Raw genomic sequence first — 55,216 nt, 5'->3', positions numbered from 1 at the left:
TCCTTATGCTCGACAATACGCGCGACTTGGCCTTGCGCATCGCGCACGATACGGCCATAGCCCGTTGCATCGTCGAGGATCTCCGTCAGCACGGCCGCGCCGTCACCGCGCGCATCGAGCAGACGCTTGAGCGTTTCTGGCTGCACCAGCGGCACATCGCCGTATAGCACCAACGTCACATCGTTATTGCCGTCTTCGCCCAAAAGCGGAACGGCTTGCTGCACGGCATGGCCCGTGCCTTGCTGCGGTTGTTGCAGGGCAAAGCTCAGTCCCTCGCGGCCCTCGAACGCGCTGCGCACACGCTCGGCACCATGACCCACCACGACGACGATGCGGCCGGGATTCAGCTCTGTGGCGCTGTCGACCACATGTTCGAGCATGGGTTTACCGGCCAGCGGGTGCAAGACCTTGGGCAGATCAGACTGCATGCGTTTACCGAGACCGGCAGCGAGGATAACGACGTTAAGCATAAGTGGATCAGCAATAATCGAGGCACGCACAGCAGGCACGCGCCCCGTCCCCAACGGGGAAGATTAGGATTTACGAGTGTTGGTTGCGCGCTTGGCCGCGGTTTTACGCGGGGCGCGCTTGCGCGGCGCGGCGTCGGAAGCAGCCGATGGCGCGTCAGCGCCCGCTGCGGGTGCCCCGGCCTGCGGCGTGGCCGGCATGCTGGCGGCGGTCGCGGTAGCGATCTGGTTGAACTGCTGCTGCAGCAAATTCCACCACGCTTGCGACGCTGACTGCGCAGCCTGGGCCATCGGATCGGCTGCGCTGGCGCCTTCACTGCCGGTCGGCGTCTCCGGCGGCTGGGGTTCGGGCTCAGATTTGGGCGCAGCGAAAGGCGGGGCCGCGTCTTTGCCAGGCTTGAGTCCCAGCACGACTTCCAGCGGAGACGGCCCGTCCGCATTCGCACCGGCGGCCACGAAAGAACGCAGCGTCGCAATCGTTGAACGCTGCACCTCCATACCCTGGATCGCGCTGCTCAACATGGACAAGTTCATCCGCAGCCAGCTTTCGACGGAGCGCAGCTCGTTGATGCGACGCTCCAGGTCTTCGAGATTCATGGGCGGCGCCATCGGCAAGGACTGCGCCAACCCACCCGGGCCGGTCAATCCGGCCCACGCGTTGCGCATCATTTCCATGCTGGCCAAAAACGGGTTACCGGCGAGGTCTCCCTCCTGCCCGAGGCCAGGCAGCACGAACGGATTCGATTTGGACGTAGTCATACAGTCTCCGATAGCAGGCAGTAGGAGGCGGCTGTCATCCGCGGCGCGACAGCGCCCCGAGGCAGCAGGGGCAGGCCAGTTGCCGCTCGCCAGAAAGATGATCCGTCACCGTGTGCAGATGCCGATATTACGCTCGATTGCAGCAAGCTGCCAAAGGCGGTGCGCGGAAGTATCGCCCTGTTGCGAAGGTGACGCTTTGCAAGCTGCAAGGAGTCAGGCCCGAGCGATTCTGGGACAATAGACGCATGAATTCTCCCATCTCTCTACCCGAACTGGAACAGGCCATCAATTACTGGCGTGAAAGAGAGCCCTCGCGCGGGGAGGAATCGCGCCTGTGCCGCGAAGCGGCAGCCCTGGCCACGCCCTACGCCTTGATGATCGTGGGCCACCGGCGCGAGCTGCCGCCCGATGAACTGACGCCCGAAGCGCGCGCGGCCTACGAAGCATGGCGCAATACCCGACCGGCCACGGCAAACTAGAGGGGCGTTCTGCCGGCCGCCCGCCGCGACAAGCGAGCGTCCGCGCTTATTTCGAGTCCAACAACAGCTTGATATCGTGCGCCATCGCGTCGGCGCCCAGGCTATTGCCAAGCAAGACCCGCGATTCGCCTTTCGGATCAAAGAGATAGAAGGCGGCGGTATGGTCCATGGTGTAGTTGTCCCCCTCGGTGGGGATTTTGGCGTAATACGCTTTGAACGATGCCGCCGCCGCGCGAATCTCGGCGGGCGTACCCGTCAAGCCGAGAAAGCGTGGGTCGAAGCTCGTCACGTATTGCTTCAGGATCTCCGGGGTGTCACGCTCGGGATCGACGGTCACCATCAGCACCTGCACGCGATCGGCGTCCGGGCCAAGCTTCTGCATGACTTGCGAGAGCTCAGCCAAGGCCGTGGGGCATACGTCCGGACACTGGGTGAACCCGAAAAACACCACCACCACCTTGCCGGCCAAGCCCTCGATCGTGCGCTTTTCGCCGTTTTGATCGGTCAGGGCCATCGCGCGGCCCAGGTGAGTCCCGGTGATGTCGCTACCCTGGAATTTTGCTTCGGGCTCGCTGCAACCGGCCAGCACGCCGGCGGCAAGCATAAGGGCCGCGCCGCGCAATAACGTGCGGCGTAGGGCGGAAAACACGGACATGAATGGGATCTCCCAGGTCAAAGCAACAAGCCGGCCCAGTGGTCCACCAATAAGGCGGCGAACAACAACGACAGATATAGGATCGAGAACCGGAACAGGCGACGCGCCAACTCGTCGCTGTACTGACGGTACAACCGCCACGCGTAGCTGACAAACATCGCACCCAGCACCAGCGCGCACACCAGATAGAACCAGCCGCTCATGCGCACGATAAACGGCAAGACCGTCGAGGCCACCAGCGCCAAGCTATACAGCAGGATCTGCAGTCGCGTGTATTCCTCGCCATGCGTGACTGGCAACATGGGCAGCCCCGATTTCACATAATCGTGGCGGCGATACAGCGCCAGCGCCCAGAAATGCGGGGGCGTCCAAATAAAGATAATTAAGACCAGTGCCCATGCCTGGGCGGGCACGGCATCGGCCACCGCCGCCCAGCCCAGCGCGGGCGGCATCGCGCCCGATATCCCGCCAATCACGATGTTTTGGGGCGTGCGTGGCTTGAGAATGATGGTGTAGATGATCGCGTAGCCCACGAACGTGGCGAAAGTGAGCCACATCGTCAAGGGATTCACCAGGTGATACAACACCAGCATGCCGGCGCCGCCCAGCAACCCGGACAGCAAAATCACCTGGGTAGCGGAAATCGTGCCGCGCGCGGTGGCGCGGCGGGCGGTGCGCAGCATGCGCGCATCTACCTCCTGCTCGATCAGGCAGTTGATTGCAAAGGCGGCGGCCGCCAATAACCAGATACCCACGGTCCCGAAGACAACGCGGCCCAGATCGGGCATCCCCGGCACGGCCAGGAACATACCGATGACGGCGCAGAACACAGCCAGCTGCGTTACGCGCGGCTTGGTCAGCACGAGATACTGGCGCAACAGGCCGGATTGAGGAGCGGCAAGACTAGACATGGGAGCTATTTTAAACGCCCGGCGCCGATCCGGCCGACGGCGCACGGCCCGCGTTGGCCAGACGCACCAGGATGACCACGCTCACCAGCGTCAGGCCCGCCGCACCGCCGTTATGTAACACCGCAATCAACAATGGCCACTGGAAGAAAATCGTCGTCAGACCCGTCAACAACTGTGCGCCCAACAACGCCAGCATCAGCGTAGCCGGACCCCGTAATCCCGACACGCCGCGCAATCGCCACGCCAGCGCACCGAGATAAACCAGCACGATAAAGGCGAAATTGCGGTGTACCCAGTGGATCGCCGTCAGCGCATGCTGGGAAATCATTTCACCCGAAGGCAGCTCGCCCAAGCCCCGGATCACAGAGAACCCGCCCGCGAAATCCATCTCGGGCACCCATTCCCCGTGACAGGTCGGGAAATCCAGACAAGCCAGCGCAGCATAGTTAGTGCTTACCCACCCGCCCAACGCGATTTGCACCGCCAATAGCGCCAGTCCGACAATCAGCCACGGTCGCCAGCGCTTGGCGCTGACAGGCACGGGATCATGCACCCGCTCGCGCGCGGATAGCCACGTCATCAAGGCCAATAGCGACAGCCCCAGCACCAAATGCAGCGTCACCACGGCGGGCATGAGTTTGTGCGTCACCGTCCAAGCGCCGAACGCCCCCTGCACACACACCGCGATCAACGTCACGACCGCGAGCACGGGGGAGCGACCCAATTCACGCCGGTATCGCCACGCCATCCACACAATCGCGATGATCAACATCCCTAAGAACGCGCCGACATAGCGATGAATCATCTCGATCCACGCCTTGGACAGTGTCACCGGGCCATAAGGCATGGCTTGCGCGGCTTGATGGATGTCACTGAGCGCGCCAATGGGCGTGACGCTGCCATAACACCCCGGCCAATCGGGACAACCCAGGCCCGAATCCGTCAGGCGCACAAACGCGCCGAACATGATCAGATCGAGGGTCAGGAACCAGGTGAAAAACACCAGTTTGCGATAACGTTCTTTGATGGATTGCATAGCGACGCGGCGTTAACCAATGCGCGAGTTATACACAAGCTTGCTAATGTCCTTGCGTACTCGCACCCCATCGGCCTCGGCCGGGAACTGCAGCATCAGATTGCCTAGCGGGTCGATGACCCAGATAGGACCTGACAATGCTTGCGCAGCGGCGAGGGCGGACGGACCGGCGGGTGAAGAAACAGCTTGGGACAATGAAACAGAGCGTACAGGTGAATCGGCCGACGGGCTCGCCGGGCGGGGTGGTGCCTCTGCGGGCAGCAGAAAACGCGCCAGTTGTTCAGGCTTGGCCCGCAGCATGATCGTGCCCTGGTAGGCTTGCAGGACCTTCTCAGGCACCTGGCCGTCATCGGTGATGAACCAGACACGCGCCAGCCGGTCGACATTCTTGCCTTGGCTGGCATGCGAATTACGGGTGATGAACAACTGGCGGGCGCAGGATTCGGGACACGCGGCCTCGCCTGCGCTGACTAGCAGCCATTTGCCCTTCAGACTATTCAGGTCAAAGGGCTCGCCCTCTAGTGTAGTCAATTGCAGCGCATCTGGGCCCGGCATGGGGCGCTGCGGCTCGACCAGGGTGCCATAGTTGCTGGACTGATCCGGCCACCATTGCGGGTTGCTATAGACGAGAAAAGCCGCCACGACGGGCGCAAGGCAACACAGCAATACCAATACCAGCGGCGTGAGCGATCGCTTCTTCGCAGGACCGGTGAGATTCATTTGCGCCACGTGTATCTTCCTATGGGAGCCAGCATCGACAGAGTCGTTGATCGGGGGAAAGTTCCAAAATCCTGGGCGCCCTCACGGCCGCCGCCAGGTGCGCCAGGCCAGCACCAAGGCCGCGATCGCGGCAATTGCCGCGAATGAAAACCACTGCAGTGCATAGCCGCGATTCTGGTGATAGTCGACGGACGGCTGGGGCCAATCGCGCACCAGCGCGTCCTCGCCCTCGGTCTGCATCAGAACCACGGGCAGCAGCCGCAATCCCGTGGCCTTGGAGTAGTCGGCCAATTCCAGATTCTGCAACTGTGGGATGCCGTCCGCGGCAGGCAAGGTCGCCGGCAACTGACCCTGTTTGTCTGAGCCCAATGACCATAATTCAAACAAGCGCGGCACGTGGGGATACATCTCGCCCACGATGGTCTGGACGCCGTCTGGCGTCGGTGGCAGATCGGGAAGCTGACGCACGCCCGCATTCGCACCCAAGGTCCGAGGCAGCCATCCGCGCAGCACCAGCACCGCGACTTCATCGCGCCCGGCAAGCAGCATCGGCGTGGCAAGCCAGTAGCCGGGTTTGCCGTGCTGGTTACGGTTATCCAGCAAGATGGTGAATTGATTCAGCCATTGTCCCGCGACCCGCGCCGGCCGCCAGGCGGTAAGCTCCGTATCGGGCGTGCTTGCTCTAAGCACCACGGGCGTCTGCGCCCGGCCTGCCTCAATGCGCTCGGCCGTGGCCAGACGTTCGTCCGCGCGACGCAGCTGCCATGCCCCCAACGAAACACACAGCGCGACGACCAGGCCCAGCAGTACCAAAGTTAACAAGATACGCCGTACTGAATGAGCCATGTCTGCAATAATTCCGTTTTACCCCGGAGGCCAAAATGCGCATTGTTGTCGTCTTGGCATTCATCGGTATTCTGGCCAGTCTGGCGTCTGCGCTGTTTTACTTGATGAAGGATAAGGGCACCACCAATCGTACGGTCAACGCATTGACGGTACGCATCGGGTTATCGGTGGTCCTGTTTTTGTTTGTGCTGTTCGCCCACCACATGGGCTGGATAGAGAGTACCGGTTTTCGCTGATCACTGCCGGGCTGCGCCCGTCTGCGTGGCTGCGCCTGGCGCAGCCCGCGGAGCGTGCCCGTAGGCGCCACCCCGATGCCACGGTGACGCCCGTGTTCGCTTAGAACCAGTAGACAAACAAGTACAGGCCCAGCCACACCACGTCCACGAAGTGCCAGTACCACGCCGCGCCCTCAAAGCCGAAGTGATGCTGAGGGGTGAAGTGGCCGCGCATCAGACGGATCATGATCACCGTCAGCATGGTCGCGCCAATGATCACGTGAAAGCCGTGAAAGCCAGTCAGCATGTAAAACAGCGACCCATACGCGCCAGAGCTGAATTTCAGGTTCAGGTCGTAAATAGCGTGACGGTACTCATACGCCTGGCACACCACGAAGATAAAACCAAGCGCCACCGTGGCGAACAACCAGAAGATCGCCTTGCGACGATGGTCCTCACGCAGCGCATGGTGCGCGATGGTCAGCGTGACACCCGAGGTCAGCAGCAACGCGGTATTGATGGTCGGCAGCCAGAACGGGCCCACGGTCTGGAACGGCTCGACCACCCCGGCCGGCCCGAAGTTCGGCCACGCCGCCTGAAAATCCGGCCACAGCATCAAGCGGTGATCCAAGTCACCCAGCCATGGCGTCGTGATCGTACGCACATACCAGAGCGCGCCGAAAAACGCCGCAAAGAACATGACCTCGGAAAAGATGAACCAGCTCATGCTCCATCGATACGACACATCGATGCGTCTGCTGTTCAGGCCGGTTTCCGATTCCTGTATCGCATCGCCAAACCAGTAATAGAGCGAGGTGATCAGACCCAGAAAGCCCACCAGCACGACCCACTTGCCCCAGCCGACCTGGTTAATCCAAGCCGCCGCGCCCAAGCCCATCGCCAACAGACAGACCGCTGTGCGCACGGGGTGCGCGGAATCCGCGGGTACGTAGTAGTAAGGCGCCTCTTTCACATGAACCGAGTGGCTTGCACTCATGGTCGTCTCCTTAGCTCAAACTCGCCACGGCCCATCGCACGATCGCGATTAGCACCAATACAAAAATCACGCCTGCCAAGATGCCCGCGATGATCAGATGCACGGGGTTAAGCTTGGCCGCATCCTCTTGATAACCCGACCCGCGACGCACGCCGAACATTCCCCACAACACGGCTTTGAGCGTTTGAAAAAAGCTCAGCTTGCGTCGCGAAGCATCACGGATGTCTTGGGTCATCGCAGCACCTATTTGGTAAACACCACGGAGCCGCGAAAGAACGTCCAGGCGAACAACGCCACCACCAGCGCCACCAAGATCAGCGCAACTTTCTTATTACGACGGCGTTGCTCCGGAGTCATGACTATCGCCTCTTGTGTTTACTTCACCTCGGGCGGCGTCTCGAAGGTATGGAAGGGCGCCGGCGACGGCACCGTCCATTCCAGACCCTCGGCACCTTCCCACGGCTTGGCCGGCGCGATTGCACCCTTGCCGCGATAGCACTGCAGCATGATGTAGAGGAAGAGCAACTGCGAGATGCCAAACCAGAACGCGCCAATCGTCGCGATCTGGTGGAAGGTCGTGAACTGCGCCGCATAATCCACATAACGACGCGGCATGCCAGCCAGACCCAGAAAGTGCATCGGGAAGAAGGTCACGTTAAACGAAATCAGCGTCGACCAGAAATGCAGCTTGCCCAGCTTTTCGTTGTACATGCGGCCGGTCCACTTCGGCACCCAGTAATAGGCGCCCGCGAACAACGCGAAGAGCGAACCCGCCACCAGCACGTAGTGGAAGTGCGCCACCACGTAATAGGTATCGTGGACTTGAATATCGATAGGCGCCACCGACAGAATCAGGCCCGTGAAGCCGCCGATCGTGAACACGAAGATAAACCCGATCGAGAACAACATCGGCGTCTCGAACGTCATCGAACCGCGCCACATCGTGGCCACCCAGTTAAACACCTTCACCCCGGTGGGGATGGAGATCAGCATGGTGGCGTACATGAAATACAGCTGACCGGTGATCGGCATGCCGGTGGTGAACATGTGGTGCGCCCACACGATAAAGGACAGCACCGCGATGGCCGAGGTCGCATAAACCATCGAGGCATAGCCGAACAACTTCTTGCGCGAGAACGCGGGCACGATGGCCGACACGATCCCGAACGCCGGCAAGATCATGATGTAAACCTCGGGGTGCCCGAAGAACCAGAACACGTGCTGATACAGCACGGGGTCGCCGCCCGCGGCGGCATTAAAGAACCCGGTGCCGAAATGGCGATCCGTCAGTAGCATCGTGATCGCCGCGGCCAGCACCGGCATCACCGCGATCAAGAGGAAAGCCGTGATCAACCACGTCCAGCAAAACAGCGGCATCTTCATCAACGTCATGCCCGGGGCACGCATGTTGAGGATCGTGACGATCACGTTGATCGCGCCCATGATGGACGAGGCGCCCATGATGTGCACCGCGAAGATGGCCAGATCCATGCCGGGACCCATCTGCGTGGACAGCGGCGCATATAAGGTCCAGCCTGCCGCCGTCGCGCCACCGGGCACGAAGAACGACGCCGTCAGCATGATGCCCGCCACTGGCAGCAACCAGAAGCTGAAGTTATTCATCCGCGCGAACGCCATATCCGAGGCGCCGATCTGCAGCGGAATCATCCAGTTCGCAAAGCCCACAAAGGCCGGCATGATCGCGCCGAACACCATGATGAGTCCGTGCATCGTGGTGAACTGGTTAAAGAGTTCCGGCTGAAAGAACTGAATACCCGGTTCGAACAATTCCGTGCGCAAGAGCAGGGCGAGCGTGCCACCCTCGAGCAACATGACGAACGAGAAGATGAGATACATCGTCCCGATGTCTTTGTGGTTGGTCGCAAACAGCCAACGTCGCCATCCTGTCGGAATGGCGTGGTGATGGTCATCGTGGTCATCGTGGCCGTGGCTGTGCCCGTGGCCCGGCGCGACGTGGTCTACAGTGACGCTGCTCATGATCGACTCCTTCCTACTCTTTGCCGGACTCGTGCGAGAGTCCGGTGATGTCTCGTAACGGGTTCTGCGCTTCAAGGACGGGCTAGCGATCAGCGCTTAGCGACCGAGTCCTTGGGCTGAACCACGGGGTCTTCGCCCTTGCCTGCGTTGCTCCAGGCGTTGCGGGTATAGGTGACGACAGCGGCGATTTCGACGTCATTCAACTGACCGCCGAACGCGGCCATCGCCGTTCCGGGCCGGCCGTGCAGCACGACATCGAGTTGTGCGTCTTTGGGACCTAAGACGGTTTTGTCGCCATCCAGGGCCGGAAAGGAGCCAGGTACGCCTTTACCGTTAGCCTGGTGACAGGCCACACAGTTGGCGGCATAGACCTTTTCGCCTCGCGCGATGAGTTCTTCCGCGGTCCATTCCTTGTTGGGATCGTCCGCGTTGGCCGCCATTTTCTTTTTCTGTTCTTCGGCCCACGCGTCGAACTTATCTTGCGGCAGCACTTCGACCACGATAGGCATAAAGGCGTGATCCTTGCCGCACAGCTCCGCGCACTGACCGCGATAAATGCCGGGCTTCTCCGCGCGGAACCAGGTATCGCGCAAAAAGCCGGGGATCGCATCCTGCTTCACACCAAAGTCGGGGACCATCCACGAGTGAATCACGTCGGCAGCGGTCACCACGACACGAATCTTCTTGTCGACGGGCACGACCAGATGGTTATCGGTCTCCATCAGGTAATACAGACCCTTGGGCTCGCGATTCTCGATCTGCGCGCGAGGCGTGGACAGGGTGGCCAGGAACTTCACTCCACTCGCTGGGCCATCAAGGTACTCGTAGCCCCATTTCCATTGGTAGCCCGTAACCTTGACCGTCATGTCCGAGCTGGAAGTGTCCTTCATGGCAACCACCGTCCGCGTAGCGGGCAGGGCCATGGCAATCACAATAATGAAAGGGATAACCGTCCAGGCGACTTCAACGCCCAGATGCTCATGAAAAGTGGAGGCCTGGTGACCGCGCGATTTGCGGTGCGCCCAGATCGAATAGAACATGACGCCAAAGACGCCAATGAAAATCAGGCCGCATATCGTCAGCAGCAGCCAGTGAAGCCACATCACATCCTGCGCGATCTGCGTCACGCCTTCGGGAAGGTTGAGCTGATCAACCTTGGGTCCGCCGGGCATATTTTCCACTTTCGCGCCGACGGCACAGCTAAACAGCAAACCACAAACGCTTAGTACCCCTCTCCACCACTTCTTCATGCTTACTCCGAAACATGTTGCGGGCTCTTCCGGGCCGGGATGCTGCAGCGGACGGAATGCTCGCAATTATTAAGACGGCAGGTGCGACTTGGACCCAGAGACGGCGGCCGGCCTGAATCCCTAACCTCGGAATTATAGCGGACGCCCCTTCCGGTGTTATCTCACGCTCCAGCATCATACACAACAACATCGATCCGGCGCGCGCCGGCGTTGGCCGTGTGCACTAAAATCCACCCATGTTATATGCCCCGATTGACAACGACGCCCATTGGTCCGCGCGCTACACGCGGTTAGCCGAGCGCGTACAAGAGCCGCCGCCAGAATTAGCGCGCCCGCTCTATATTGCCGACCATTGCTGTGGGTGGGCCACGCACGCCGCCTGCGATGCGCTCAGCCAGCTGGCTGGCGTACAAGTGCAACCCGATGCGCTGCGCATTGGAACAGGGCTGCCCGTGGGCGCCGAGCTGGACGCATTGCTTGCTCGGGTTGCACAGACGCTGCGCGAAGCCGACTGCCTGCGCGGCTGGCGTAATGAGCTCATGGATGTATTCGCCATGGACACCCGGCTCGGCATGATCGAACGCGCCGCCATGCGGCCCCTGGGTCTATTGACCCGCGCCGTGCATCTGAATGCCTGGACGCCGGACGGTGAATTGTGGGTCGCGCGTCGTGCGTTGAGTAAATCCACCGATCCCGGCATGTGGGACACGCTGGTTGGCGGTTTAGCCAGCAGTCAGGAAGATCTGGAACACGCACTATTGCGCGAATGCGCGGAAGAAGCCGGCCTCTCGCCCGACAGTCTCGCGGCCCGTACGCCGTTGCGCACGGTATTGCGCATGCACCGTCGCCTGCCGGAGGGTTATCAGGTCGAGGACATTCTCACCAGCACCTGCGTGTTGCCGGCCGGCACATGCCCGGTGAACCAGGATGGCGAGGTCATGGAAATTGAACAGATCAGCGTGGCCGAGGCTCTGCGTCGCATCGACGAGGGCGACTTCACGGTAGAAGCCGCGCTCGTCATCCTGGAAGACATCACCCGCCGCCACGCGCACGGCGAGATTTAAGCTAGCTGACGTTGGACGGGGCTGCCGGGCCGATGTCCGCGGGGGGATCGGCGGGCTTTTCGGACGGGGTGGTCGTACCGGTTTGCGAATACTGTTTCCAGACCTCGATCGCGCGCAGCCGCTGTTTGGCCACCAGCTGCACCCGTTCGCGCAAATCGGCATCGCGCGCAAGCAAGGCCTCGAAGTCGCGCAGGGACAGCATCAAGAGCTTGCTATATCCCAGTGAATGCACGTCCGGCGTGATCTGCTGTTCGCCCAGCAGCGCCAGTTCGCCAAAGAATTCGCCACTGCCTAGTTCGATCGTCGTGCCATCGGGCAAATGCACGGACACCGCACCCGAGGCGACAAAGCACATCTCCAGCCCGTGACGTCCGCGCGTGAGTACCGGTTGGTCCGGCAGCGCGAGGCGGGGTTTGAGCAACCGGCCGATCGCATGCAGGGAATCGGCGCTTAAACCTTCGAACAAAGGCACACGCTTGATGAGTTCGGCGGCGCTGAGCTCCATATCCAGCGGCGGGTGCTTGTCGATATGACGCCAGCGTCCTTTGAGCTGACTCATGAGATCCGCATAAACCTCGCCGCTGATGAGGAACTGCTCGAGCATGTCGTGATAGCGGATGCGTTCCAGCTCGCGCGCCGTGCGACCCAGGTAGCTTTCCTGCAACCACAATGCGTAGGAGGGATATTGCAGATTCAGCGATTGCAAGGCATGGACAATCATGTCGAGGCGGCGCTGATGCACAGCCACGATTTGTTGGGCGGCCGCATCGCCGAGCAAGGGCGCGATCTGCTGTTGGGCGAAGATAATTAACCGCTGTGCCACGGACCGCTTGGTCAAGAGGCTCGCAAACCGTTTACCCAACTCGTAGGCCAGCCATCCTTGAAAGCCAAACATGTAGTGCATGCGCAGCGCGATACGGAAACCGCGTGAATAGCGAACATCCGCCGCCATGCCCTTTTCAAAGCCTTCCAGCCCACCGTTACGCACCACGTCTTCTAATCGTTCCGATCGCGCCAATAGCGACTCGGCCAGACGCCAGTCCACGATCTGCGCCTTCAGGATATCGAAAAACATTTCCTGCTCGCGCTGCGCGAGAATGACCAGCCCGACTTGGACCCGCTGCTCGTGCGACATCTGGCCCACTTGGCCATCGTGCACACTGGCCAGGCTGGCATCGAACACCGAGTGTATGCGGTCGCGGGCTTCCGGACTGATGTGGTCGGTGTCCGCGATTTCGTCGGCCTTGCCCTGCAGGTCCCCCAGCGCCACCATCAAGGCCTGATTGCGTATCGTGCGCTCGGCACTCGAGAGCTGATTGATCCCCAGCATTCGAATCAGCGGGCGCAACGTCATGCCGTTGATGAACAGCGTGGCCAGCACAAAGCCCGTGGTCACCACGGCAATAAAGTGTCTCTCGGCCTCGGGAACGGCGCTTTGCTCGGTCACGGCCAAGGCCAGCGCCAGCGACACGGCGCCGCGCAAGCCTCCCCAGGTCATGACGGTTTTGTATGGCGTGCTGACCTTCGTGCCAAAGGGCGTCAAACCCAGTAGTGGCAGCAGCCCGAATACGACCAACGCACGGGCGAACAGGGTCGCCACAAACACCACGACAATCAGCAGCAACTCTTGCGGGTCCGTGGCGGCCATGAGCTTGGGCACCAGCATCGCCGCGAAAATAAAGATCAGCGAGTTCGCCCAGAAGCCGAATTGTTCCCAGGAACTGGCCAGGTGCTCGAAGGTCACCGGCGACATGCGCGTGCGGCCGGTAGACCCCACGACCAAGCCCGCGATCACCGTGGCGACTACGCCCGACACGCCGAGATAATGCTCGGAAATAAAGAACGAGAGATAGGCTAGGGTCAGTGTCAGCGTGATTTCTGCTGTAGGAAAGCCGCGCAACCAGGCAAACAGAAAACATGCCGCCCGGCCCATGACAAAGCCTGCCACGCCTCCTCCAATAAAGTGCGTGATGAAATCGGTAAACACGCCCCCGGCGCTCAAGGTGCCCGTACCGCCCAGGACGGCCAGCAGCACCGAGTACAACGCAATCGACGCCGCGTCGTTGAACAGGGCCTCGCCCTCGACCAATGTTGTCAGCCGCTTGGGCGCGCCCACCTCGCGGAAAATACCGACCACGGCCACCGGATCGGTGGTGGCCACGATGGCGCCAAGCAACAAACACGCGACCATCCCATACGACGACACGGCATTGACGGTCCAGCCGACCACCAGCGTACACACCACCACTGCCACGATCGCCATCATCAAAATAGGACCAATATCGTCCATCAGGCGACGCACGTTCATCGCCAGTGCCGTCTCGAACAGCAGCACGGGCAGAAACACCATCAGGAAAGTTTCGGACGAAATTTCGAACCGCTCGATGGTGTCGAACAGGTCGCCCAGCACCGGAGGCGCCCAGCCATGCAGGTGCAGGCCCACACCCAGCAAACACCCCACGATTGCCAGCAGCACGGAATAGGGCAGCTTGACGCGGCCCGCTAAGGGCGGCATGAAACAGACCAGCGTAAGCAGGCCCGCAAGTCCAAAAACAATGAATCCAATATCCATGGAGGAAGTGTCGAGACGCTGAGAGTTCAGCCAGGCTCACAGAATAGCGCTTTTTCGTCGCGATGCTTGCCCGCGTGCCCCCGCAGAATTCAGCACGTTTGGTTACGCGGCTCGCGGAGAAACCACCCATTTCGGCGGCTTTTTCGGTAAGGTACTGAGCTTTAATAAACTGCATGGAGGCCCTTTGAAGGCTTCACATTCCAGCTCTGTCCGTGCCGAGGCGCCCAAGCTGTTGGTACAACTCACCGATTTGCACTTGATGGCCGAGCCGGAAAGCGAAATGTGCCATGTCAACACCGATGCCAGTCTGCGCGCGGTGATCGATCTGGTGCGCGCGAACGGGCATCGCCCGGATCTGGTGCTGGCCACCGGGGATCTGTCGCAAGATGGTTCGCCGTGTGCCTACGAACGTCTACAAAAGGTATTGGCGCAAACAAACTGGCCTGTGCGTTGTCTGCCCGGCAACCATGATGATCCCCTGGTGATGCGCGAGGTGCTGGGACCCTGGACCGACCCTGTGGTCGATATCGGCGCGTGGCGCGTCGTGATGCTGGATTCCACCATTCCGGGCTCGAACGCAGGATATCTCAGCGATGAACAGCTGGATTTATTGGAAACCGCAGCCGGCGATCAAGATCGTCATGTGCTGGTGGCCCTGCATCACAATCCTATCCAAGTCGCCAGCGGCTTTACCGACACCATGATGTTGGAAAACGCGTCTACGCTGTTTCAGCGCCTGGCCGCGCTGCCGCGCACGCGCGTGCTGCTGTGGGGTCATGTGCATCAGGCGCTGGATCGCCGCCGCCATCATCTGCGTCTGCTGGCGACGCCTTCGACCTGTTTTCAATTTACTGTTCGCGATGGCAAACATGCGATCGACCCGTCGCCACCCGGCTACCGCTGGTTAAAGCTTTATCAGGACGGCTCGTTTGCCACGGGCGTGCGTCGTATCGGCGCGGCAGCGTGGCAGGCGGTGCAGACGAGGTCACAGGCGGCCTGACGGACCCAGGGCGAGCAGGCAAAAAAATAGGGCACCGATATGCGAGGTGCCCTGCAAGCATCCGTTTCTTAGGGGAGGGGAAGAGGAGAAGCCGAAACGGATGCAAGACTACATGTGCCGTGAACGGCGATTGTCGTCTACAGTGGTTAGTCACGTTTACGGCAATTTAGTTTCCAGATCGGGACCATTACGGGGCTAGAAATTGCATCAAAATGTAAGCCATTCCCGGTATGGGCGTGCCCGTAGAGCACCGCAGTAAGCCATAGGCCGTGTGTAAACGGCACGGCCCCCTGAGGTGGACATTCATCTCACACCCAGGAGGCCGTTTTATGTGTACCGGACCTTACCAGCCGGCAAAAACAGCGTCAGGCAGATAACGCGCCGCGCATCTTCTTCAGTGCCGCCGCTTCAATCTGGCGAATACGCTCGGCCGATACGCCGAACTCTTGGGCCAGATCCTGCAACGTGGCGCCGCCCTCGTCCTGCAGCCAGCGCGCCTCGATAATGCGGCGCGCGCGCGGATCCAGGGCCTCGAGCGCGTTGGCCAAGCCGGTGCCTTGCAGCTGATCGTATTCACGACGATCCAGCACGCGAGTGGGTTCGGCTTGCCCTTCGTCAGAGAGGTACGAAATGGGCGCGTAAGCGTCCTCGTCGTCATCCTGCTTTTCCAGCGACAGATCACGGCCGGACAGGCGGACTTCCATTTCGCTGACGTCTTCGCGGCGTACGTTAAGCGCTTGCGCGATATGGTCGACTTGCTCGCGATCGAGCGTTTGGCCATCGGGGCGCATGCTGCGCAGGTTAAAGAACAGCTTGCGCTGTGCTTTGGTGGTAGCGACCTTCACCATGCGCCAGTTGCGGATGATGAATTCGTGAATTTCGGCTTTGATCCAATGGACGGCGAACGACACCAGGCGTACACCACGCTCGGGATCGAAACGCTTGACGGCCTTCATCAGGCCGACGTTGCCTTCTTGGATTAGGTCGGCGTGCGGCAGGCCGTAGCCCAGATACTGACGGGCAACCGACACCACCAGGCGCAGGTGCGACAACACGAGTTCTCGAGCCGCCTCGAGATCGTCGTTATCGCGCAGGCGGCGACCTAATTCGGTTTCGCGTTCGGCCGTCAGGACCGGCAGACGGTTGACGGCGGAAATATAGGCCTCGATGGTGCCTAGCGAGCCCGGATTGGCAACGGCCAACGCCAGGGCGTTGCCAGTAAGGGCCAACGAGCTACCGGGTTGATTCATGGTTGCGTCCTCCAGGTGGGAATTGACAGCGGGATTCTTTGATATTAGCACTCTCTCCATGTGAGTGCTAATTGGACTGGCAGCCCGCGTAAAAGTTCAGACTGGTCTGAGATTTTGTGACGCTAGGACCGTATTCAGACTGGCAGCACCCTCTGTGCCTGGGCTACCAGCCACGCTGCTTCAACGCCTCGGCGGTCACCGTGTCGCCCGGGCGTATGACTACCGCCCCGCGCGGGTCCATATAGACCTGATAGCGCGCACCGTCGAACATCGGCATATAGGCGGCGCTACCGTATTGCACGTCGACAAAGGGCAGCCAGTTGGGGAACACCTGCCTGAGCACTGCTAGATCCGGCACCGGCCAGTCTGACAAATCGTGCACGCTACGCGGCGCCTCTTGTTCCTGCCGGATATCGGTGTAGCGCCCGGCCAGACGCTCGAATCGGTACAAGGGCGGCGCGCCCGCCAGCAGGGCGGGCAGGCGCCAGCGGATCACCTTGGCGTCGATCTGCCACTGGTCGCCCGTCAGGACATAGTCGCGGTCCGCGCTGCCCGAAAGCGCCGTGGTCACGACAAACGCTCCGGGCGCCTGCTCACGCATCGACACGCTGGCGACCGGCACGTCTGTGGTCAGCCGTAGAAACTGCACCAGCGTCAGCGCCAGGAAAGCCGACACGGCGGCGAGCAGAATCAGCAGGAGGCCGAACAGCCGCCGAACAGGGCGCAGGCGGAACATCCGCCGCCCTCGGGCATCGCGTGGACCGCCTCGGCCGAATAACAGCAGGCCGCCGGGGATCAGCACCACCAGGGCAACTAAGGCCATCCAGATAAAAGGAGCGAAACCGTTGATCACCGGGTCATCCATTCAGACACCGGGGCGGCCGCCCCGGCGCGTTGCGGGATATTCAATTCACAATAGCCCGCAAGCCGCCTCAACGCAAACCCAGTCGCTCGGCGTGAAACTGCAGATGGTCGGCCATGAAGGTCGAGATAAAGTAATAGCCGTGGTCGTAGTCCGCGTGGCGCCGCAGCGTCAGCGGCTGATTCGCCTGGCGGCAGGCATCCTCGAAGGCCTCGGGGTAAAGTTGCTCGGCCAAAAAGCCATCGGCCAGGCCTTGATCGATCAGAATCCCCTCCGGGAAGGGGCGCTGCGCCCGGGCCATGAGTTCGCTGGCGTCATAGGCCTTCCAGGCCTCGGTATCCGTGCCAAGATAGCCCTCGAATGCCTTTTTCCCCCAGGGGCAGCGCGTGGGTGCAGCGATGGGCGCGAAGGCCGAAACGGAGCGGAATTTATCTGGGTGCCGCAGGGCCAGCACCAGGGCGCCATGGCCGCCCATGGAATGGCCGAAGATCCCCGTACGCGCCGGGTCGCCAGGCAGCTGCCCGGTGGCGATGGCGTACAGCTCTTTGGTCACATAGCTTTCCATGCGGTAGTGCGGCCGCCAGGCGGACGTTGTCGCATCGAGATAAAAGCCCGCGCCGGTACCGAAATCCCAGTCCGCGTCCTCGCCCGGCACGCCCGCGCCACGCGGGCTCGTGTCGGGGGCGACCAGCATCATCCCCAATTCGGCGGCCAGCCGTTGCGCGCCGCCTTTGATCATGAAGGTTTCCTCGGTGCAGGTCAGGCCTGCCAGATAAAACAGCACGGGCACGGGGCCCCGTTCTGCGTGGGGCGGAAGGAAAACAGAGAATCGCATCGGCAGGCCGATTTCGCTCGAAGCATGCCGGTAAAAACGTTGCCAACCGCCGAAACAGCGGTGCTGGGAAATGAGTTCCAAGTCTGCCATGGCGTGTGAACCTATATGACTGGTTGCGTGACGCCCGATCTTAACCCGCGCGGTCGGGTCGGGCGCCCGCCCGCGGTGCCGCGTGACGCCCGTCGATATTGCCTCTCGACGGGTGTGGCACTATTTATATATAGTGATCTACACCACCGTTCTGTCCGGCTTCGCGGCCCTATCATGCTATGGCTCGACTGCCCCGTTTGTACGCCCCCGGCCTACCCCAGCTGATTCAGGCGAATTTTGTGCACCCTCTGGCGACGCCCTCGCAGCCGACGCCGCAGGAGGTATTGAACCAACTGGCCACCTGGCTGGGAGAAGCCGCGCAACGCCATCGAGTCGCCGTTCATGGGTGGGTGCTGGCGATCGACCGTATCCTGCTGCTGGCAACCCCCACGGACGAGGAAGGCCTGCCGCGTCTGATGCAGACGCTGGGGCGGAATCTGGCGGCGCGCTTGCGCAGCGGTCGTGTGTTTGCGGGACGCTACCGATCCGCATTGCTGGAGCCCGGCGTGTGGGTATTGCCCGCGCTGGTATGGCTGGAAACCTACCCGGTACGTAGCGGCGCCTCGCCAGATGCCGAGGCCTGGCCCTGGTCTTCCGCCGGTAACCACACCGGCCACACGTTGGCGGCGACACCTGCGACGCAGTGGCAGTCGGACCACGCGGATTACTGGGCTTGCGGCAATACACCGTTTGACCGACAAGCAAATTACCGTCGCCGGCTGCATGACGGACTGTCGCGCGAGCAAAGCCAGCGGATCGACCAGGCCGTGATGGGCCAATGGGCGCTCGGCGGCCCTGAGTTCATCGCCAACCTCGCCCATACAGCCAGCCGGCGCGTATCTCCCGGGCAGCGTGGCAGACCCCGTAAGAAGCCGGTAGACGCGGCGCAATAGCTGCTCACTTTGACAATTTTCCGGTCTCCCGTGGAAGGCCGGGGCTAGTGTCTGCGCGAACGTGCAGTGCAGCACCGATGTCGCCAGAGCCGTGTCTGCCAGCCGATCTGTTGAAAATCACCAAATTAAAACGGGGACGCATTGTACTATTTCTGTGCAAACACGACGCCTGTCTCTACCCTGTGGATAATCCAGCTTTTACAAGCACTTGATTTATAGATAGTTTTTATATGCCCCTAATTTTATTTAGCACTTTAATGAACTATATAAATAAGGGACATACCATCAAATTTTAGTTGCACGCAACGCCATAGCGCAGTATCGTCGGGACCTTGCACTGCAACATCCCACGCAGACCCACTGCGGAGCGCGCTATGTCATTGACTTCAAAAAACTCTTCCTGTCGCCCCGAAGCGACGCCTATCGATGCGACCCGCATCGGTCTGCCGCCTGCCCAAGGCCTTTACAACCCCAAGAATGAGCATGACGCCTGTGGTGTCGGTTTTGTCGCGCATATCAAGGGGCGCAAGAGCCACGCGATCATCCAGCAAGGTCTGAAGATCCTGGAGAACCTGGATCACCGGGGTGCCGTGGGCGCTGACAAGTTGATGGGCGATGGCGCGGGCATTCTGATTCAGATCCCCGATGCGCTCTATCGCGACGACATGAGCCAGCGCGGCATCACGCTGCCGCCTCCGGGCGAGTACGGCGTGGCCATGGTCTTCCTGCCCAAGGAAACCGCCTCGCGTCTGGCATGCGAGCAAGAACTGGAACGCGCGGTCCGTGCCGAAGGTCAGACCGTACTGGGCTGGCGCGATGTGCCGGTGGATGTCGAGATGCCCATGTCGCCCACCGTGCGCTCGGTCGAGCCGGTGATCCGTCAGCTGTTCATCGGCCGCGGCGCCGACGTCATGGTGCCGGATGCGCTGGAACGCAAGCTGTACGTGATCCGCAAGACGGCCAGCCACGCCATCCAAGGCATGCGCCTGGCGCACGGCAAGGAATATTTCGTACCGTCGGCATCGGTGCGCACGGTGGTCTATAAGGGCCTGCTGCTGGCTGACCAGGTCGGCCGCTACTACCGCGATCTGGCCGACCCGCGCGCGGTATCGGCGCTGGCGCTGGTGCACCAACGCTTCTCGACCAACACGTTCCCGGCCTGGCCGCTGGCTCACCCGTATCGCATGATCGCCCACAATGGCGAAATCAATACGGTCAAGGGCAACTTCAACTGGCTGCGCGCGCGCGAAGGCATGATGCAGTCGGCCGTGTTGGGCGACGACCTGAAAAAGCTGTACCCCATTGTCTACGAAGGCCAATCGGATACGGCCACGTTCGACAACTGCCTGGAACTGCTGGTGAACTCCGGCTATCCGCTGTCGCACGCGATGATGATGATGATCCCGGAAGCCTGGGAGCAAAACACGCAGATGGACGCGAGCCGCCGCGCGTTCTACGAATACCACGCCGCGATGATGGAGCCGTGGGACGGCCCGGCCGCCGTGGCCTTTACCGATGGCCGTCAGATCGGCGCCACGCTGGACCGCAACGGCCTGCGTCCCGCGCGCTATCTGATTACGGACGACGACATGGTCATCATGGCGTCCGAAGCCGGCACGCTGCCCATCCCCGAGCACCGCATCGTCAAGAAATGGCGTCTGCAGCCGGGCAAGATGTTCCTGATCGATCTGGAGCAAGGCCGCATCATCGACGATACGGAGATCAAGCTGCAGCTGGCCAACAGCCGCCCGTACCGTCAGTGGATTCAACGCCTGCAACTGAAGCTGGAATCGCTGCCCGCGCCGCGTCAGGCCGCCCAGGCGCCCGAGTCGTCGGTGTCGTTGCTGGATCGCCAGCAGGCGTTTGGCTGGACTCAGGAAGACTACAAGTTCATCCTCGAACCGATGGCCACCCTCGGCGAGGAAGTGGTCGGCTCGATGGGTAACGATGCGCCGCTGGCGGTGCTGTCGAACCGCGCCAAGCCTTTCTATAACTATTTCCGTCAGTTGTTCGCGCAAGTCACCAACCCGCCGATCGATCCGATCCGCGAACAGATGGTGATGTCGCTGGTGTCCTTTATCGGTCCGAAGCCGAACCTGCTGGACATCAACAACGTCAACCCCCCGCTGCGTCTGGAAGTGTCTCAGCCGGTGCTGGATTTCGCCGCGATGGCGCAGATCCGTGACATCGAGCAGGTCACGGGCAAGAAATTCCGCAGCTATGAACTGGACATCACGTATCCGGTGGCTTGGGGTGCCGAAGGCATCGAAGCCCGCGTGGCAGCGCTGTGCGCGCGTGCCGTGGATGCGGTGCAAAGCGGCTACAACATCCTGATCGTGTCCGATCGTCTGGTCGATAGCGAACGCGTGGCGATCCCAGCACTGCTGGCGACCTCCGCCGTGCATCAACACCTGATCCGTACCGGTCTGCGCACCGCGACGGGCCTGGTGGTGGAAACCGGTTCGGCACGCGAAGTGCACCATTTCGCGTTGCTGGGCGGTTATGGCGCGGAAGCCATCCACCCCTACCTGGCGTTGGAATCGCTGGGTCGCCTGGCCGATCCGGAAAAGGCGGTCAAGAACTACATCAAGGCGGTGGGCAAGGGCTTGAACAAGGTCATGTCCAAGATGGGCATCTCGACCTACATGTCCTACACCGGCGCGCAGATTTTCGAAGCCGTGGGTCTGCAACGCAATCTGGTTGATCAGTACTTCACCGGTACGGCATCGACCATCGAAGGCATCGGCATTTTCGAAGTCGCCGAAGAAGCCTTGCGTCAGCATCGCGCGGCCTTCAGCGCCGACCCGGTGCTGGCCAACGATCTGGATGCCGGTGGCGACTACGCCTACCGTGTGCGTGGCGAAGAGCATATGTGGACGCCCGATTCCATCGCCAAGCTGCAGCATGCTTCGCGCGCCAACAACTATCGCACGTACAAGGAGTACGCGCAGATCATCAACGATCAGACGCGTCGCCACATGACGCTGCGCGGTCTGTTCTCGTTCCGCTTCGATCCGACGCGCGCGATTCCGCTGGATGAGGTCGAACCGGCCAAGGAAATCGTCAAGCGTTTTGCGACCGGCGCGATGTCGCTGGGGTCGATCTCGACCGAGGCGCACTCGGTATTGGCCGTGGCGATGAACCGCATCGGCGGCAAGTCGAATACCGGCGAAGGCGGCGAAGACGAACTGCGCTACCGCGCCGAACTGCGCGAAGGCAAGAGCAACGTCAAGGACGGCGATACGCTGGCCTCGATCTTGGGCGGTGATCGTATTGAAGCCGATGTGCCGCTGAAGGCCGGCGACTCGCTGCGTTCGCGCATCAAGCAGGTGGCCTCGGGTCGCTTTGGCGTCTCGGCCGAATACCTGAGCAGCGCCGATCAGATCCAGATCAAGATGGCGCAAGGCGCCAAGCCCGGCGAAGGCGGTCAGCTGCCGGGCCACAAGGTCACCGACTACATCGCCAAGCTGCGTTATTCCGTGCCGGGCGTGGGTCTGATCTCGCCCCCGCCGCACCACGACATCTACTCGATCGAAGACTTGGCTCAGCTGATTCACGATCTGAAGAACGTCAATAACCGTGCCTCGATTTCGGTCAAGCTGGTGTCCGAAGTCGGCGTGGGTACCGTGGCGGCAGGTGTCGCCAAGGCCAAGGCCGATCACGTCGTGATCGCCGGTCATGACGGCGGCACTGGTGCATCGCCCGTGTCCTCGATCAAGCACGTGGGTACGCCTTGGGAACTGGGCCTGGCCGAAACGCAGCAAACGCTGGTGCTCAACCGCCTGCGCAGCCGTATTCGTGTGCAGGCCGACGGTCAGATGAAGACCGGCCGCGATGTGGTGATCGCCGCATTGCTGGGCGCCGATGAGTTCGGCTTCGCGACCGCGCCGCTGGTCGTCGAAGGCTGCATCATGATGCGCAAGTGCCATCTGAACACCTGCCCGGTGGGCGTGGCCACGCAAGATCCGGTGCTGCGTCGCAAGTTCCAGGGCAAGCCCGAGCATGTGGTGAACTTCTTCTTCTTTATCGCTGAAGAAGTGCGCGAAATCATGGCTCAGCTGGGAATTCGCAAGTTCGACGAACTGGTGGGTCGCGCCGATCTGCTCGATACGCGTGCTGGCATCGAACACTGGAAAGCGCAAGGTCTGGATTTCAGCCGCGTGTTCCATCAGCCGCAGATCGACACCGAGAAGCGTCATACCGAGATCCAGGATCATGGTCTCGAACACGCGCTGGATCACTTGTTGATCGAGCGCAGCAAGCCCGCGCTGGAACGTGGCGAGAAAGTCTCGTTCATCACGCCCGTGCGTAACCGCAACCGCACCATTGGCGCCATGCTGTCGGGCGCGGTGGCATCGCGTTACGGTCACGAAGGTCTGCCGGACGACACGATCCATATCCAGTGCAACGGCACCGCCGGTCAAAGCTTTGGCGCGTTCCTCGCGCACGGCATCACGCTGGATCTGGTGGGCGAGGGTAACGACTACGTGGGTAAAGGCTTGTCGGGCGGCCGCATCATCGTGCGTTCGCCCAACGACTTCCGCGGCTTTGGCCCCGACCACATCATCGTGGGCAACACGGTGCTGTACGGCGCGCTGTCTGGCGAGGCGTTCTTTAACGGCGTGGCCGGCGAGCGTTTCGCGGTGCGTAACTCGGGTGCCGCCACGGTGGTGGAAGGCACGGGTGATCACGGCTGCGAATACATGACCGGCGGCACGGTGGTGGTGCTGGGCGACACGGGCCGCAACTTTGCTGCCGGTATGTCGGGCGGTGTGGCCTATGTATGGGATCCGGATCGCAGCTTCAAGCATCGCTGCAACCTGGCAATGGTGGAACTCGAACCCGTGCTGTCGCACGAAGAGCAAGAGTCGGCAGACGATCGTTCCGGCTGGCATAGCGCGCAACGCGGTGGCGAACGCGCGACCGACGAAGCGATCCTGCGCAAGCTGATCGAGGACCATTTCCGCTACACCGGCAGCTTCCGCGCCCGCGAGATTCTGGGCGACTGGCAAGCCGCGCGCGGCAAGTTCATCAAAGTGATGCCGACGGAATACCGTCGCGCTCTGGGCGAAATGTGGCGTGCAGCCAACCCCGAACAATTGGCTGCATAAGGGCCGAAGGATTAACCATGGGAAAGATAACGGGCTTTATGGAATATCAACGGCTGCACGAAGCCGTTGAAGCACCGCAAAAGCGTCTGAAGAACTGGCGCGAATTTGTGATGCGCCTGGACGATGGCTCGGCCAAGATTCAGGCCGCGCGCTGCATGGATTGCGGCATCCCGTTCTGTCATAACGGATGCCCGGTCAACAACCTCATTCCTGACTGGAATGATCTGGTCTACAACCAGGACTGGCGCCGCGCGATTGACTCGCTGCACTCGACCAATAACTTCCCGGAGTTCACCGGACGCATCTGTCCGGCGCCCTGTGAAGCCGCCTGCACGCTGAATATCAACAATGACGCGGTAGGCATCAAGTCGATCGAGCACGCCATCATCGACAAGGCCTGGGAAGAAGGCTGGGTCGTGCCGCAGGTGCCGGCTCGCAAGACCGGCAAGAAAGTCGCGGTCGTGGGCTCGGGCCCGTCGGGGCTGGCTTGTGCGCAGCAGCTGGCGCGCGTGGGGCACTCGGTGACGGTGTTTGAAAAGAGCGACCGTATCGGCGGACTGCTGCGCTACGGCATCCCTGACTTCAAGCTGGAGAAGTCGCAGATCGATCGCCGTATCGCCCAGATGGAAGCCGAGGGCGTGGAGTTCGCCCCGTCGACTTACATCGGCAATCAGGATGATCCGGTGGCTGATGGCTTGACGGTGCGCACGCCGCAATCGCTGCTGGAAGAGTTTGACGCCGTCGTGATGACGGGCGGCTCGGAAACGCCACGCGATCTGCCCGTGCCGGGCCGCGAGCTCGATGGCGTTTATTTCGCGATGGATTTCCTGCGTCAGCAGAACAAAGCCGTCGCGGGCGATCGCCTGACCAAGCAGACGCTGGCCAAGGGCAAGCACGTGGTCGTGATCGGTGGCGGCGATACCGGCTCGGACTGCGTGGGCACCAGCAACCGCCATGGCGCGCTGTCGGTCACGCAATTCGAACTGATGCCGCAGCCTCCGGAAAGCGAGAACAAACCGCTGGTGTGGCCGTACTGGCCGCTGAAGCTGCGCACCTCGTCCTCGCACGAAGAAGGCTGCGAGCGCGACTGGGCGGTGACGACCAAGGCGCTGGTGGGCAGCAATGGCAAGGTCGAGAAACTAGTCGGAGCGCGCGTCGAGTGGTTCACCGACGAAGCCACGGGCCAGATGAAGATGCGCGAGATCGAAGGCTCGGAATTCGAAATCAAGGCCGATCTGGTGCTGCTGGCGATGGGCTTTGTCTCGCCGGTACAAAAAGTGCTGGATGCGTTCGGCGTGGAACGTGACGCGCGCGGCAATGTGCGCGCCAACACCGACGACTATCGCACCAGCGTGGACAAGGTCTTCGCCGCGGGCGATATGCGCCGGGGTCAATCGTTGGTGGTGTGGGCCATCCGCGAAGGTCGCCAATGTGCCCGTTCGGTCGATGAGTACTTGATGGGTGAAAGCGACCTGCCCCGATAAGGATCAAGGCAGACGCGTCCAACGGCCAGTTCCCACCCAGGGACTGGCCGTTTTGTTTTGAGCGCGCGGGGGAGAGGGCATAATAGCGGCCTCGCGCATTAGCATTACCAAATAACGAGGAGTACGCGCATGAAATCCCTACGTCCCCTTTTGGCTGGTCTTGTAGCCATCACCACCTTGGCAAGCGCCTCGATCGCGCGCGCGCAAGACGTGGGCGACTGGCCCTCCAAACCGATTACCTTCATCGTTCCCTACGCCCCGGGCGGCTTTGCCGACACGCGCATGCGACTGATCGCGCGCAAGCTCGGTGACGCGCTCAACCAGACCGTCGTGGTGGAAAACAAGGCGGGCGCGGGCGGCGTGATCGGCACCAACCTGATCGCCAAGGCCGCACCGGACGGCTACACCATTGGCGCGGGCAACTTGGCGCCCATGGCCGTGAACCCGACGCTGATGGACAAGATCCCCTACCAGGCCGACAAAGATCTGGCACCCGTGATCCTGGTCGAGAACAGCCCGCTGGTATTGAGCGTGAACAACTCTCTGCCGGTGAAGAACCTGAAAGAACTGATCGAACTGGCCAAAAAAGAACCGGGCAAGCTGACGTTCGGCTCTTCCGGCGTGGGCGGGGCTCACCACCTGTCTGGCGAAATGTTCCGCGAACAGGCCGACATCGATATCGTGCACGTGCCCTACAAGGGCGGCAGCCCCGCAGCCGCTGACCTGATGGGCGGCCACATCGCGATGATGTTCGAAATGGGCTATTCGGCGCTGCCGGCTATCCAGAGCACGAAGGTCCATCCGATCGCCGTGACCTCGAAAGAGCGTTTGAAGGTCTTGCCCGATGTGCCGACTATGGACGAAGCCGGCCTGCCCGGATTCGAGTCGTATAACTGGCAAGGCATTGTGGCCCCGGCTGGCACGCCCGAGCCCATCATCGCCAAGCTCAATACGGAGCTGAACAAGATCCTGCAAGACGCGGAAGTGCAGCGCGCCATCGCCGATACCGGCAGTCAGGCCGGCGGCGGCAGCCCCGAGGATTTCGGCAAGTTCATCGCCGCCGAGACCCAGAAGTGGGCGGATGTGATCAAGAAAGGCAACATTACTCTGCAGTAAGCGGCATAATCGCCCCCTGGCACGCTCGCAAGGGCAAGTTACAATGGGCGACGTCCATCGCCCTGCCGCGACCTACGCGGCGGGGCGATGGGCCTGTTTGACTGTTGGCTTGACCCGGCGCAGTTACCCTATGGTCCACCCCTTTGTCGGCTGGCTTGTCCTGGCCTACGTCTATTGCCCATGTCCGTTCATACGTCCAGCAGTTCCGAACCCGCTTTATCCCTAGACGCCGTGGCGCTGGGATATGGCGACTTCACGGTATTGCGGGACATCACGATGACGGTTCAGCCGGGCCAGGTGGTGGCCGTGATGGGTGGTTCGGGTTCGGGCAAAACGACGTTGCTGCGGGCCGCGACCGGACAGTTACCCCCCCAGCGCGGCCGTGTGCACGTGTTCGGGACGGATTTGAGCCAAATCGATCGCGACCAGTTGCAGGCCTTGCGCCAGCGCATGGGGGTCTTGTTTCAGCAAGGCGCGCTGTTTACGGACCTGAACGTCTTTGAAAATGTCGCGTTCCCGCTGCGCGAACACACGAAGATGGCTGAGGCGGAAATTCGCGCCCGCGTGCTGGAAAAGCTCGATGCGGTCGGCCTGCGTGCCGCGGCGCATTTGCGCGTGGCGGAAATTTCAGGCGGCATGGCCCGGCGCGTGGCACTGGCGCGCGCCGTGGTGTTGGAACCCGAATTGATTTTGTACGACGAGCCCTTTGCAGGCTTGGACCCGATTTCGCTAGGGATCACGGCGCGCCTGATCCGCGACCTGTCCGACCGGCTGCATTGCGCATCCGTGCTGATTACGCACGACGTGGAAGAATCCTTTGCCATTGCCGATCGCGTCTATTTGGTCGGCCAGGGTGAACTCGTCATGTCTGGCACGCCGCAATCGCTGAGGGACTCCTCCGATCCCTATGTCCAGCAATTCCTGCGCGGCGAGCCCGACGGGCCCGTCGCGTTTCAGTATCCCGAAACACCGGCCTTTCGCGCGTGGCTGGCCAAGCAAGAGGGCCGCGCATCATGATCGGACCGATTACCGCGATCAGCGCGCTGGGCCGCTGGGTGCGCCATCGCATCAGCGACATCGGCGTCTTTACCCGTTTCTTTTTTCAACTGCTGATACGCAGCGGAATCGTCTTTAAACGCCCGCGGCTGGTGTCGCAGCAAGTGCATTTCATCGGCAATTACTCCCTGCTGATTATCGTGGTGTCGGGGCTGTTTGTCGGCTTCGTGCTGGGATTGCAGGGCTACTACACCCTGAATCGCTACGGCTCGGAAGAGGCACTGGGCTTGCTGGTGGCGCTGTCGCTGGTGCGCGAGCTGGGCCCGGTGGTCACGGCTTTGCTGTTTGCCGGGCGGGCAGGCACCTCGCTCACGGCCGAGATCGGTTTGATGAAGGCGGGTGAGCAGCTCTCGGCCATGGAAGTGATGGCCGTCGATCCGATGCGCCGCGTGCTGGTGCCGCGTTTCTGGGGTGGGGTCATTGCGATGCCCATTCTGGCGGCCGTGTTTTCCATGGTCGGCATTCTGGGTGGCTGGGTCGTGGGCGTGCTGCTCATTGGCGTGGACCCCGGCGCCTTCTGGTCGCAAATGCAAAGCGGCGTGGACGTCTGGAACGATGTGGCCAACGGCGTGCTGAAAAGCATTGTGTTTGGCGTGGCCGTCACGCTGGTGGCCCTCTACCAGGGCTGGCAGGCGCGCGCCACGCCCGAGGGCGTCGCACGCGCCACCACCCGCACTGTCGTCGTCGGCTCGCTGGCGGTGCTGGGTCTGGACTTCTTGCTTACCGCCCTGATGTTTGGCGAATAATACGGATTAGTACCATGTCACGCGAAAAAACTGATTTCTGGGTAGGGCTCTTTATTCTGCTGGGGGCGGTGGCGGTTATTTTCCTGGCCTTGCGCGCGGGTAATCTGAGCAGCTTCTCTTTTGCGCCCACCTACACCCTGACGGCCGATTTCGACAACATCGGCGGCTTGAAGGAGCGCGCGGCCGTGAAAAGCGCGGGCGTCGTGGTTGGCCGGGTGAAAGCCATCAGTTTCGACGACCAGACGTTCAAAGCGGTCGTCACCCTCAATATGGAAGAACAGTTTCTGTTCCCCAAGGACACCTCCGCGTCGATCCTGACCTCCGGCCTCTTGGGCGAGCAGTACATTGGCCTGACCGCAGGCGGTGACGAACAAAACCTGACCGACGGCGGCAAAATCCGTTATACACAGAGCGCCGTCGTGCTGGAAAACCTGATCAGCCAGTTTCTCTACAAAACCGCGGAAAATCAGGGCTCGCAAGCCGGCCAGAATGACCCGGCGCCCGCGCCGGCGAACTGACACTGTGCCGCCCCGCTAGGCAGAACAAGCGCAATTGTGTAGCCTCGTGGCAAGTTAATCCGAATTGAACTTTGGCAGTCCCATTATGACCATGCCCACTTACGCCCGTTTAGCCTCCGTCGCCGCCGTCTGCGCCTTGACAGCCGGCTGCGCCACGCAAGGCACGCCTAATCCCCAGGACCCCTGGGAAGGCTTTAACCGCGGCGTCTACAAATTCAACGATACGGTTGACCGCGCCGTGTTCAAGCCCGTGGCGCAGGCCTACACCTATGTGACGCCACAACCGGTACGCAGTTGTATCCACAACATGTTCAGCAACGTGGGTGATCTGTGGGCGGCGACCAACAGCTTTCTGCAAGGCCGTGGGCATGATTTCGTGAACACGCTGGGGCGGTTCCTGTTCAACACCACCATGGGAATTGGCGGCTGTATCGACGTGGCCTCGGCCAATGGCGCACGCAAGATTCCGAACGACTTCGGCACCACGTTGGGCGTCTGGGGCATCGGCAGTGGCCCGTACCTGGTGTTGCCGTTCTGGGGTCCGAGCACCGTGCGCGACAGCGCCGGCCTGGTGGGCGACTGGTATGGTCGTGAGTACACTTACACCAGTCCCAGCGCGATCGATGATGTGCCCCTGCGCAATAGCCTGTGGGGCCTGGATATCGTCGATACCCGCGCGAACCTGCTCGATACGACCAACACGGTTGATCGCGTCGCGCTCGATCCGTATAGCTTTGTCCGAGACGCCTATTTGCAGCGTCGCGCCGCCATGGTGCGCGGCACGGCGAGCGGCGAGGACAATGTACCCGACTACAGCCTCGAGGACGACGAGGACGACACCGAGGCGAAGGCCCCCGCGTCGGCCACCCCCGCCACAGGCGCACCCGCGGCCACGCCGGCTGCCCGCTGATCGCGGCGTCTCACCCGTAAGGAGCATTTATGCGAATTTCTATTTTTACCCAAGTGCAGCGCCTGTTCCTGGCCGCCATGCTCGGCCTGATGGCCGCAGCGAGCGCGCACGCCAAACCCGACGCACACGGTGCACCGGATCAATTCGTGCTGCAAGCCGCCACTGAAGCGCTGGACGCGCTCAAATCGGACACGAAAGTGAAGTCGGGCGATCTGGCCCACATCAACAAGGTCGTGGACACCTATATCCTGCCGTACGTGGACTTTCGCAAGACCACGCAGCTGGCCGCCGGCCGCTACTGGCGTCAGGCCACGCCTGAGCAGCGCAATGCGCTGGCCGATGCCTTTCGGGGCACGTTGATCCGTACCTATAGCGGCGCTCTGACCGATGTCACGCCCTCCACCACCATCAAGCTGTTGCCTTTCCGTGGCGACCCCAATGCGGATGACGTGGTGGTGCGCAGCCTGATCACCCAGTCCAACGGTCAGCCCGTGGGCGTGGACTATCGTCTGGAAAAGGATCCGCAGCAAGGCTGGCGCATCTATGACCTGAATGTCGAAGGCATCTGGCTCATCCAGAACTATCGCAATCAGTTCGCCCAGCAGATCGATCAATCCGGCATCGACGGCCTGATCAAGGCGCTGAACCAGCGCAATCAATAACCCCAGGCGGCGCAGGGCGCTTAGGGCTGGGTACGGGTGCGCCATTTATAATGGACGATTCCCCGCTCTAGCCCCGAGCTTTGCGCCGTAGCCATGTCTGCTGTCTGTCTAGAACACGTCTCCAAAATCTATCCGCCGCGACCCGTCGGCTGGAAAAAACTGCTTGGACGCACAGCCGGCCCGGGATTTCAGGCGTTAAACGACGTCAGTTTGCGGATCGAGCCGGGCGAGTTTTTCGGGCTGCTCGGCCCTAACGGCGCGGGCAAAACCACGCTGATCTCCATACTCGCGGGGCTGGCGAAAGCCACCAGCGGGCGCGCAAGCGTCTGTGGCTACGATGTCACGACCGACTATAAGGCCGCCCGCCGCGCGCTGGGCGTGGTCCCGCAGGAACTCGTGTACGACCCGTTCTTCACGGTGCGCGAGACGCTGCGCATTCAGTCGGGCTACTTTGGCTTGCGCAATAACGACGATTGGATCGACGAGATTCTGTTCAATCTGGGGCTGGCGGACAAGGCCAATAGCAATATGCGGGCGCTGTCGGGCGGCATGAAACGCCGCGTGCTGGTCGCGCAAGCGCTGGTGCACCGCCCACCGGTCATCGTGCTCGATGAACCGACGGCGGGCGTGGACGTGGATCTGCGCCGCACGCTCTGGGAATTCATCTCGCGTCTGAACAAGGCCGGCCACACCATCATGCTGACCACGCACTACCTCGAAGAAGCCGAAGCGCTCTGCGGACGCATCGCCATGCTCAAGCGCGGGCGCATCGTCGCGCTCGACACCACGCAAGCGCTGCTGGCGCGCGTGGGCGGCGTGGACCTCGAGGATGCGTTTGTGCGCATCATGCAGGATGACTCGCCCGCCGGCGCCGAGCTGGAACCCGAGGAGGCCCTGTCGTGACGCCACCCATCACGCCCACGGACAAGCCGCTCGTGCAGCCGCGCCTGGATGCCGGATCGGGCTTTCCCACGCTGTTGCGCAAGGAACTGCTGCGGTTCTGGAAGGTCGCCTTCCAGACCATCGCCGCGCCGGTCGTCACGGCGCTGCTGTATCTGCTGGTGTTCGCCCAAGTGCTGGAAGGGCGGTTGATGGTGTACGGCAGCATCCCGTATACGCAGTTTCTCATCCCCGGCTTGATGATGATGAGCATGCTGCAAAACGCCTTCGCCAACCCGTCATCGTCGCTGATTCAAAGCCGCATCACCGGCAATCTGGTGTTTGTGCTGCTGCCGCCGCTGTCGCATCGCGAAATCTTCTCGGCCTATCTGATCGCCGCTATCGCGCGCGGGCTGGCCGTGGGGCTGTGCGTCTGGCTGGTCGCGCTGTGTTTTGTCTCTCTGCCAGTGGCGCACCCGGGCTGGGTCGTCGTATTCGCCGTGCTGGCCTGCGGCATCATGGGCACGCTAGGCATCATCGCAGGTCTGTGGTCGGAAAAATTCGACCAGCTGGCCGTCTTCCAAAACTTTCTCATCATGCCGGCCACGTTCTTGTCCGGCGTGTTCTACTCCATCCATACACTGCCGCCGTTCTGGCAATCGGTGTCGCACTGGAACCCCATTTTCTATACGATCGATGGCTTTCGCTACGGATTCTTCTCCGCATCGGACGTGTCGCCCTGGCATAGCCTGGCGGTCGTGACGGGGGTGTTCGCGGTATTGGCGTTCTACGCTTTGCGACTGCTGGCCAGCGGCTACAAACTCAGGACGTAACACCCATGCTGCCTACCCCCGAGCAGGTTCGCCAATATATTGCCGACGGTTTGTCTTGCGAGCACCTGGACGTGCAGGGCGACGGTTCGCATTTCGACGCGGTCATTGTCAGCCGCGAATTTGAAGGCAAACGTTTGATCGCGCGCCATCAGCTCGTCTACGCCGCCCTGGGCGATCGCATGAAAGCCGAAATTCACGCGCTGTCCATGCGGACCATGACGCCCGAAGAATACGCCAAGGCGGGTCAGTAATGGACAAACTACGCATTACCGGTGGCGCCGCCCTGCGCGGCGAAGTCACGGTGTCGGGCGCGAAAAACGCGGCCCTGCCGATTCTGTGCGCGGGCCTTTTGACCGCCGATACGGTCTCGCTGCACAACGTTCCCGATTTGAACGATACCTCCACCATGCTGAGCCTGCTGGGTCGCATGGGCGTCAAGGCCTCGCGCGGCGCCGACGGCGTGGTCACGCTGCAAGCCGATCAGGTCGATAACCTCGAAGCGCCTTACGATCTGGTCAAGACCATGCGCGCCTCGATCCTGGTGCTGGGGCCGCTGGTGGCGCGATTCGGCGAGGCGCGTGTCAGCCTGCCCGGTGGTTGCAGCATTGGCCAACGCCCGGTTGATCAGCACATCAAGGGACTGGCGGCATTAGGCGCGGACATCAGGATCGAGCATGGCTTTGTGGTGGCCCGCGCGCCCCGTCTGAAGGGCGCGACGATCCGCACCGATATGGTCACCGTCACCGGCACGGAAAACCTGCTGATGGCCGCCGTCCTGGCCGAAGGCCAGACGATTCTCGAAAACGCCGCACGCGAACCCGAAGTCGTCGATCTGGCCGAACTGCTCATCAAGATGGGCGCGCGCATTCGTGGCCACGGCACCGACCGCATCGTGATTGATGGCGTCGATAGCCTGCATGGCGCCGAGCATCGTGTCTGCCCGGACCGTATCGAGGCCGGTACGTTCCTGTGCGCCGTGGGCGCCGCCGGCGGCGATATCGTGCTGCGCAATGTTGATCCTGGCGTGATGGGCGCCACCCTGGACAAACTGACCGAAGCCGGCGTGAAGCTCGAAATCGGCGAGGACTGGATTCGCGGTTCCATGCAAGGCCGCCCGCGGGCCGTCGGTGCCCGTACCCATGAATATCCCGGCTTTGCCACCGATATGCAGGCGCAGCTGATGGCGTTGGACACGGTCGCCGAAGGCACCGCGGTCATCGTCGAGACGATTTTCGAGAACCGCTTCATGCACGTGCAGGAACTCGGCCGCATGGGCGCCGATATCGATATCGACGGCCACACCGCCGTCGTGCATGGCGTGCCGCGCCTCTCGGGCGCCACCGTCATGGCGACCGATCTGCGCGCCTCGGCCAGCCTGGTCATCGCGGGCCTGGCGGCCGTGGGCGAGACCACCATCGATCGCATTTATCACCTGGACCGCGGCTACGACCGCATGGAAGTCAAATTACGCGCCCTGGGCGCGGATATACAGCGCCTGACCGGCAAGGAATCCCTATGAGCCCCGTCGCCAACGCGCCCATTACCCTGGCCCTGTCCAAGGGCCGCATTTTCGAAGAAACGCTGCCGCTGCTGGCCGAAGCCGGCATCGAGGTACCCGAGAACCCCGAGAGCTCGCGCAAGCTGATTCTGCCGACCAGCGATCCCGGCCTGCAGCTGATCATCGTGCGCGCCTCGGACGTACCCACCTACGTGCAATACGGTGCAGCCGATCTGGGCATCGCGGGCAAGGACGTGCTGATCGAGCACGCGGCCCAGCAGCCGGGCGGGCTGTATCAGCCGATCGACCTGAATATCGCCAAGTGCCGCCTGTGCGTGGCCGTGCGCAATGGCTTCGACTACGCCGCCGCCGTCCACCAGGGCGCGCGCCTGCGTGTCGCCACCAAATACGTCCAATCGGCACGCGAGCATTTTGCGTCCAAGGGCGTGTACGTGGACATCATCAAGCTCTACGGCTCGATGGAACTCGCCCCACTGGTGGGTCTGGCCGACTGTATCGTGGACTTGGTGTCCTCGGGCGGCACGCTGCGCGCGAACGATCTGGTCGCCGTCGAGGACATCATGGATATCTCGTCGCGGCTGATCGTCAACCAAGCGTCCCTGAAGACGCGTGGCGCCCGTTTGCAACCCTTGCTCGACGCGTTCCAACGGGCCGCCGACGCGAGCGCTGCTGCCTGAGAACGCTGCGCCCGCTACACTATGTCTTTATACGCTACGGCGGGCGGCTCGATGAGGCGCGCGCCGATGGCTTTTTAGCTTCACCGTGACGCCATGGCTCTGATTAACCGCCTCGATTCCCGTCAGCCGGATTTTGCCGCCGCGCTGTCTAAACTGCTGGCTTTTGAAGCCACCGAAGACGAATCCATCGACCGCGCTGCGGCCGCGATTCTGACCGATGTGCGCCAGCGTGGCGACACGGCGCTACTGGAATATACGCGGCGTTTCGATCGCGTCGCGGTCACCTCCGCCGAAGCGTTGGAAATTCCCAAGGCCGACTGGCATGCGGCGCTGGCCGCCTTGCCCACCGCGCAGCGCAACGCGCTGGAAACCGCGGCCGATCGCGTGCGCGCCTATCACGAGCATCAACGCGGTGAAACCTGGACGTATACCGACGCCGAAGGCACCTTGCTCGGACAACAGATCACGCCGCTGGACCGGGCAGGGTTGTACGTGCCGGGAGGCAAAGCCGCCTATCCCTCGTCCGTGCTGATGAACGCCATTCCCGCGAAGGTGGCGGGCGTGGGCGAACTGATCATGGTCACGCCCACGCCCGATGGCGTGCGTAACCCCATCGTGCTGGCGGCCGCCGCTATCGCCGGCGTGGACCGTGCCTTCGCCATTGGCGGTGCGCAGGCCGTCGGTGCGCTGGCCTACGGCACGGCGACTATTCCCGCCGTCGACAAAATCGTCGGTCCCGGCAATGCCTACGTCGCCGCCGCCAAACGCCGCGTGTTCGGCACCGTGGGCATCGACATGATCGCCGGCCCCAGCGAAATCCTGGTCATCTGCGACGGCAAAACGCCCGCCGACTGGATCGCGATGGATCTGTTCTCGCAAGCCGAGCACGACGAGATGGCCCAATCCATCCTGCTGTGCCCGGACGCCGCCTACATTGACGAGGTCGAAGCCGCGATCGAGCGCCTGCTGCCGACCATGCCACGCGAGGACATCCTGCGCGTGAGCCTGGCCAATCGCGGCGCGCTGATCCTGGTGCGCGATCTGGAAGAAGCCTGCGCCATCGCCAACAGTATCGCGCCCGAACATCTGGAAATTTCCACCGAGCAACCCGAACACTGGACCGCGCGTATCCGCCATGCCGGCGCGATCTTCATGGGCCGTTTCAGCTCCGAATCGCTGGGCGACTATTGCGCCGGGCCCAACCACGTGCTGCCGACCTCGCGCACGGCGCGTTTCTCGTCGCCGCTGGGTGTCTATGATTTCCAGAAGCGTTCCAGCCTGATCCAGGTGTCCCAGCAGGGCGCCCAGACCCTGGGCCGTATCGCCGCCGAGCTCGCCAAAGGCGAGGGCCTGCCTGCCCACGCCGCCAGCGCCGAATACCGTCTCGATAAGTCCTGATCTTGCCCGCCACGGACGCCCGTGGCGCCGAAAACCTCATTATTACCAGGCTCGCCTCACTGTTTATGCGTACCGCCGATATCACCCGCAACACCAACGAAACGCGCATTCGCGTCGCCGTCAATCTGGATGGCACCGGCCGTCAGAATCTGGACACGGGTGTTCCCTTCCTCGACCATATGCTGGACCAGATCGCCCGTCATGGACTGATCGACCTCGACATCAAGGCCGAAGGCGATCTGCACATCGATGCGCACCATACGGTCGAAGACGTGGGCATCACGCTGGGCATGGCGGTGGCCAAGGCCGTGGGCAGCAAAGCCGGTATCCGCCGTTATGGCCACGCCTATGTGCCGCTGGACGAAGCGCTCTCGCGCGTGGTGATCGATTTTTCGGGCCGTCCGGGCCTGGAATATCACATCCCCTTCACTCGCGCGCGCATCGGCAATTTCGACGTGGACCTGACGCGTGAGTTCTTCCAGGGCTTCGTCAACCACGCGTTGACCACGCTGCACATCGACAACCTGCGCGGCTTTAACGCGCACCACCAGTGCGAAACCGTCTTCAAGGCGTTTGGCCGTGCGTTGCGCATGGCGCTGGAAGTCGATCCGCGCATGGGCGACGTGGTGCCGTCGACCAAGGGCGTGCTGTAACTCTTAAGCCAGGCAGATATCTGTGACTACTATTGCCATCGTCGACTACGGAATGGGTAATTTCCACTCCGTGGCCCGCGCCCTGCGCTTCGCCGCGCCTGACGCCGACATCCGCGTGTGTAATCGCGCCGCCGAGATCGACGCGGCCGACCGTGTCGTATTCCCTGGCCAAGGCGCCATGGCCGATTGCATGCGCACGCTCAATGAATCCGGACTGCGTGAAGCCGTGCTGCGTGCCGCCGCCGCCAAGCCCTTGTTGGGCGTGTGCGTGGGTGAGCAAATGCTGTTCGAGACCAGCGAAGAGGGCAACACCTCGTGCCTCGCTTTATTTCCGGGCACGGTGCGCCGTTTCGCGGGCGAACAATTCGCCGATGGGACGGTGCCGGCTGACGGCGTGGAACGCCTGAAGGTGCCGCACATGGGTTGGAACGCCGTGCGTCAAACCCGCGCCCATGCGCTCTGGGATGGCATCCCCGACGGGACGCACTTTTATTTCGTCCACAGCTACTATGCCGCCCCCGCCGATCCGTCGTTGACCATAGGGGAAACCGACTACGGCGTTACATTTACCTGTGCAGTTGCAAGGGATAACATCTTCGCGGTGCAGTTTCACCCCGAGAAGAGCGCAACCCACGGTTTGCGCCTGTACCGCAATTTTGTAGACTGGCAGCCTTAATTTCCGTACGCGCCTCGCGCGGGACATTTTTTACTCAACTTATTCAAGCTCGCTATAGACCATGCTGCTGATCCCCGCCATCGATCTCAAAGACGGGCGCTGCGTACGCCTGCGCCAGGGAGACCTCGACGACGCCACGGTATTCTCCGAAGAACCCGCCGAGATGGCCTCGCACTGGCTCGACCTGGGCGCGCGGCGCCTGCATCTGGTCGACCTCAATGGCGCCGTCGCCGGCAAGCCGAAGAACAACGCGCCCATCAAGGCCATCCTGGAAGCCGTCGGTGACGAAATCCCGGTGCAGATCGGCGGTGGTATCCGCGATCTGGACACCATCGAAGCCTACCTGGACGCTGGCATTTCCTACGTCATCATCGGCACGGCGGCCGTGAAAAACCCCGGTTTCCTGCAAGACGCTTGCGGCGCGTTCCCCGGCCACATCATCGTCGGTCTGGACGCCCGCGACGGCAAAATTGCCACCGATGGCTGGAGCAAGCTCACCCGCCATGACGTGCTCGATCTGGCCAAGAAATTCGAAGACTACGGCTGCGAATCCATCATCTACACCGACATCGGCCGCGACGGCATGTTGTCCGGTGTGAACGTGGAAGCCACGGTCAAGCTCGCCCAGCACGTCCGCATCCCCGTGTTCGCCTCCGGCGGCATCGCAGGCATGGCCGACATCGAGGCGCTGTGCGCGGTGGCCAGCGAAGGCGTGGAAGGCGCCATCCTTGGGCGCAGCATCTACGAAGGCACGCTCGACTTCCAGGCCGCGCAGACCCGCGCCGACGAACTTTGCCCATGACTGTTGTAAATCCCTCCGCCGCTCCCACGACGCCCGCCGCGTCCGGTCAGGCCAGCGCGCTCACGCGTCGCATCATTCCTTGCTTGGACGTCACGGCCGGCCGTGTCGTCAAAGGCGTGAACTTCGTCAATCTGACCGATGCGGGTGACCCCGTCGAGATCGCGCGACGCTACGACGAGCAGGGCGCTGACGAACTGACGTTTCTCGATATCACGGCCACCAGCGACGACCGCGATCTGATTCTGCCCATCATCGAGCAAGTCGCCTCGCAGGTCTTCATCCCGCTGACCGTGGGCGGTGGCGTGCGTCAGGTTTCCGACGTGCAACGCCTGCTCAATGCGGGTGCGGACAAGATCAGCATCAATAGCGCGGCGGTCGCGAACCCCGAGTTAGTGCGCGCCGCCGCCGACTATCACGGCTCGCAGTGCATCGTGGTCGCCATCGACGCGCGCCGCGTCTCCGCGCCCGGTGAACCACCGCGTTGGGAAGTCTTTACCCACGGCGGCCGCAAACCCACGGGCCTGGACGCCGTCGAATGGGCGCGCAAAATGGCCGCCTATGGCGCGGGCGAAATCCTGCTGACCAGCATGGACCGCGATGGCACCAAATCCGGCTTTGACATCGAACTGACCCGCCGCGTGTCCGACGCCGTGCCGGTTCCGGTGATCGCCTCGGGCGGCGTCGGCAGTCTGCAGCACTTGGCCGATGGCGTGACCGCCGGACGCGCCAGCGCCGTGCTGGCCGCGAGCATCTTCCATTTCGGCCAACACACTGTGCGGGAATGCAAGACGTTCATGGCGAATCAGGGCATCTCCGTCAGACTGGATTAGACTGCACCCATGACACCACAACCCGCCTGGATGGCCGACGTCGTCTTTGACGCCAACGGCCTGATTCCCGCCATCGCTCAGGACGCCGAAACCGGCGATATCCTGATGGTGGCCTGGATGAATCAAGAAGCCTTGTCCGAGACCGCCGCCACCGGCCGCGCGGTGTACTTTTCGCGTTCGCGCCAGCGCCTCTGGCGCAAGGGCGAAGAGTCCGGTCATACCCAGACCGTGCACGAACTGCGCCTGGATTGCGACGGCGACGTGATTTTGCTGAAGGTTCACCAGGAAGGCGGCATCGCCTGCCACACGGGCCGCGCCAGCTGTTTCTTTCGCCGCCTCGAAGGGCAGACCGACAGCGCCACCTGGGTGAGCGTGGACCCCGTCCTGAAAGACCCGGAGCACATCTACAAATGAGCACTCCCGAACACGGCGCCGACACGCTGGCGCGCATCGCCGATACGCTCGAGACGCGACGCCCGGATCATGGCGGCGATCCCGCGTCCTCGTACGTGGCCAAGCTGCTCGCCAAGGGCCCCGATTCGTTTCTGAAAAAGATCGGCGAGGAAGCCACCGAACTGGTCATGGCTGCCAAAGACGGCACGCCCGAGCGCATCGTCAGCGAGACGGCCGATCTATGGTTTCATTGCCTCGTTGCGCTGACGCACTTCAACCTGCGCCCCGAAGACGTGCTGGCCGAGCTGGCACGACGCGAAGGGCTGTCCGGGTTGGAAGAAAAAGCGCGCCGCCCTGCATCCTGAGTCCGGAGCCACCATGAGCGACAACTGTATTTTCTGCAAAATCGTCCGCGGCGAAATCCCCTCGAAGAAAGTCTACGAGGACGAAGAATTCCTGGCCTTTCATGACATCAATCCGGCCGCGCCGGTGCATCTGCTGGTTATCCCCAAGCACCACTTGGTCTCGCTGCAGGATGTCACGCCCGAGGACGCCGGCTGGTTGGGTAGAATGACAGTATTGGCTACCCGACTGGCGGCCGAGAATGGTTGTCAGCCGGGACCCGAAGGCGGGTTCCGCTTAGTCGCCAACTCGGGCGCGCATGGCGGCCAGGAAGTCCCGCATTTGCATTTCCATATCCTCGGCGGCCCGCGTCCCTGGCAGGGTCGCACGGCGCCCAACGCATAACCCCGGAGATTCATCATCATGGGTAGCTTCAGTATCTGGCATTGGTTGGTTGTCCTGGTCATCGTTGCACTCATCTTCGGTACCAAGAAACTGCGCAACATCGGCAGCGACCTCGGCGGCGCGGTCAAAGGCTTCAAAGAAGGCATGAAAGACGCCAACAGCGACAAGCCCGAGCAAGTCACGCAGAACAAAGTGGCCGACGACACCATCGACGTGCAGACCAAGGAAAAGCATCACTCCTGATTGGCGTGACGCGGTTGAATGCGGTCGACGCGATGCCTGGCATTGGCGCCGCCTCGACCGCGATTTCCTAGTGCTATGTTTTTAAGCGAGCAGATGTCGCATGTTTGATGTCAGTTTCACGGAGATGATGGTGATCGGCGTTATCGCGCTGATCGTCATCGGGCCAGAACGTCTGCCCAAAGTGGCGCGTACCATCGGGCATTTGCTCGGTCGCGCGCAACGCTACGTCAGTGACGTCAAAAGCGATATCCGCCGCGAAATCGAGCTCGACGAACTGCGCAAGTTCAAGAGCGAAATGGACGAAGCCGCGCACAACGTGAAAACCTCGTTGCGCGAGACGGAAACGACCATACGCAGCGAGCTGGACACGACGGCATCCGAGGCAAACAAAGCCTTCGCGGATATCAAAAAGGACGCCGAAGCGACCTCGTCTGCAACGCCGGCAACCGCTGCGGCGGTAGCAGCCTCTGTTGCTCCCACAGCCTCCGCGCCATCCGCACCCGCCGACAACCCACCCCCGGCTTCCAGCGCATCCGTACCCGCCGAGCCGGTTACGTCTCCCCAGCAACCTAAAACGCCGACCACGCCGTGACTCAGAACGCCCAGCACGACGATCTGGACCAGGATCAGCCGCAGGAAACTTTCATCTCGCACCTGGTCGAGCTGCGCAGCCGGCTCATGAAAGCCGTGATCACCGTACTCGTGGTGTTCGTGGTGCTGTTCCTCTACCCGGGCGCTTCGGTCATTTATGACGTGCTGGCCCAGCCCATGCTGGCCTCGCTGCCGCAGGGCACCCGTATGATCGCCACCGGCGTGATCACGCCGTTCATGGTGCCTGTCAAAGTCACGCTCATGGCGGCGTTCATCATCGCGCTGCCGGTTGTGCTCTATCAGGCCTGGGCCTTTGTCGCGCCCGGACTGTACCGCCATGAAAAACGCCTGGCGCTGCCATTGATCGTATCGAGCACGCTGCTCTTTATCTTGGGCATGGCGTTTTGCTATTTCTTTGTTTTCCGCACGGTCTTTCACTTCATCGCGAGTTTCGCGCCGCAGTCGATCACGCCCGCGCCGGACATTGAGGCCTATCTGAGCTTCGTCATGACGATGTTCCTGGCCTTCGGCATCACCTTTGAAGTCCCGGTCGCCGTCGTGCTGCTCGTGAAAACAGGCATCGTCGAACTGCAAAAACTGCGCGCCGCGCGCGGCTATGTGGTCGTGGGCGCGTTCGTGATCGCCGCCGTGGTGACGCCGCCCGATGTGGTGAGCCAATTCATGCTGGCTGTCCCGCTGTGTCTGTTGTACGAGGTCGGGCTGCTCATTGCTCGCATGGTCACCCCTAACAGCCGCGCCGAAGCCGACGAAGCTAACAGTCTGACCGAACAGCCCTGAGGCAGGGCAAGTTCAGGTGCAGTGGGCTGAGCGAGCTATGACCGCGGCAACATCGGCCGCGTTCCAATGGTCACCGTCAGCTCGCGCGGCTTGCCGCTGCGCCGTACACGCACCGTGGCTTTTTCGCCGGGCGGCAGCGCCGCGATCAAACGCAGCATGGTCATCGTGTCACTGACCTCGACGCCATCAATCGACTTCACGATATCGCCGACGCGCAGGCCGCCTTTGGCCGCTGGACCATCGCGCATCACGCCCGCGATGATGACGCCGCGCGTATTCGCGGACAGGCCGAACGCACGCGCCAGATCCGGCGTGATGTCCTGCGGCTCGATGCCCAGCCAGCCACGCCGCACACCGCCGGACTTGATGATCTCTTCCATGATCTTGCGCGCGGTATCCACGGGAATCGCAAAACCGATCCCCAGCGAGCCGCCCGTCTCGGAATAGATCGCCGCGTTAATCCCCACCAAATTGCCTTGCGTATCGATCAATGCGCCGCCCGAGTTGCCCGGGTTAATCGCCGCATCCGTCTGAATGAAATTTTCGTACGTATTAATGCCCAGGCCCGTGCGCCCCAAGGCCGACACAATGCCCTGAGTGGTCGTCTGCCCCACACCGAAGGGGTTGCCGATGGCCAGCACCACATCCCCCACCTGCAAGCGCAGATCCGTGGCAAAAGCCGCCACGGGAAAGGGTCGCAGCTCATCGGCGAGTTTCAGCACCGCTAAATCAGTCTCCGGATCCGCACCGACCACCTTGGCCGTCCCCGCCCGACCATCCGTCAGTGCCACCTCGATCGCATCGGCGGCCTCCACGACGTGATAGTTGGTCAGCACATAGCCTTCGGGGCTGACGATCACGCCCGAACCGAGGCTGCTGGTAGGCTGATTGCGCGAGATGCCAGGCATCTGGCCAAGCAGTTGCTTGAGCATCGGATCATCGGGCAACGGCACCACCGGCACATTCACATGCTTGCTGGTGTACACATTCACCACCGACGGCGCGGCGCGCGCCACGGCTGGCGCATAAGACACAACGCCGGGAATCAGGGCAGGGCGGGCGTCCGCATTGGAATTGGCATCGGCTTGCGCCCCGTTACCGGCATCAGCGGCAACGGGCGGCGGCGCGCTTGGGCCAGACGATGGCGCATAAGTGGATAAGCGCAGCCAGTCAGGTCGCAACGTCGTCACGACGAATAAAATGGCCAGACACACCGTGACGGCCTGAGCGAATATCAGCCAATAGCGACGCATGATCCTGACAAGGTAAGACAATGAAAACCATCGACACCCGCGAACTGACTGCCTGGCTCGACGCCACGCTGCAAGCGCCGCGATTCAAAGACTACTGTCCGAACGGTCTCCAGGTCGAAGGCAAACCGCGCGTAGGCCACATTATCACCGGAGTCACCGCCTCCGAGGCATTGCTGCGCGCGGCCATCGAACGCGGCGCCGATGCCATCCTGGTGCATCACGGATGGTTCTGGAAAAACGAAGACCCACGTGTGCGTGGCACGCGCCGTACCCGCCTGGCGCTCGCCCTGCAACACGATCTGAATCTTTACGCCTATCACCTGCCGTTGGATGCGCATCCTGAATGGGGCAACAACGCGCAACTCGCCCGCGTGCTGGGCCTCACCCCGGAACGCGACGATCAAGGCAAGCCCCTCACTTGTGGTCATGGCGACCTCGTGTGGTTAGGCAACGCGCCGGATCTGCCCACGTTGGGCGCATTGGCCGCGCGCACGCAAGAAAGACTAGGACGCACGCCACTCGTGATCGGTGATCCTGAACAGCCCTTGCGCCGCATCGCATGGTGCACGGGTGGCGCGCAGGGCATGCTGGGCGATGCCATCGACGCCGGCGCCGACGCCTACATCACGGGCGAAGCCTCCGAGCCGACCTTTCACCTCGCGCGCGAAACCGGCACCGGCTTTATCGGCGCAGGCCATCACGCGACCGAACGTTATGGTGTACAGGCGCTAGGCGAAGCCGTCGCGCGCGAGTTCGGCATCCGGGTTGAATTCATCGATATCGACAACCCGGTCTGACGACGCATCCGCTGCGCAGATTTACCGCTTCAACAAATCGCGGATCTCGCGCAGCAACGCCACATCTTCCGGCGGGGCGGCCGGGGCGGCAGGTTCTTCTTCATGCTTGCGACGCGCCGAGTTGATCACCTTGATGATCATGAACACGACAAAGGCCAGCAGAATGAAATTAATGAGAATGGTCAGGAAGTTGCCCCAGGCAAACACAATCGCGCCCGCTTGAGTCAGATCGGCATAAGTCATCGGGCCGGTATAGCCCTCGGGCACGGACAACACCAGGAACTTGTTGGAAAAATCCACCGAACCGCCCAACACGAAGTTCACCAGTGGCATGATCAGGTCTTTTACGACCGAATCAACGATCTTGCTAAACGCGGCGCCGATAATGACACCAACGGCCAGATCGAACGCATTGCCTTTCACGGCGAAATCACGAAACTCTTTTAGGAAACCAGATGCTTTGCTCATGAGCACTCCCTTTCGTCATACGCCCTGAAGCGGGCAGGCGTTATAATACGCGGTTGCAGCACTGTTACATGTTTCACACAACAGATGCGGGTCGCCTGCCAGCCTATCGCTAGCAAGGAACAAGCCCGTATCACTGAGGATGGGAAGATGAGTCAGGATACGCTGTTGCATGATGATGATGAAGGTGCGGTAAATCCAAGTCTGCCACCAGATCCTTCGCGCCGCATGTGGGTCACGACGGCCTGTGCGGTGGGCGGTGTAGCCGGAGTGGCAGCAGCCGTCCCGTTTGTCAGTACCTTTGCCCCATCCGAAAAGGCCCGCGCCGCTGGCGCTCCCGTTGAAGTCGACGTCGCTGATCTCGCTCCCGGCCAGATGCGCACCGTCGAATGGCGGGGTAAACCGGTCTGGATTTTGCGTCGCGACGACGCCCAGCTAGCCGGCATCAAACAGCAAGACCCCTATCTCGCCGACCCCGAATCCGAGCGGCCCGGCTACACCCCCGAATACGCCAAGAATGAATACCGCTCGCGCGAACCAGACCTGTTCGTCTGCGTCGGTATCTGTACGCACCTGGGCTGCTCGCCCACCGCACACTTCGAAAAAGGCGGTGGCGGTGGTCTGCCATCCTCCTGGCAGGGCGGTTTCCTGTGCCCCTGCCACGGCTCTACCTTCGATCTTGCCGGACGCGTCTACAAAAACAAGCCCGCGCCCGACAACCTCGAAGTTCCTCCATATCAATACCTGAGCGACACCCGCATCATCGTCGGGGTAGACGAAGACAACAAAGCTTGATGCGCTCCCCGCGCGTTAAGCTCTCCCGACTAAGCACAATACGCCCTGTATAGAAGGAGCCATGCATGGCTGGCGAAAAGATTGTCGAGACAACAGGATTGCTGGGTTGGCTGGACCGGAGATTTCCGGCTTCCTCCACATGGAAGGCGCATCTGTCCGAGTACTACGCGCCTAAGAATTTCAATTTTTGGTATTTCTTCGGCTCGCTGGCGCTGTTGGTACTGGTCATCCAGATCGTGACCGGGATCTTCCTGGTCATGCACTACAAGCCCGACGCCGAACGGGCTTTCCAATCGGTTGAATACATCATGCGCGAAGTGCCATGGGGTTGGCTCGTGCGCTATATGCACTCCACCGGCGCGTCGATGTTCTTTGTCGTGGTCTACCTGCACATGTTGCGCGGGCTCTTCTACGGCTCCTATCGCAAGCCGCGCGAACTGGTGTGGATCTTCGGCGTTGCGATTTTCCTGTGCCTGATGGGCGAGGCCTTCTTCGGCTATCTGCTGCCCTGGGGCCAGATGTCCTACTGGGGCGCACAGGTGATCGTGAACCTCTTCTCGGCCATTCCCTTTATCGGCCCGGAACTGTCCATCTGGATTCGCGGCGACTACGTCGTGTCGGACGCCACGCTCAACCGCTTCTTCGCGTTTCACGTGATCGCGATCCCGCTGGTGCTGATCGGTCTGGTCGCGGCTCACCTGGTGGCGCTGCACGAAGTCGGCTCCAACAACCCGGACGGCATCGAGGTCAAGCAAGGCCCCAAGGACAAATACGGCCGTCCCAAGGACGCGATTCCGTTCCATCCGTTCTACACCGTGCATGACATCATGGGTGTCGCGGGGTTCTTGATCGTCTTCGCGGCCATTGTGTTCTTTGCCCCAGAAATGGGCGGGTACTTCCTGGAATACAACAACTTCATCCCCGCCGATCCGCTTAAGACCCCGCCGCATATCGCGCCGGTCTGGTATTTCACACCGTTCTACTCGATGCTGCGCGCGACCACCGAGGAATTCACCTGGATCCTGGCGGCCGGCGCGGTCCTGGGTGCCATCGGCCTGCTGGTCAAGAGCAACCTGCGTGGTTTCCTGCGCATCGCCATTCCCGCCGTGCTGATCGTCGTGGCCGTGCTGCTGCGCACGATCGACGCCAAGTTCTGGGGCGTGGTCGCCATGGGCGGCGCGGTGGTGATCCTGTTCTTCCTGCCCTGGCTGGATCATTCCCCGGTCAAATCTATCCGGTATCGCCCCACGTGGCATAAATGGCTGTATGGGATTTTCATCGTCAACTTCCTGATGCTGGGCTATCTAGGCACGCAGCCGCCAAACGACACGTTCAACCTCCTGTCGCAGATTGGCACGCTCATCTACCTGGGCTTTTTCTTCCTGATGCCGATCTGGAGCCGCCTGGGCACCTTCAAGCCCGTGCCGGACCGCGTGACGTTCCATGCCCATTGACCCTCGGAGCCCTGACGGAATGACCATGATCAAGAAGCTGATTGGCGCCGCCGCGTTACTCTTTGCGTGCACCGGCGCCTATGCCGCCGAGGGCGGCTACCCCCTGGACACCGCGCCCAACCGGGTTAACGACCTCGCGGCCCTGCAAAACGGCGCCAAATTGTTCGTCAACTACTGCCTGAACTGTCATAGCGCCTCGTCCATGCGCTACAACAAGCTGACGGAAATCGGCCTGACAGACGAGCAGATCCGCGAAAACCTGCTGTTTACCGGCGAGAAAGTCGGCGATCTGATGACGATTGCGATGACGCCAGCGGACGCCAAGAAATGGTTCGGTACCATACCGCCTGACCTGTCGATCATCGCGCGCGCCAAATCGATCAACGCCGGGCCCACCGGCGCCGATTACATCTATACCTATATGCGCACGTTCTACCGCGACACCTCCAAGGCGACCGGCTGGAACAACCTCGTCTTCCCCAACGTCGGGATGCCGCACGTTTTCTGGCAGCTCCAGGGTCCGCGCGAACTCACCACCGTCGCCATGCACGAGGCGCAAGACGGCTCCTGGGAACGCGTCACGACCACCTACGACGACCAAGGCTACGCGCAGGTCAAAACCGAACCTGTCGCGAATTTCCACGGACACGCTACACTTGAGGCTAAATTCAAAGCGCTGGACCCGACCAAGGTCGCCAGTTTTGACAATGGCGTGGCCGATTTAACCGCATTCCTGTCCTGGATGGCCGAACCCCATCAGCTGTACCGCAAGCAGCTTGGTGTGTGGGTGTTGCTGTTTCTCGGTTTATTTCTGGTCGTAGCCTGGCGTTTGAATGCCTCTTACTGGAAGCACGTGCGCTAATCCGTCACTGCCCCATTAAGGCAGGCTATGCAATACTTCGGGGCGGCGACAAGCTCCCGATCGGGCGCTTATCCCGCCTGTCCCACCCTGGTAATCGGGGCCAGCGTTTGCTAGATTAGCGCGCTGGCCTTTCGCTTTTCATACAAGGACTTACCGCCATGATGGTGCTCTATTCCGGAACCACCTGCCCGTTTTCGCAACGCTGCCGCTTTGTGCTCTTCGAAAAAGGGATGGACTTTGAAATCCGGGACATCGACCTGTACAACAAACCCGAAGACATTTCGGTCATGAACCCGTACGGGCAAGTGCCCATCCTGGTCGAACGCGACCTGGTGCTGTACGAGTCCAACATCATCAACGAATACATCGACGAGCGCTTCCCGCACCCGCAGCTGATGCCGGCCGATCCGGTCATGCGCGCGCGCACCCGTCTGTTCCTGTACAACTTCGAGAAAGAGCTGTTCGTGCACGTCTCCGCCCTGGAAGACCGTAGCGCCAAGCCCGACGAAAAGCGCCTGGCCAATGCGCGCCAGAACATCCGCGATCGTCTGGCACAGCTGGCTCCGCTGCTCTTGAAGAACAAGTACATGCTGGGCGAGGAATTCTCGATGCTCGACGTGGCCGTGGCCCCGCTCTTGTGGCGCCTGGATCACTACGGCATCGAACTGCCCAAAAACGCCGCGCCGCTGCAAAAGTACGCCGAACGCATCTTCTCGCGTCCGGCCTACATCGAAGCACTGACGCCTTCCGAAAAGGTAATGCGTCGCTAATCGCGGCGAAGGGCTCTGGACCATGGGTGAAACTTCCACCAAACCGTATCTGATTCGTGCGCTGCACGAATGGTGCACGGACAACGGCTATACGCCGTACATCACCGTGCAGGTCGACGAACACACCCGTGTGCCGATGGCGCACGTACGCGACGGCCAGATCACGCTGAATGTGGGCACGCTGGCCACGAACCAGCTGGTCCTGGGCAACGAGTTCATCGAATTCCAAGCCCGTTTCAGCGGCGTGACGGAAAACGTCTGGGTGCCGGTCGCCGCGGTCAGCGCGATTTACGCGCGCGAAACCGGGGCAGGGATGGGCTTCGAGGTGCATCCCTACGAAGCCCCAACGGCGGATGAAACCGCCGCCTCAGCTGAAACCGCAGTGGTCGACAGCAACGAATCGTCTGACGACACCGATGGCGGTCCGGATGATGACGAACCGAAGCGTCCGCGCCTGACGATCGTCAAATAAAGGACGGTCGTCGGATGCTCCCGGCGACCGTCTGACCTTTAGCGCGTCGGTCAAAACGCGGTGCCAGTCAGTCTGATTATCGACGCGCGATGTCTATACATCGCGCGAGATTCCGATACAATGCAAACCCTTCGCCCGTCATCACCGCGATGACAGCGCGACTGCCGGTGTAGCTCAGTTGGTAGAGCAGCTCACTTGTAATGAGAAGGTCGAGGGTTCGATTCCTTTCACCGGCACCAATTAGCATCAGGAAGTCTCCAGAACCCGCAACAGCGCTGGCTATGCGGGTTTTTTACACTCTGCACGCCTACAACGCCCGCAGCCGCTCGAAGCGCCGCAGACTTTTTTCTCACTTGGATGCGGCAACAGCGGGGCTCAGAAGCGGCGTCAGCCGATCTTTTTCGGCTTTCATCAAGTCCGCCAACGCTTGCGCGCCTTCGCCCTTGGCATCGGTGCCCTGCGACTTGAGCTTGGCGATCACGGCCGGATCTTTTGTTGCCTTCACCAAGGCGTCAGATAACTTCGCCACATTCTCGGCAGGCGTACCCTTTCTTACGACAAAGCCATTCCAATGGAATGAATCGTAGCCAGGAACCGACTCAGCCAGCGTGGGCACCGCAGGCAACGCAGCGGATCTTTCGGTGGTGGTGACTGCCAACGGACGGACCCGGCCGCTCTCGATATAGCTCAGCACTTCGACGATGGGAGAGAACGTGAAATCAATCTGCCCGCCGATCAAGTCGGTGAGTGCCGCGGCTCCTCCTTTATAGGCCACGTGAGTCGCGTCGATATCGGCTTTGTCCAATAGCTGCATGGCCGACACATGCTGAATCGTGCCTATGCCGGCGGTACCGAAATTCAAGGCCCCCGGCGATTTTTTCGCGGCGGCAATCAGATCGGGCAAGGACTTGATCTGGCTATCCTTGTTGACGACCAGCACAATCGGTAATTGGGTAATCTGTGAAAGCGGGACGAAATCTTCTTCAATGTTGTAGGTCAGCTCAGGTTGAAGAATATTGTTGACGATGTGAGACGCGGAGGTGATGAGCAAGGTATAGCCATCCGCGGGCGCGTTCTTGACAGCCATCGTGCCTATCGTGCCGCCAGCGCCGGGCTTATTGTCGATGATGACCGGTTGCGCCAGCTGTTTACTCAAACCTTCGCCCACAATACGGGCCGCCACATCGGTGCTGCCGCCCGCGCTGTAGGGCACGACAATCGTGACAGGACGGTTAGGGAAATCGTTCGCGAGTGCCGCGCACGGCGCTGCCATAAGCAATGCGATAAAGGCCTTGCCAAGACGAGATATCATTTTTGTCTCCTGATGATGATGTCGTTATATGAATGTTGGTTAACGTAGACCCGATTACCCGGGGCCTGCTGCGTTATTCAGCAGAGGCTGGCCGGCTAAATATCGACCAAGGTTTTGAATAAAAAAGTCCGTGAGCTTCCTGCCTCGTCCGGCGGAATCACCCGCGGCATGCGGCGTGATAATGGCATTGGGCAGCTTCCAGAACGGAGAGTCCGGCGGCAGCGGCTCCGTCTCGAATACATCCAGATAAGCGCCCGCCAACTCACCACGCTGCAGCGCGAGCAGCAGATCCGCTGACGCGACAACGCCGCCACGCGATACATCGATCAAACGCGCCGAACGCTTCATGCGCTGCAACTGACGCATCGTCACAAGATGACGGGTATCTTCTGTCAGCGGACAACTCAAAATCAGCCAGTCTGCTTGCTCGATCAAACGATCAAAGTCACAAAGGCGATGGGTCTCGATATCCAGATTGCCCGGACTGGCGCCGGATCGATTAAATCCAATAACGTGCAGGCCCAAGGCCTGACAGAGGCGCACGATTTCCTGCCCGATTGCGCCAAGACCAACGACGATCGCCGTTTGTCCTGGAATATCACGCGGCGCATCCAGGCCGCGCCTGGCTTTCCACTGTTGCTCTCTTTGCTTGGCCATGAAGTCGGGCAATTCCCGGCCGAGCGCCAGCAAGCCCGCTATCGCGGAATGAGCCACTGTTGTCGATGCGATTCCACCGGCATGCGTGAACGTGACGCCTTGGGCAAGCAGAGTCTGGAACTGCGGCCTGTCCAGCCCGGCAGACGATGCTTGCAGCCACCGCAGATTGGGTGCGCGCAAGGCAATGTCGCAAAACTGGCGCATGCGCGGCGTAAGCTGCGTTTTGCTGGATTCGCCCAACACATCCACAGAGATAAAGACGATGCCGATATCGTCCAACGTAGCCGGATCCAGATCCGTCTCTTCGTTGGCGGTGAGCACGTCCCAGCGCCCCTGACTCGCCGCTGCCAACGATTCAATCTCGCGTAGCTGATCCGAATCCAATGCGTCCGACACCAGCACATACTGACACTTTTCCGTGTGCATGAGCGTCAGGTCCGGTAGGAGGGATCAATGCTATCCAACCAGCGAAGCATGGCGTCCCATTCCAGAATGCCGTAGGGCTTTTGTTTTCCCGGCGAGTCGGCGCTCGGCTGCAAGGAGAGTTGGTTATTCGTTCTCTTGATCACGCTCTCCGGCAGGTCGATCAGTTCGCCGCCGGTTGACATGGCCAGGACCTGCGCCTTGCAGGATCGTTCGAGCCGGTACATGTTGTTGAAGGCTTGCTCGATAGTGGTGCCAACCGTCAGCAGACCATGATTTCTCAGAATCATCGCTTCGGCATTGCCCAAGTTTTCCAGCAGCCTTGCCTGTTCTTGCGTGTCCACCACCACGCCTTCGTAATCGTGATACGCGACCGTCCCAAATCGCATCGCCGTCTGCGTGATGGGCAAGAGGCCACATTTCAGCGCGGCCACGGCCATGCCATAAGGCGTATGAGTATGGATGACGCATCCAATGTCGGGCCGTGCCTCATGAATCGCGCTGTGGATGACATACCCGGCCTTATTGATTTTGTAGTCTTTCCAGGGATTGAAGATCTCCCGACCACTCACGTCGACTTTCAGCAGCGTCGATGCCGTGATCTCGGCATAGCGCAACCCAAAGGGGTTAATCAAAAAATGCTCTTCGGGTCCAGGCGCACGCGCTGAGGCATGGTTGTAAATCATATCCGTCATGCCATACAGATCCAGCAGCCGGTAGCACGCGGCCAGTTTGACGCGGGTTTCCCACTCCGATTCCGAAAAATCCTCTTGCTTGGGCTGGAACGCCAAATGCGCTGCCAAAGTATGTTTTTCCATTGCTCCTCTCTACCTGATTGTTCTTTCTGACAGAATGATCGTTCTTTTTTGGCAATTTAAGGCACGGGGTGGTTGCTGTCAATTTAGGATGAACGACAATGCGGCCGTGCCAGATGCTGCCCGGGCGGGTTTGACTGGGTGCCCAGGGCAGTTGCAGGCCGATGGCGGTCCATACGTAAGCCGCAAAGGCCTACCAGCCATTCCTCGGGAAGCGCTAAGCAAACCGTCTACAATCGACTCACACTGGACTTTTTCGCATTAGCGTCCAAGCACTATGTCGACCTTGAATCCCACCTACGAAAAGGCTTATTCCGACCAGCGCTTCTGGCGCAAGGCGACCCGCCATGCGTCGGCGGCCGGCAAGCAGGCCTTGGAAAAAGCGCTGTGGCTGTATTACGCCGTGCAAAGCCCGAACACGCCGAAATGGGCTCGCCGGGTGATTTATGGCGCGCTGGGGTATTTCGTGTTGCCGTTGGACGCGATCCCGGATCTGGCACCGCTCGTCGGCTACACCGATGATCTGGGTGTGATGTCTGCCGCGCTGGCCACGGTGGCGTTCTACATCACTGACGATGTAAAGCAACAGGCCGCGCAGAAATTGCAGACCTGGTTTGGCTCGACCGACACGGTTAAACCCGATTCCGACAGTTAATGGCCGCGCCTGACGCTGTCACAAAGCTTTCCGCCGACATTCCGCCGTGGCAGCACCACTGGCTGGCGGAGACCTTGCGTCTGCGCGAGGAACACTGGGGCCCGCTTGAAGACGCCGACGCGGTGCGGCATGCCCGTCGGGGGCCCGAGGCATTAGAGCCAAGGATACTGCTGCGCGCGCAATCGCTGGGCCGCCGTGAAGGCCTGGACGAGCTCGTCAGCCGTTGGCGACAGGGCGCGCTGATCAGCCTGTCCATCCTGTTCATCCTTGCCCTCCTGACCGGCATCGGCTCGGCCGCCGGGGCTTTGGGCGACGGCACGCGGCCGGTCAATGTGCTGTGGGCGCTCGGTGCCTTACTGGGTTTGAACCTCCTGACGCTGGTGCTTTGGCTCGCGTCCTTGCTGCTGCGGCCGCGTCATGCCACCGGGCTCGGTCGTCTATGGCTATGGATCACGCGCAAATTCGCGCGCGGCCCCGATGCGGCGTTAGTGCCCCAGGCGTTAATGAATTTGCTGGGACGCATCGGCGCGATCCGGGGTCTCTTTGGCGCGATCAGTCACGGACTGTGGCTGACGGGTCTGACAGCCGCGCTGATAACGTTGTTGGTTTTACTCTCCACAGCAAGCTATCGCTTTGTCTGGGCCACCACGATCTTGCAGCCCGATACCTTCGTGACGCTCACGCACGCGATCGGCTGGCTGCCAGCGCAACTCGGCTTCACGATCCCCGCCGAGGACATGGTCCGCGCAAGCGATGGCGCGCAAGCGCTACCGGCCGCCGCACAGGCGCAATGGTCGGTTTGGCTGATCGGCGTCCTGGTGGTCTACGGCATATTGCCGCGCCTGGTGGCAGCGATATGGTGCACGTTGCAAGCCCGTCGCGCGCTGCGCGGCTTGCGCATCGATCCTACGTTGCCCGGCTATGCGGCACTGCGCGATCGCTTGCTGCCGGCGGCGCAATCCACCGGTATTGACCGGCCGGTCGATGACATTCATCAGCCGCAGGTCGGTGCGACACGGACCGACGACGCGACGGTCTCGTGGGGAACGCAGCCGGTCCTGGTCAGCCTGGAGCTGCCGGCCGATGTCACGTGGCCGCCGGCCGATATGCCCGACACCATTCAAAACGCGGGCAATCTCGATTCGCGCGAACAGCGCAACTGCGTACGTGACGCGCTTTCCGACAGCCATACGCCCAGGCTTTTGATTGCCTGCGATGCACGCCAGACCCCAGATCGCGGCACGATGGGGCTGATCGCCTCGCTGGCCGAACTAGCCGGTGAAACGCGCGTCTGGCTGTATCTGGATCCCCAGCGCGAGCCTGCGTCCGATCGCCGTACGACTTGGCGTGAACGCCTGATGGCGGCTGGCATGGCGGAAACTTCCATTCTGCATAACGAGGATCAGCCTCTACGCTGGCTGGAGTCAGGCAATGACTGATGCGATGCTAAAGATCGCCGTGGTCGGTCACACGAATACGGGCAAGACTTCGCTCTTGCGCACGCTCACGCGTAGAAGCGATTTTGGCGAGGTGGCCGACAGCCCTGGCACCACCCGCCATGTCGAGGGCGCCCGTTTGAGCCTCGACGGCAAGCCCGCGCTCGAATGGTTCGATACGCCCGGCATGGAAGACAGTATCGCGCTCTTGGAATATCTGGAGCGCCTGGACGACCCCGATACCCGCCGCGATGGCCCGGCGCGTATTCGCCGTTTCCTCGATTCGCCCGAAGCACATCGCCGTTATGAGCAGGAAGCGCGCGTGCTCACCAAGATGCTCGATTGCGACGCCGCCTTGTACGTGATTGACGCCCGCGACCCCGTGTTGAGCAAACACCGCGACGAGCTCGCTCTGCTCGCAGCCTGCGGCCGGCCCTTGCTGCCGGTGCTGAACTTCGTTAACGCCCCACATCACCGCGCCGATGAATGGCGTGATGCCATGGCGCGCCTGGGGCTGCACGCGGCGCTCGAATTCGACACCATTGCACCGCCGCTGGATGGCGAACACCAGCTGTATGCGAAATTGGCGGTGCTGCTGGATCGACATGCGCAGACGCTGCATCGTCTCGCGGATGTGCTGATGCGCGAGCGAGAAGAGCGGCGCCAGGCCGCATGGCAACTGGCCGCGGATCTGTTGATCGATGTCGCCGCGCTGCGCGTGACCAGCCCCGCCGACGAAGAAGCGCTGAAAAGTCAGGCAGAAGCCTTGCGCGCGCGTGTGCGGCGCCGCGAACAGGCGTGCGTCGATGCCTTGCTCGCGCTTTATAACTTCCATCGCAACGACTACGCCGACAACGATTTGCCCTTAGTCGATATGCGTTGGGGCATGGATCTGTTTCACCCGCAGGCAATCAAGGATATGGGTATCCGCCTGGGCACGGGCATGGCCGCTGGCGCCATGGCCGGTGCCGCGGTCGATATGCTGAGCGCGGGGTTAAGCCTGGGCACGGGTATGCTGATCGGCGCGGCCGCGGGCGGTCTGTGGCAGGGAGTGGAACGGCTGGGAGGCCGTTTGCTGGGCAAGCTGCGTGGCTATCGCGAAATCACCGTCGACGATGCGATCTTGCGCCTGCTGGCCTTGCGCCAGCGGCAATTGATCGAGGCCCTGGATCGGCGCGGCCATGCCGCTCGCGAGCCTGTGAGGCTGGACACGCCCGCCGATGATGCCTGGCGCTCGGCCCGATTGCCCAAGGCGCTCAAGGAAGCCCGCAGCCGCCCGGAATGGTCGGCCTTGAACAAAGGCCACGAGGACGACGAGCGGCGTAAACAAGTCGTCGTGGAACTCGCGCGCGTGCTGGCCCGCGACGAGCGGGACCCCTCACCAGCGGCCTGAGGCGCCGCCGCCACCACTGCGGCCACCGCCACCGCCGAAGCCGCCAAAGCCACCGCCAAAACCGCCACGTCCGCCGCGGCCCCCGCGCCTGCCGCCGCCGAAGCCCCCGCCAAATC

The 55,216-nt window shown here is 61.6% G+C and carries 59 protein-coding genes and 1 tRNA gene (1 of these 60 cut by a window edge); 39 read left to right on the top strand and 21 right to left on the bottom strand.

The genetic code is table 11. From position 1 onward, the window contains the following. Positions 1 to 470, bottom strand: partial view of a bifunctional UDP-N-acetylglucosamine diphosphorylase/glucosamine-1-phosphate N-acetyltransferase GlmU gene (glmU, locus tag GOQ28_RS05940; RefSeq protein ID WP_160355794.1) — the start only. 901 nt of this gene lie to the left of the window's left edge; the window shows 470 of its 1,371 coding nt (coding positions 1–470); it begins with the start codon at positions 468 to 470; the stop codon falls past the left edge of the window. 63 nt (positions 471 to 533) lie between these two features. After that, positions 534 to 1,226 carry a PhaM family polyhydroxyalkanoate granule multifunctional regulatory protein gene (locus tag GOQ28_RS05935; protein ID WP_160355793.1) on the bottom strand — a complete coding sequence of 231 codons (693 nt, stop codon included), beginning with the start codon at positions 1,224 to 1,226 and terminating at the stop codon, positions 534 to 536. Positions 1,227 to 1,471: 245 nt separating this feature from the next. On the opposite strand from GOQ28_RS05935, the gene GOQ28_RS05930 reads away from it, so the two are divergent. Continuing rightward, complete coding sequence (locus GOQ28_RS05930; protein ID WP_160351066.1) at positions 1,472 to 1,705, top strand: DUF3717 domain-containing protein; 234 nt, start codon at positions 1,472 to 1,474, stop codon at positions 1,703 to 1,705. 46 nt (positions 1,706 to 1,751) lie between these two features. Here GOQ28_RS05930 and GOQ28_RS05925 read toward each other — a convergent pair whose 3' ends face one another. The 5 genes from GOQ28_RS05925 to GOQ28_RS05905 all read right to left on the bottom strand — a co-directional run bounded on the left by GOQ28_RS05925 (position 1,752) and on the right by GOQ28_RS05905 (position 5,873). After that, positions 1,752 to 2,360 (bottom strand): SCO family protein, encoded by a 609-nt coding sequence (locus GOQ28_RS05925; protein ID WP_160351067.1) that lies wholly within the window; start codon positions 2,358 to 2,360, stop codon positions 1,752 to 1,754. Positions 2,361 to 2,377: 17 nt separating this feature from the next. After that, positions 2,378 to 3,271, bottom strand: a complete 894-nt coding sequence (cyoE, locus tag GOQ28_RS05920; RefSeq protein ID WP_160355792.1) for a heme o synthase — start codon at positions 3,269 to 3,271, stop codon at positions 2,378 to 2,380. 10 nt (positions 3,272 to 3,281) lie between these two features. Next, on the bottom strand, positions 3,282 to 4,307 hold the full coding sequence (locus tag GOQ28_RS05915; protein ID WP_160355791.1) for a COX15/CtaA family protein: 1,026 nt from the start codon (positions 4,305 to 4,307) through the stop codon (positions 3,282 to 3,284). Between the two features lie 12 nt (positions 4,308 to 4,319). Then, positions 4,320 to 5,027, bottom strand: coding sequence for an SCO family protein (locus tag GOQ28_RS05910; protein WP_160355790.1), 708 nt, complete (start codon positions 5,025 to 5,027; stop codon positions 4,320 to 4,322). Between the two features lie 81 nt (positions 5,028 to 5,108). Beyond that, positions 5,109 to 5,873, bottom strand: a complete 765-nt coding sequence (locus tag GOQ28_RS05905) for an SURF1 family protein (protein ID WP_160355789.1) — start codon at positions 5,871 to 5,873, stop codon at positions 5,109 to 5,111. Positions 5,874 to 5,908: 35 nt separating this feature from the next. On the opposite strand from GOQ28_RS05905, the gene GOQ28_RS05900 reads away from it, so the two are divergent. Further along, on the top strand, positions 5,909 to 6,109 hold the full coding sequence (locus tag GOQ28_RS05900; protein WP_160355788.1) for a twin transmembrane helix small protein: 201 nt from the start codon (positions 5,909 to 5,911) through the stop codon (positions 6,107 to 6,109). Between the two features lie 100 nt (positions 6,110 to 6,209). Here the strand turns inward: GOQ28_RS05900 and GOQ28_RS05895 are convergent, their stop codons facing one another. From GOQ28_RS05895 to coxB, 5 genes are all read right to left on the bottom strand, one after another. Continuing rightward, a complete protein-coding gene (locus GOQ28_RS05895; protein ID WP_160351073.1) occupies positions 6,210 to 7,085 on the bottom strand; it encodes a cytochrome c oxidase subunit 3 in 876 nt (291 codons plus the stop codon). A gap of 10 nt (positions 7,086 to 7,095) precedes the next feature. Further along, positions 7,096 to 7,320, bottom strand: coding sequence for a DUF2970 domain-containing protein (locus GOQ28_RS05890; RefSeq protein ID WP_160351074.1), 225 nt, complete (start codon positions 7,318 to 7,320; stop codon positions 7,096 to 7,098). 8 nt (positions 7,321 to 7,328) lie between these two features. Further along, positions 7,329 to 7,442 (bottom strand): cytochrome oxidase small assembly protein, encoded by a 114-nt coding sequence (locus GOQ28_RS18595; protein ID WP_236844245.1) that lies wholly within the window; start codon positions 7,440 to 7,442, stop codon positions 7,329 to 7,331. Between the two features lie 18 nt (positions 7,443 to 7,460). Continuing rightward, positions 7,461 to 9,083: a cytochrome c oxidase subunit I gene (ctaD, locus tag GOQ28_RS05885; RefSeq protein WP_160355787.1), complete on the bottom strand. Its 1,623-nt coding sequence runs from the start codon at positions 9,081 to 9,083 to the stop codon at positions 7,461 to 7,463. Positions 9,084 to 9,172: 89 nt separating this feature from the next. Continuing rightward, on the bottom strand, positions 9,173 to 10,333 hold the full coding sequence (coxB, locus tag GOQ28_RS05880) for a cytochrome c oxidase subunit II (RefSeq protein ID WP_160351076.1): 1,161 nt from the start codon (positions 10,331 to 10,333) through the stop codon (positions 9,173 to 9,175). 236 nt (positions 10,334 to 10,569) lie between these two features. On the opposite strand from coxB, the gene GOQ28_RS05875 reads away from it, so the two are divergent. Continuing rightward, entirely contained in the window at positions 10,570 to 11,397 is an 828-nt protein-coding gene (locus GOQ28_RS05875; RefSeq protein ID WP_160355786.1) for an NUDIX hydrolase, read from the top strand. 1 nt (position 11,398) lies between these two features. Here the strand turns inward: GOQ28_RS05875 and GOQ28_RS05870 are convergent, their stop codons facing one another. Next, on the bottom strand, positions 11,399 to 13,969 hold the full coding sequence (locus GOQ28_RS05870; protein WP_160355785.1) for a cation:proton antiporter: 2,571 nt from the start codon (positions 13,967 to 13,969) through the stop codon (positions 11,399 to 11,401). Positions 13,970 to 14,153: 184 nt separating this feature from the next. On the opposite strand from GOQ28_RS05870, the gene GOQ28_RS05865 reads away from it, so the two are divergent. Continuing rightward, positions 14,154 to 14,969 carry a phosphodiesterase gene (locus GOQ28_RS05865; RefSeq protein ID WP_160355784.1) on the top strand — a complete coding sequence of 272 codons (816 nt, stop codon included), beginning with the start codon at positions 14,154 to 14,156 and terminating at the stop codon, positions 14,967 to 14,969. 365 nt (positions 14,970 to 15,334) lie between these two features. Here GOQ28_RS05865 and rpoH read toward each other — a convergent pair whose 3' ends face one another. The 3 genes from rpoH to fghA all read right to left on the bottom strand — a co-directional run bounded on the left by rpoH (position 15,335) and on the right by fghA (position 18,006). Beyond that, on the bottom strand, positions 15,335 to 16,219 hold the full coding sequence (gene rpoH / locus GOQ28_RS05860; RefSeq protein ID WP_160351080.1) for an RNA polymerase sigma factor RpoH: 885 nt from the start codon (positions 16,217 to 16,219) through the stop codon (positions 15,335 to 15,337). A gap of 163 nt (positions 16,220 to 16,382) precedes the next feature. Next, a complete protein-coding gene (locus GOQ28_RS05855; protein WP_160351126.1) occupies positions 16,383 to 17,072 on the bottom strand; it encodes a hypothetical protein in 690 nt (229 codons plus the stop codon). A gap of 79 nt (positions 17,073 to 17,151) precedes the next feature. Further along, positions 17,152 to 18,006: an S-formylglutathione hydrolase gene (fghA, locus tag GOQ28_RS05850; RefSeq protein WP_202109470.1), complete on the bottom strand. Its 855-nt coding sequence runs from the start codon at positions 18,004 to 18,006 to the stop codon at positions 17,152 to 17,154. Positions 18,007 to 18,185: 179 nt separating this feature from the next. Between fghA and GOQ28_RS05845 the strand changes: the two genes are divergently transcribed. The 25 genes from GOQ28_RS05845 to tatC all read left to right on the top strand — a co-directional run bounded on the left by GOQ28_RS05845 (position 18,186) and on the right by tatC (position 41,541). Beyond that, positions 18,186 to 18,899 (top strand): hypothetical protein, encoded by a 714-nt coding sequence (locus tag GOQ28_RS05845; protein ID WP_160355783.1) that lies wholly within the window; start codon positions 18,186 to 18,188, stop codon positions 18,897 to 18,899. A 374-nt stretch (positions 18,900 to 19,273) separates the two neighbouring features. Then, positions 19,274 to 24,010 (top strand): glutamate synthase-related protein, encoded by a 4,737-nt coding sequence (locus tag GOQ28_RS05840; RefSeq protein WP_160355782.1) that lies wholly within the window; start codon positions 19,274 to 19,276, stop codon positions 24,008 to 24,010. A gap of 17 nt (positions 24,011 to 24,027) precedes the next feature. Continuing rightward, the gene (locus GOQ28_RS05835) at positions 24,028 to 25,494 is read left to right on the top strand and encodes a glutamate synthase subunit beta (protein ID WP_160355781.1); all 1,467 of its coding nucleotides are present in this window, start codon (positions 24,028 to 24,030) and stop codon (positions 25,492 to 25,494) included. Positions 25,495 to 25,623: 129 nt separating this feature from the next. After that, positions 25,624 to 26,610 (top strand): Bug family tripartite tricarboxylate transporter substrate binding protein, encoded by a 987-nt coding sequence (locus GOQ28_RS05830; protein ID WP_160355780.1) that lies wholly within the window; start codon positions 25,624 to 25,626, stop codon positions 26,608 to 26,610. A gap of 180 nt (positions 26,611 to 26,790) precedes the next feature. Then, a complete protein-coding gene (locus GOQ28_RS05825) occupies positions 26,791 to 27,627 on the top strand; it encodes an ABC transporter ATP-binding protein (RefSeq protein WP_160355779.1) in 837 nt (278 codons plus the stop codon). Further along, positions 27,624 to 28,412: a lipid asymmetry maintenance ABC transporter permease subunit MlaE gene (mlaE, locus tag GOQ28_RS05820; RefSeq protein ID WP_160351091.1), complete on the top strand. Its 789-nt coding sequence runs from the start codon at positions 27,624 to 27,626 to the stop codon at positions 28,410 to 28,412. Before GOQ28_RS05825 ends, mlaE begins: the two co-directional genes overlap by 4 nt. A 14-nt stretch (positions 28,413 to 28,426) precedes the next feature. Next, a complete protein-coding gene (gene mlaD / locus GOQ28_RS05815; RefSeq protein ID WP_160351092.1) occupies positions 28,427 to 28,930 on the top strand; it encodes an outer membrane lipid asymmetry maintenance protein MlaD in 504 nt (167 codons plus the stop codon). Positions 28,931 to 29,015: 85 nt separating this feature from the next. After that, entirely contained in the window at positions 29,016 to 29,840 is an 825-nt protein-coding gene (locus tag GOQ28_RS05810) for an MlaA family lipoprotein (protein ID WP_160355778.1), read from the top strand. Between the two features lie 29 nt (positions 29,841 to 29,869). After that, positions 29,870 to 30,502, top strand: coding sequence for an MlaC/ttg2D family ABC transporter substrate-binding protein (locus GOQ28_RS05805; protein ID WP_160355777.1), 633 nt, complete (start codon positions 29,870 to 29,872; stop codon positions 30,500 to 30,502). A 93-nt stretch (positions 30,503 to 30,595) separates the two neighbouring features. Beyond that, positions 30,596 to 31,405 carry an ABC transporter ATP-binding protein gene (locus GOQ28_RS05800; protein WP_160351095.1) on the top strand — a complete coding sequence of 270 codons (810 nt, stop codon included), beginning with the start codon at positions 30,596 to 30,598 and terminating at the stop codon, positions 31,403 to 31,405. Then, positions 31,402 to 32,214, top strand: coding sequence for an ABC transporter permease (locus tag GOQ28_RS05795; protein ID WP_160355776.1), 813 nt, complete (start codon positions 31,402 to 31,404; stop codon positions 32,212 to 32,214). Before GOQ28_RS05800 ends, GOQ28_RS05795 begins: the two co-directional genes overlap by 4 nt. A gap of 5 nt (positions 32,215 to 32,219) precedes the next feature. Then, complete coding sequence (locus GOQ28_RS05790) at positions 32,220 to 32,465, top strand: BolA family protein (RefSeq protein ID WP_160351097.1); 246 nt, start codon at positions 32,220 to 32,222, stop codon at positions 32,463 to 32,465. After that, entirely contained in the window at positions 32,465 to 33,733 is a 1,269-nt protein-coding gene (murA, locus tag GOQ28_RS05785) for a UDP-N-acetylglucosamine 1-carboxyvinyltransferase (protein WP_160355775.1), read from the top strand. Before GOQ28_RS05790 ends, murA begins: the two co-directional genes overlap by 1 nt. After that, entirely contained in the window at positions 33,730 to 34,410 is a 681-nt protein-coding gene (hisG, locus tag GOQ28_RS05780) for an ATP phosphoribosyltransferase (RefSeq protein WP_160355774.1), read from the top strand. The genes murA and hisG overlap by 4 nt, the downstream gene beginning before the upstream one ends. Before the next feature lie 93 nt (positions 34,411 to 34,503). After that, positions 34,504 to 35,808: a histidinol dehydrogenase gene (hisD, locus tag GOQ28_RS05775; protein ID WP_160355773.1), complete on the top strand. Its 1,305-nt coding sequence runs from the start codon at positions 34,504 to 34,506 to the stop codon at positions 35,806 to 35,808. A 65-nt stretch (positions 35,809 to 35,873) separates the two neighbouring features. Then, the gene (hisB, locus tag GOQ28_RS05770; protein WP_160351101.1) at positions 35,874 to 36,461 is read left to right on the top strand and encodes an imidazoleglycerol-phosphate dehydratase HisB; all 588 of its coding nucleotides are present in this window, start codon (positions 35,874 to 35,876) and stop codon (positions 36,459 to 36,461) included. Between the two features lie 22 nt (positions 36,462 to 36,483). Continuing rightward, a complete protein-coding gene (hisH, locus tag GOQ28_RS05765; protein ID WP_160351102.1) occupies positions 36,484 to 37,137 on the top strand; it encodes an imidazole glycerol phosphate synthase subunit HisH in 654 nt (217 codons plus the stop codon). Between the two features lie 61 nt (positions 37,138 to 37,198). Further along, complete coding sequence (gene hisA / locus GOQ28_RS05760; protein ID WP_160351103.1) at positions 37,199 to 37,939, top strand: 1-(5-phosphoribosyl)-5-[(5-phosphoribosylamino)methylideneamino]imidazole-4-carboxamide isomerase; 741 nt, start codon at positions 37,199 to 37,201, stop codon at positions 37,937 to 37,939. After that, on the top strand, positions 37,936 to 38,769 hold the full coding sequence (hisF, locus tag GOQ28_RS05755; protein ID WP_160355772.1) for an imidazole glycerol phosphate synthase subunit HisF: 834 nt from the start codon (positions 37,936 to 37,938) through the stop codon (positions 38,767 to 38,769). The genes hisA and hisF overlap by 4 nt, the downstream gene beginning before the upstream one ends. A gap of 9 nt (positions 38,770 to 38,778) precedes the next feature. Next, positions 38,779 to 39,183 carry a phosphoribosyl-AMP cyclohydrolase gene (hisI, locus tag GOQ28_RS05750; protein ID WP_160355771.1) on the top strand — a complete coding sequence of 135 codons (405 nt, stop codon included), beginning with the start codon at positions 38,779 to 38,781 and terminating at the stop codon, positions 39,181 to 39,183. Beyond that, positions 39,180 to 39,527 carry a phosphoribosyl-ATP diphosphatase gene (locus GOQ28_RS05745; RefSeq protein ID WP_160355770.1) on the top strand — a complete coding sequence of 116 codons (348 nt, stop codon included), beginning with the start codon at positions 39,180 to 39,182 and terminating at the stop codon, positions 39,525 to 39,527. Before hisI ends, GOQ28_RS05745 begins: the two co-directional genes overlap by 4 nt. 13 nt (positions 39,528 to 39,540) lie before the next feature. Beyond that, the gene (locus tag GOQ28_RS05740) at positions 39,541 to 39,909 is read left to right on the top strand and encodes a histidine triad nucleotide-binding protein (protein WP_160351107.1); all 369 of its coding nucleotides are present in this window, start codon (positions 39,541 to 39,543) and stop codon (positions 39,907 to 39,909) included. A gap of 18 nt (positions 39,910 to 39,927) precedes the next feature. Further along, entirely contained in the window at positions 39,928 to 40,152 is a 225-nt protein-coding gene (gene tatA, locus GOQ28_RS05735; RefSeq protein WP_160351108.1) for a Sec-independent protein translocase subunit TatA, read from the top strand. Positions 40,153 to 40,252: 100 nt separating this feature from the next. After that, positions 40,253 to 40,744, top strand: coding sequence for a Sec-independent protein translocase protein TatB (tatB, locus tag GOQ28_RS05730; protein ID WP_160355769.1), 492 nt, complete (start codon positions 40,253 to 40,255; stop codon positions 40,742 to 40,744). Further along, the gene (gene tatC / locus GOQ28_RS05725; RefSeq protein ID WP_160351110.1) at positions 40,741 to 41,541 is read left to right on the top strand and encodes a twin-arginine translocase subunit TatC; all 801 of its coding nucleotides are present in this window, start codon (positions 40,741 to 40,743) and stop codon (positions 41,539 to 41,541) included. Before tatB ends, tatC begins: the two co-directional genes overlap by 4 nt. 35 nt (positions 41,542 to 41,576) lie before the next feature. Here tatC and GOQ28_RS05720 read toward each other — a convergent pair whose 3' ends face one another. Beyond that, complete coding sequence (locus GOQ28_RS05720; protein ID WP_160351111.1) at positions 41,577 to 42,794, bottom strand: trypsin-like peptidase domain-containing protein; 1,218 nt, start codon at positions 42,792 to 42,794, stop codon at positions 41,577 to 41,579. Positions 42,795 to 42,814: 20 nt separating this feature from the next. Between GOQ28_RS05720 and GOQ28_RS05715 the strand changes: the two genes are divergently transcribed. Then, positions 42,815 to 43,591, top strand: a complete 777-nt coding sequence (locus GOQ28_RS05715; protein ID WP_160351112.1) for a Nif3-like dinuclear metal center hexameric protein — start codon at positions 42,815 to 42,817, stop codon at positions 43,589 to 43,591. Positions 43,592 to 43,612: 21 nt separating this feature from the next. On the opposite strand, the gene mscL is transcribed toward GOQ28_RS05715, so the two are convergent. Continuing rightward, a complete protein-coding gene (mscL, locus tag GOQ28_RS05710) occupies positions 43,613 to 44,059 on the bottom strand; it encodes a large conductance mechanosensitive channel protein MscL (protein ID WP_160351113.1) in 447 nt (148 codons plus the stop codon). A 147-nt stretch (positions 44,060 to 44,206) separates the two neighbouring features. On the opposite strand from mscL, the gene petA reads away from it, so the two are divergent. From petA to GOQ28_RS05680, 6 genes are all read left to right on the top strand, one after another. Further along, the gene (petA, locus tag GOQ28_RS05705) at positions 44,207 to 44,851 is read left to right on the top strand and encodes a ubiquinol-cytochrome c reductase iron-sulfur subunit (RefSeq protein ID WP_160351114.1); all 645 of its coding nucleotides are present in this window, start codon (positions 44,207 to 44,209) and stop codon (positions 44,849 to 44,851) included. Positions 44,852 to 44,916: 65 nt separating this feature from the next. Beyond that, on the top strand, positions 44,917 to 46,305 hold the full coding sequence (locus GOQ28_RS05700; RefSeq protein WP_160351115.1) for a cytochrome b: 1,389 nt from the start codon (positions 44,917 to 44,919) through the stop codon (positions 46,303 to 46,305). A 19-nt stretch (positions 46,306 to 46,324) separates the two neighbouring features. Next, a complete protein-coding gene (locus GOQ28_RS05695; RefSeq protein ID WP_202109471.1) occupies positions 46,325 to 47,167 on the top strand; it encodes a cytochrome c1 in 843 nt (280 codons plus the stop codon). A gap of 158 nt (positions 47,168 to 47,325) precedes the next feature. Next, positions 47,326 to 47,937: a glutathione S-transferase N-terminal domain-containing protein gene (locus GOQ28_RS05690; protein ID WP_160351117.1), complete on the top strand. Its 612-nt coding sequence runs from the start codon at positions 47,326 to 47,328 to the stop codon at positions 47,935 to 47,937. Between the two features lie 22 nt (positions 47,938 to 47,959). Further along, entirely contained in the window at positions 47,960 to 48,409 is a 450-nt protein-coding gene (locus tag GOQ28_RS05685) for a ClpXP protease specificity-enhancing factor (RefSeq protein ID WP_160351118.1), read from the top strand. Positions 48,410 to 48,572: 163 nt separating this feature from the next. After that, positions 48,573 to 48,648, top strand: a tRNA-Thr gene (locus tag GOQ28_RS05680). A 110-nt stretch (positions 48,649 to 48,758) separates the two neighbouring features. On the opposite strand, the gene GOQ28_RS05675 is transcribed toward GOQ28_RS05680, so the two are convergent. From GOQ28_RS05675 to GOQ28_RS05665, 3 genes are read right to left on the bottom strand one after another with little or no spacing between them, the layout of a single operon-like run. After that, a complete protein-coding gene (locus GOQ28_RS05675) occupies positions 48,759 to 49,721 on the bottom strand; it encodes a Bug family tripartite tricarboxylate transporter substrate binding protein (protein WP_160355768.1) in 963 nt (320 codons plus the stop codon). 54 nt (positions 49,722 to 49,775) lie between these two features. Then, complete coding sequence (locus GOQ28_RS05670; RefSeq protein WP_160355767.1) at positions 49,776 to 50,804, bottom strand: D-2-hydroxyacid dehydrogenase; 1,029 nt, start codon at positions 50,802 to 50,804, stop codon at positions 49,776 to 49,778. 5 nt (positions 50,805 to 50,809) lie between these two features. Continuing rightward, positions 50,810 to 51,619, bottom strand: a complete 810-nt coding sequence (locus tag GOQ28_RS05665; protein WP_160355766.1) for a class II aldolase/adducin family protein — start codon at positions 51,617 to 51,619, stop codon at positions 50,810 to 50,812. A 274-nt stretch (positions 51,620 to 51,893) separates the two neighbouring features. Here GOQ28_RS05665 and GOQ28_RS05660 point away from each other — a divergent pair, with 274 nt between their 5' ends. The 3 genes from GOQ28_RS05660 to GOQ28_RS05650 are packed head-to-tail and all read left to right on the top strand — an operon-like array spanning position 51,894 to position 55,100. Continuing rightward, on the top strand, positions 51,894 to 52,271 hold the full coding sequence (locus GOQ28_RS05660) for a YkvA family protein (RefSeq protein WP_160351884.1): 378 nt from the start codon (positions 51,894 to 51,896) through the stop codon (positions 52,269 to 52,271). Further along, positions 52,271 to 53,710, top strand: coding sequence for a DUF2868 domain-containing protein (locus tag GOQ28_RS05655; RefSeq protein WP_160355765.1), 1,440 nt, complete (start codon positions 52,271 to 52,273; stop codon positions 53,708 to 53,710). Before GOQ28_RS05660 ends, GOQ28_RS05655 begins: the two co-directional genes overlap by 1 nt. Beyond that, positions 53,703 to 55,100 (top strand): GTPase/DUF3482 domain-containing protein, encoded by a 1,398-nt coding sequence (locus GOQ28_RS05650; protein WP_160351882.1) that lies wholly within the window; start codon positions 53,703 to 53,705, stop codon positions 55,098 to 55,100. The genes GOQ28_RS05655 and GOQ28_RS05650 overlap by 8 nt, the downstream gene beginning before the upstream one ends. Positions 55,101 to 55,216: the final 116 nt, after the last annotated feature.

Origin of the sequence: Bordetella sp. 02P26C-1 (genome assembly GCF_009763255.1) — a bacterium.
Lineage (GTDB): Bacteria > Pseudomonadota > Gammaproteobacteria > Burkholderiales > Burkholderiaceae_B > Bordetella_A.
This window is presented reverse-complemented; position numbering and strand designations above follow the sequence as displayed.

What these genes read in the sequence shown, in the direction of transcription:
- GOQ28_RS05935 (WP_160355793.1), bottom strand. Translation starts at nt 1,226, where the DNA reads ATGACTACGTCCAAATCGAATCCGTTCGTGCTGCCTGGCCTCGGGCAG.
- GOQ28_RS05930 (WP_160351066.1), top strand. Translation starts at nt 1,472, where the DNA reads ATGAATTCTCCCATCTCTCTACCCGAACTGGAACAGGCCATCAATTAC.
- GOQ28_RS05925 (WP_160351067.1), bottom strand. Translation starts at nt 2,360, where the DNA reads ATGTCCGTGTTTTCCGCCCTACGCCGCACGTTATTGCGCGGCGCGGCC.
- cyoE (WP_160355792.1), bottom strand. Translation starts at nt 3,271, where the DNA reads ATGTCTAGTCTTGCCGCTCCTCAATCCGGCCTGTTGCGCCAGTATCTC.
- GOQ28_RS05915 (WP_160355791.1), bottom strand. Translation starts at nt 4,307, where the DNA reads ATGCAATCCATCAAAGAACGTTATCGCAAACTGGTGTTTTTCACCTGG.
- GOQ28_RS05910 (WP_160355790.1), bottom strand. Translation starts at nt 5,027, where the DNA reads ATGAATCTCACCGGTCCTGCGAAGAAGCGATCGCTCACGCCGCTGGTA.
- GOQ28_RS05905 (WP_160355789.1), bottom strand. Translation starts at nt 5,873, where the DNA reads ATGGCTCATTCAGTACGGCGTATCTTGTTAACTTTGGTACTGCTGGGC.
- GOQ28_RS05900 (WP_160355788.1), top strand. Translation starts at nt 5,909, where the DNA reads ATGCGCATTGTTGTCGTCTTGGCATTCATCGGTATTCTGGCCAGTCTG.
- GOQ28_RS05895 (WP_160351073.1), bottom strand. Translation starts at nt 7,085, where the DNA reads ATGAGTGCAAGCCACTCGGTTCATGTGAAAGAGGCGCCTTACTACTAC.
- GOQ28_RS05890 (WP_160351074.1), bottom strand. Translation starts at nt 7,320, where the DNA reads ATGACCCAAGACATCCGTGATGCTTCGCGACGCAAGCTGAGCTTTTTT.
- GOQ28_RS18595 (WP_236844245.1), bottom strand. Translation starts at nt 7,442, where the DNA reads ATGACTCCGGAGCAACGCCGTCGTAATAAGAAAGTTGCGCTGATCTTG.
- ctaD (WP_160355787.1), bottom strand. Translation starts at nt 9,083, where the DNA reads ATGAGCAGCGTCACTGTAGACCACGTCGCGCCGGGCCACGGGCACAGC.
- coxB (WP_160351076.1), bottom strand. Translation starts at nt 10,333, where the DNA reads ATGAAGAAGTGGTGGAGAGGGGTACTAAGCGTTTGTGGTTTGCTGTTT.
- GOQ28_RS05875 (WP_160355786.1), top strand. Translation starts at nt 10,570, where the DNA reads ATGTTATATGCCCCGATTGACAACGACGCCCATTGGTCCGCGCGCTAC.
- GOQ28_RS05870 (WP_160355785.1), bottom strand. Translation starts at nt 13,969, where the DNA reads ATGGATATTGGATTCATTGTTTTTGGACTTGCGGGCCTGCTTACGCTG.
- rpoH (WP_160351080.1), bottom strand. Translation starts at nt 16,219, where the DNA reads ATGAATCAACCCGGTAGCTCGTTGGCCCTTACTGGCAACGCCCTGGCG.
- fghA (WP_202109470.1), bottom strand. Translation starts at nt 18,006, where the DNA reads ATGGCAGACTTGGAACTCATTTCCCAGCACCGCTGTTTCGGCGGTTGG.
- GOQ28_RS05845 (WP_160355783.1), top strand. Translation starts at nt 18,186, where the DNA reads ATGGCTCGACTGCCCCGTTTGTACGCCCCCGGCCTACCCCAGCTGATT.
- GOQ28_RS05840 (WP_160355782.1), top strand. Translation starts at nt 19,274, where the DNA reads ATGTCATTGACTTCAAAAAACTCTTCCTGTCGCCCCGAAGCGACGCCT.
- GOQ28_RS05835 (WP_160355781.1), top strand. Translation starts at nt 24,028, where the DNA reads ATGGGAAAGATAACGGGCTTTATGGAATATCAACGGCTGCACGAAGCC.
- GOQ28_RS05830 (WP_160355780.1), top strand. Translation starts at nt 25,624, where the DNA reads ATGAAATCCCTACGTCCCCTTTTGGCTGGTCTTGTAGCCATCACCACC.
- GOQ28_RS05825 (WP_160355779.1), top strand. Translation starts at nt 26,791, where the DNA reads ATGTCCGTTCATACGTCCAGCAGTTCCGAACCCGCTTTATCCCTAGAC.
- mlaE (WP_160351091.1), top strand. Translation starts at nt 27,624, where the DNA reads ATGATCGGACCGATTACCGCGATCAGCGCGCTGGGCCGCTGGGTGCGC.
- mlaD (WP_160351092.1), top strand. Translation starts at nt 28,427, where the DNA reads ATGTCACGCGAAAAAACTGATTTCTGGGTAGGGCTCTTTATTCTGCTG.
- GOQ28_RS05810 (WP_160355778.1), top strand. Translation starts at nt 29,016, where the DNA reads ATGACCATGCCCACTTACGCCCGTTTAGCCTCCGTCGCCGCCGTCTGC.
- GOQ28_RS05805 (WP_160355777.1), top strand. Translation starts at nt 29,870, where the DNA reads ATGCGAATTTCTATTTTTACCCAAGTGCAGCGCCTGTTCCTGGCCGCC.
- GOQ28_RS05800 (WP_160351095.1), top strand. Translation starts at nt 30,596, where the DNA reads ATGTCTGCTGTCTGTCTAGAACACGTCTCCAAAATCTATCCGCCGCGA.
- GOQ28_RS05790 (WP_160351097.1), top strand. Translation starts at nt 32,220, where the DNA reads ATGCTGCCTACCCCCGAGCAGGTTCGCCAATATATTGCCGACGGTTTG.
- murA (WP_160355775.1), top strand. Translation starts at nt 32,465, where the DNA reads ATGGACAAACTACGCATTACCGGTGGCGCCGCCCTGCGCGGCGAAGTC.
- hisG (WP_160355774.1), top strand. Translation starts at nt 33,730, where the DNA reads ATGAGCCCCGTCGCCAACGCGCCCATTACCCTGGCCCTGTCCAAGGGC.
- hisD (WP_160355773.1), top strand. Translation starts at nt 34,504, where the DNA reads ATGGCTCTGATTAACCGCCTCGATTCCCGTCAGCCGGATTTTGCCGCC.
- hisB (WP_160351101.1), top strand. Translation starts at nt 35,874, where the DNA reads ATGCGTACCGCCGATATCACCCGCAACACCAACGAAACGCGCATTCGC.
- hisA (WP_160351103.1), top strand. Translation starts at nt 37,199, where the DNA reads ATGCTGCTGATCCCCGCCATCGATCTCAAAGACGGGCGCTGCGTACGC.
- hisF (WP_160355772.1), top strand. Translation starts at nt 37,936, where the DNA reads ATGACTGTTGTAAATCCCTCCGCCGCTCCCACGACGCCCGCCGCGTCC.
- hisI (WP_160355771.1), top strand. Translation starts at nt 38,779, where the DNA reads ATGACACCACAACCCGCCTGGATGGCCGACGTCGTCTTTGACGCCAAC.
- GOQ28_RS05745 (WP_160355770.1), top strand. Translation starts at nt 39,180, where the DNA reads ATGAGCACTCCCGAACACGGCGCCGACACGCTGGCGCGCATCGCCGAT.
- GOQ28_RS05740 (WP_160351107.1), top strand. Translation starts at nt 39,541, where the DNA reads ATGAGCGACAACTGTATTTTCTGCAAAATCGTCCGCGGCGAAATCCCC.
- tatA (WP_160351108.1), top strand. Translation starts at nt 39,928, where the DNA reads ATGGGTAGCTTCAGTATCTGGCATTGGTTGGTTGTCCTGGTCATCGTT.
- tatB (WP_160355769.1), top strand. Translation starts at nt 40,253, where the DNA reads ATGTTTGATGTCAGTTTCACGGAGATGATGGTGATCGGCGTTATCGCG.
- GOQ28_RS05720 (WP_160351111.1), bottom strand. Translation starts at nt 42,794, where the DNA reads ATGCGTCGCTATTGGCTGATATTCGCTCAGGCCGTCACGGTGTGTCTG.
- GOQ28_RS05715 (WP_160351112.1), top strand. Translation starts at nt 42,815, where the DNA reads ATGAAAACCATCGACACCCGCGAACTGACTGCCTGGCTCGACGCCACG.
- mscL (WP_160351113.1), bottom strand. Translation starts at nt 44,059, where the DNA reads ATGAGCAAAGCATCTGGTTTCCTAAAAGAGTTTCGTGATTTCGCCGTG.
- petA (WP_160351114.1), top strand. Translation starts at nt 44,207, where the DNA reads ATGAGTCAGGATACGCTGTTGCATGATGATGATGAAGGTGCGGTAAAT.
- GOQ28_RS05700 (WP_160351115.1), top strand. Translation starts at nt 44,917, where the DNA reads ATGGCTGGCGAAAAGATTGTCGAGACAACAGGATTGCTGGGTTGGCTG.
- GOQ28_RS05695 (WP_202109471.1), top strand. Translation starts at nt 46,325, where the DNA reads ATGACCATGATCAAGAAGCTGATTGGCGCCGCCGCGTTACTCTTTGCG.
- GOQ28_RS05690 (WP_160351117.1), top strand. Translation starts at nt 47,326, where the DNA reads ATGATGGTGCTCTATTCCGGAACCACCTGCCCGTTTTCGCAACGCTGC.
- GOQ28_RS05685 (WP_160351118.1), top strand. Translation starts at nt 47,960, where the DNA reads ATGGGTGAAACTTCCACCAAACCGTATCTGATTCGTGCGCTGCACGAA.
- GOQ28_RS05675 (WP_160355768.1), bottom strand. Translation starts at nt 49,721, where the DNA reads ATGATATCTCGTCTTGGCAAGGCCTTTATCGCATTGCTTATGGCAGCG.
- GOQ28_RS05670 (WP_160355767.1), bottom strand. Translation starts at nt 50,804, where the DNA reads ATGCACACGGAAAAGTGTCAGTATGTGCTGGTGTCGGACGCATTGGAT.
- GOQ28_RS05665 (WP_160355766.1), bottom strand. Translation starts at nt 51,619, where the DNA reads ATGGAAAAACATACTTTGGCAGCGCATTTGGCGTTCCAGCCCAAGCAA.
- GOQ28_RS05660 (WP_160351884.1), top strand. Translation starts at nt 51,894, where the DNA reads ATGTCGACCTTGAATCCCACCTACGAAAAGGCTTATTCCGACCAGCGC.
- GOQ28_RS05655 (WP_160355765.1), top strand. Translation starts at nt 52,271, where the DNA reads ATGGCCGCGCCTGACGCTGTCACAAAGCTTTCCGCCGACATTCCGCCG.
- GOQ28_RS05650 (WP_160351882.1), top strand. Translation starts at nt 53,703, where the DNA reads ATGACTGATGCGATGCTAAAGATCGCCGTGGTCGGTCACACGAATACG.